At 68.7% G+C, this 56,366-nt stretch carries 51 protein-coding genes (1 of these 51 running past the window's edge); 30 read left to right on the top strand and 21 right to left on the bottom strand.

Features of this window, described 5'->3' with window-relative positions; all coding sequences use genetic code 11:
* The 3 genes from WFQ67_RS15430 to aguA all read left to right on the top strand — a co-directional run.
* A protein-coding gene (locus WFQ67_RS15430) for a TetR/AcrR family transcriptional regulator (RefSeq protein WP_337057403.1) crosses the window boundary here: on the top strand, window positions 1-197 show its end. The gene continues 454 nt to the left of window position 1, outside the view; the window shows 197 of its 651 coding nt (coding positions 455-651); the start codon falls outside the window, past its left edge; its stop codon occupies window positions 195-197.
* Between the two features lie 171 nt (window positions 198-368).
* Window positions 369-1,247, top strand: coding sequence for an N-carbamoylputrescine amidase (gene aguB / locus WFQ67_RS15425; protein ID WP_337057402.1), 879 nt, complete (start codon window positions 369-371; stop codon window positions 1,245-1,247).
* Between the two features lie 86 nt (window positions 1,248-1,333).
* Entirely contained in the window at window positions 1,334-2,440 is a 1,107-nt protein-coding gene (gene aguA, locus WFQ67_RS15420; protein WP_337057401.1) for an agmatine deiminase, read from the top strand.
* Window positions 2,441-2,821: 381 nt separating this feature from the next.
* On the opposite strand, the gene WFQ67_RS15415 is transcribed toward aguA, so the two are convergent.
* The 8 genes from WFQ67_RS15415 to WFQ67_RS15380 all read right to left on the bottom strand — a co-directional run bounded on the left by WFQ67_RS15415 (window position 2,822) and on the right by WFQ67_RS15380 (window position 10,086).
* The gene (locus WFQ67_RS15415) at window positions 2,822-3,037 is read right to left on the bottom strand and encodes a TOBE domain-containing protein (protein WP_003455791.1); all 216 of its coding nucleotides are present in this window, start codon (window positions 3,035-3,037) and stop codon (window positions 2,822-2,824) included.
* A gap of 109 nt (window positions 3,038-3,146) precedes the next feature.
* A complete protein-coding gene (ssuB, locus tag WFQ67_RS15410; protein ID WP_213627094.1) occupies window positions 3,147-3,956 on the bottom strand; it encodes an aliphatic sulfonates ABC transporter ATP-binding protein in 810 nt (269 codons plus the stop codon).
* Entirely contained in the window at window positions 3,953-4,738 is a 786-nt protein-coding gene (gene ssuC, locus WFQ67_RS15405; RefSeq protein ID WP_213627096.1) for an aliphatic sulfonate ABC transporter permease SsuC, read from the bottom strand. Before ssuC ends, ssuB begins: the two co-directional genes overlap by 4 nt.
* Before the next feature lie 10 nt (window positions 4,739-4,748).
* Entirely contained in the window at window positions 4,749-5,906 is a 1,158-nt protein-coding gene (gene ssuD, locus WFQ67_RS15400) for an FMNH2-dependent alkanesulfonate monooxygenase (RefSeq protein WP_337057398.1), read from the bottom strand.
* 110 nt (window positions 5,907-6,016) lie between these two features.
* Window positions 6,017-6,982: a sulfonate ABC transporter substrate-binding protein gene (locus WFQ67_RS15395; protein WP_213627100.1), complete on the bottom strand. Its 966-nt coding sequence runs from the start codon at window positions 6,980-6,982 to the stop codon at window positions 6,017-6,019.
* A gap of 108 nt (window positions 6,983-7,090) precedes the next feature.
* Window positions 7,091-7,666, bottom strand: a complete 576-nt coding sequence (gene ssuE, locus WFQ67_RS15390) for an NADPH-dependent FMN reductase (RefSeq protein ID WP_173176793.1) — start codon at window positions 7,664-7,666, stop codon at window positions 7,091-7,093.
* Window positions 7,667-7,790: 124 nt separating this feature from the next.
* The gene (locus WFQ67_RS15385) at window positions 7,791-8,429 is read right to left on the bottom strand and encodes a peroxiredoxin (RefSeq protein ID WP_173176795.1); all 639 of its coding nucleotides are present in this window, start codon (window positions 8,427-8,429) and stop codon (window positions 7,791-7,793) included.
* Window positions 8,430-8,742: 313 nt separating this feature from the next.
* Window positions 8,743-10,086: an OprD family porin gene (locus tag WFQ67_RS15380; RefSeq protein WP_337057396.1), complete on the bottom strand. Its 1,344-nt coding sequence runs from the start codon at window positions 10,084-10,086 to the stop codon at window positions 8,743-8,745.
* Between the two features lie 429 nt (window positions 10,087-10,515).
* Between WFQ67_RS15380 and WFQ67_RS15375 the strand changes: the two genes are divergently transcribed.
* From WFQ67_RS15375 to WFQ67_RS15345, 7 genes are all read left to right on the top strand, one after another.
* Window positions 10,516-11,487, top strand: coding sequence for an aliphatic sulfonate ABC transporter substrate-binding protein (locus WFQ67_RS15375; protein ID WP_173176799.1), 972 nt, complete (start codon window positions 10,516-10,518; stop codon window positions 11,485-11,487).
* Between the two features lie 209 nt (window positions 11,488-11,696).
* Window positions 11,697-12,677, top strand: a complete 981-nt coding sequence (gene tauA, locus WFQ67_RS15370) for a taurine ABC transporter substrate-binding protein (protein ID WP_213627106.1) — start codon at window positions 11,697-11,699, stop codon at window positions 12,675-12,677.
* A gap of 129 nt (window positions 12,678-12,806) precedes the next feature.
* On the top strand, window positions 12,807-13,589 hold the full coding sequence (tauB, locus tag WFQ67_RS15365) for a taurine ABC transporter ATP-binding subunit (protein ID WP_337057394.1): 783 nt from the start codon (window positions 12,807-12,809) through the stop codon (window positions 13,587-13,589).
* On the top strand, window positions 13,586-14,416 hold the full coding sequence (gene tauC / locus WFQ67_RS15360; protein WP_236247629.1) for a taurine ABC transporter permease TauC: 831 nt from the start codon (window positions 13,586-13,588) through the stop codon (window positions 14,414-14,416). Before tauB ends, tauC begins: the two co-directional genes overlap by 4 nt.
* Window positions 14,417-14,428: 12 nt before the next feature.
* On the top strand, window positions 14,429-15,262 hold the full coding sequence (gene tauD / locus WFQ67_RS15355) for a taurine dioxygenase (protein WP_337057393.1): 834 nt from the start codon (window positions 14,429-14,431) through the stop codon (window positions 15,260-15,262).
* Window positions 15,263-15,526: 264 nt separating this feature from the next.
* A complete protein-coding gene (locus WFQ67_RS15350) occupies window positions 15,527-17,572 on the top strand; it encodes an OPT family oligopeptide transporter (protein WP_337057391.1) in 2,046 nt (681 codons plus the stop codon).
* A gap of 114 nt (window positions 17,573-17,686) precedes the next feature.
* Window positions 17,687-18,091, top strand: a complete 405-nt coding sequence (locus tag WFQ67_RS15345) for a hypothetical protein (RefSeq protein WP_173176811.1) — start codon at window positions 17,687-17,689, stop codon at window positions 18,089-18,091.
* A 384-nt stretch (window positions 18,092-18,475) separates the two neighbouring features.
* Here WFQ67_RS15345 and WFQ67_RS15340 read toward each other — a convergent pair whose 3' ends face one another.
* The 8 genes from WFQ67_RS15340 to WFQ67_RS15305 all read right to left on the bottom strand — a co-directional run bounded on the left by WFQ67_RS15340 (window position 18,476) and on the right by WFQ67_RS15305 (window position 25,816).
* Window positions 18,476-18,766, bottom strand: a complete 291-nt coding sequence (locus tag WFQ67_RS15340; RefSeq protein WP_213627115.1) for a DUF971 domain-containing protein — start codon at window positions 18,764-18,766, stop codon at window positions 18,476-18,478.
* Complete coding sequence (locus tag WFQ67_RS15335) at window positions 18,766-19,731, bottom strand: HEAT repeat domain-containing protein (RefSeq protein WP_213627117.1); 966 nt, start codon at window positions 19,729-19,731, stop codon at window positions 18,766-18,768. The genes WFQ67_RS15340 and WFQ67_RS15335 overlap by 1 nt, the downstream gene beginning before the upstream one ends.
* The gene (locus WFQ67_RS15330) at window positions 19,728-20,582 is read right to left on the bottom strand and encodes an ABC transporter ATP-binding protein (RefSeq protein ID WP_213627118.1); all 855 of its coding nucleotides are present in this window, start codon (window positions 20,580-20,582) and stop codon (window positions 19,728-19,730) included. The genes WFQ67_RS15335 and WFQ67_RS15330 overlap by 4 nt, the downstream gene beginning before the upstream one ends.
* Complete coding sequence (locus WFQ67_RS15325) at window positions 20,582-21,361, bottom strand: ABC transporter permease (protein ID WP_213627120.1); 780 nt, start codon at window positions 21,359-21,361, stop codon at window positions 20,582-20,584. Before WFQ67_RS15325 ends, WFQ67_RS15330 begins: the two co-directional genes overlap by 1 nt.
* A 72-nt stretch (window positions 21,362-21,433) precedes the next feature.
* A complete protein-coding gene (locus tag WFQ67_RS15320) occupies window positions 21,434-22,843 on the bottom strand; it encodes an ABC transporter substrate-binding protein (RefSeq protein ID WP_213627122.1) in 1,410 nt (469 codons plus the stop codon).
* 131 nt (window positions 22,844-22,974) lie between these two features.
* On the bottom strand, window positions 22,975-23,220 hold the full coding sequence (locus tag WFQ67_RS15315) for a 4Fe-4S dicluster domain-containing protein (RefSeq protein WP_173176824.1): 246 nt from the start codon (window positions 23,218-23,220) through the stop codon (window positions 22,975-22,977).
* A 125-nt stretch (window positions 23,221-23,345) separates the two neighbouring features.
* Window positions 23,346-25,070 (bottom strand): fumarate reductase/succinate dehydrogenase flavoprotein subunit, encoded by a 1,725-nt coding sequence (locus WFQ67_RS15310; RefSeq protein WP_337057390.1) that lies wholly within the window; start codon window positions 25,068-25,070, stop codon window positions 23,346-23,348.
* Window positions 25,067-25,816, bottom strand: coding sequence for a GntR family transcriptional regulator (locus WFQ67_RS15305; protein WP_173176828.1), 750 nt, complete (start codon window positions 25,814-25,816; stop codon window positions 25,067-25,069). Before WFQ67_RS15305 ends, WFQ67_RS15310 begins: the two co-directional genes overlap by 4 nt.
* Before the next feature lie 229 nt (window positions 25,817-26,045).
* Between WFQ67_RS15305 and WFQ67_RS15300 the strand changes: the two genes are divergently transcribed.
* Complete coding sequence (locus WFQ67_RS15300) at window positions 26,046-28,487, top strand: TonB-dependent siderophore receptor (RefSeq protein WP_442969592.1); 2,442 nt, start codon at window positions 26,046-26,048, stop codon at window positions 28,485-28,487.
* Between the two features lie 252 nt (window positions 28,488-28,739).
* Here the strand turns inward: WFQ67_RS15300 and WFQ67_RS15295 are convergent, their stop codons facing one another.
* On the bottom strand, window positions 28,740-29,693 hold the full coding sequence (locus WFQ67_RS15295; protein ID WP_337057389.1) for a LysR family transcriptional regulator: 954 nt from the start codon (window positions 29,691-29,693) through the stop codon (window positions 28,740-28,742).
* A 204-nt stretch (window positions 29,694-29,897) separates the two neighbouring features.
* Between WFQ67_RS15295 and WFQ67_RS15290 the strand changes: the two genes are divergently transcribed.
* The 13 genes from WFQ67_RS15290 (at window position 29,898) to WFQ67_RS15230 (ending at window position 44,540) form a co-directional block, all read left to right on the top strand.
* Complete coding sequence (locus WFQ67_RS15290) at window positions 29,898-32,258, top strand: TonB-dependent receptor (protein ID WP_442969595.1); 2,361 nt, start codon at window positions 29,898-29,900, stop codon at window positions 32,256-32,258.
* 43 nt (window positions 32,259-32,301) lie between these two features.
* Window positions 32,302-33,636, top strand: coding sequence for an aryl-sulfate sulfotransferase (locus WFQ67_RS15285; protein ID WP_337057387.1), 1,335 nt, complete (start codon window positions 32,302-32,304; stop codon window positions 33,634-33,636).
* Between the two features lie 68 nt (window positions 33,637-33,704).
* Window positions 33,705-35,420 carry an aryl-sulfate sulfotransferase gene (locus WFQ67_RS15280; protein WP_337057386.1) on the top strand — a complete coding sequence of 572 codons (1,716 nt, stop codon included), beginning with the start codon at window positions 33,705-33,707 and terminating at the stop codon, window positions 35,418-35,420.
* A gap of 244 nt (window positions 35,421-35,664) precedes the next feature.
* Entirely contained in the window at window positions 35,665-37,329 is a 1,665-nt protein-coding gene (gene mdcA, locus WFQ67_RS15275) for a malonate decarboxylase subunit alpha (RefSeq protein WP_337057385.1), read from the top strand.
* A complete protein-coding gene (locus WFQ67_RS15270) occupies window positions 37,329-38,177 on the top strand; it encodes a triphosphoribosyl-dephospho-CoA synthase (RefSeq protein WP_213627131.1) in 849 nt (282 codons plus the stop codon). Before mdcA ends, WFQ67_RS15270 begins: the two co-directional genes overlap by 1 nt.
* Before the next feature lie 2 nt (window positions 38,178-38,179).
* Window positions 38,180-38,479: a malonate decarboxylase subunit delta gene (locus WFQ67_RS15265; protein ID WP_213627133.1), complete on the top strand. Its 300-nt coding sequence runs from the start codon at window positions 38,180-38,182 to the stop codon at window positions 38,477-38,479.
* A complete protein-coding gene (locus WFQ67_RS15260) occupies window positions 38,472-39,326 on the top strand; it encodes a biotin-independent malonate decarboxylase subunit beta (protein ID WP_337057384.1) in 855 nt (284 codons plus the stop codon). Before WFQ67_RS15265 ends, WFQ67_RS15260 begins: the two co-directional genes overlap by 8 nt.
* Complete coding sequence (gene mdcE, locus WFQ67_RS15255; protein ID WP_213627137.1) at window positions 39,323-40,108, top strand: biotin-independent malonate decarboxylase subunit gamma; 786 nt, start codon at window positions 39,323-39,325, stop codon at window positions 40,106-40,108. Before WFQ67_RS15260 ends, mdcE begins: the two co-directional genes overlap by 4 nt.
* A gap of 81 nt (window positions 40,109-40,189) precedes the next feature.
* On the top strand, window positions 40,190-40,807 hold the full coding sequence (locus tag WFQ67_RS15250; RefSeq protein WP_213627140.1) for a malonate decarboxylase holo-ACP synthase: 618 nt from the start codon (window positions 40,190-40,192) through the stop codon (window positions 40,805-40,807).
* A complete protein-coding gene (gene mdcH / locus WFQ67_RS15245; RefSeq protein ID WP_337057383.1) occupies window positions 40,804-41,724 on the top strand; it encodes a malonate decarboxylase subunit epsilon in 921 nt (306 codons plus the stop codon). Before WFQ67_RS15250 ends, mdcH begins: the two co-directional genes overlap by 4 nt.
* A 60-nt stretch (window positions 41,725-41,784) precedes the next feature.
* On the top strand, window positions 41,785-42,189 hold the full coding sequence (madL, locus tag WFQ67_RS15240) for a malonate transporter subunit MadL (RefSeq protein WP_337057382.1): 405 nt from the start codon (window positions 41,785-41,787) through the stop codon (window positions 42,187-42,189).
* A 5-nt stretch (window positions 42,190-42,194) separates the two neighbouring features.
* Window positions 42,195-42,959: a malonate transporter subunit MadM gene (gene madM / locus WFQ67_RS15235; protein ID WP_213627149.1), complete on the top strand. Its 765-nt coding sequence runs from the start codon at window positions 42,195-42,197 to the stop codon at window positions 42,957-42,959.
* A 177-nt stretch (window positions 42,960-43,136) separates the two neighbouring features.
* Window positions 43,137-44,540 (top strand): sodium:proton antiporter, encoded by a 1,404-nt coding sequence (locus WFQ67_RS15230; protein ID WP_337057381.1) that lies wholly within the window; start codon window positions 43,137-43,139, stop codon window positions 44,538-44,540.
* A gap of 51 nt (window positions 44,541-44,591) precedes the next feature.
* Here the strand turns inward: WFQ67_RS15230 and WFQ67_RS15225 are convergent, their stop codons facing one another.
* Window positions 44,592-45,509 (bottom strand): LysR family transcriptional regulator, encoded by a 918-nt coding sequence (locus tag WFQ67_RS15225; RefSeq protein WP_213627152.1) that lies wholly within the window; start codon window positions 45,507-45,509, stop codon window positions 44,592-44,594.
* Window positions 45,510-45,688: 179 nt separating this feature from the next.
* On the opposite strand from WFQ67_RS15225, the gene WFQ67_RS15220 reads away from it, so the two are divergent.
* Together WFQ67_RS15220 and WFQ67_RS15215 are read left to right on the top strand one after the other, a co-directional pair.
* Entirely contained in the window at window positions 45,689-46,270 is a 582-nt protein-coding gene (locus tag WFQ67_RS15220) for an RBBP9/YdeN family alpha/beta hydrolase (protein WP_337057379.1), read from the top strand.
* 202 nt (window positions 46,271-46,472) lie between these two features.
* Window positions 46,473-47,387, top strand: a complete 915-nt coding sequence (locus WFQ67_RS15215) for a sigma-54-dependent transcriptional regulator (protein WP_337057378.1) — start codon at window positions 46,473-46,475, stop codon at window positions 47,385-47,387.
* 51 nt (window positions 47,388-47,438) lie between these two features.
* Here WFQ67_RS15215 and WFQ67_RS15210 read toward each other — a convergent pair whose 3' ends face one another.
* The 3 genes from WFQ67_RS15210 to WFQ67_RS15200 form a co-directional block, all read right to left on the bottom strand.
* A complete protein-coding gene (locus WFQ67_RS15210; protein WP_213627158.1) occupies window positions 47,439-47,804 on the bottom strand; it encodes a nuclear transport factor 2 family protein in 366 nt (121 codons plus the stop codon).
* 245 nt (window positions 47,805-48,049) lie between these two features.
* Window positions 48,050-49,240 carry an MFS transporter gene (locus WFQ67_RS15205; protein WP_337057376.1) on the bottom strand — a complete coding sequence of 397 codons (1,191 nt, stop codon included), beginning with the start codon at window positions 49,238-49,240 and terminating at the stop codon, window positions 48,050-48,052.
* 37 nt (window positions 49,241-49,277) lie between these two features.
* Window positions 49,278-50,312: a LacI family DNA-binding transcriptional regulator gene (locus WFQ67_RS15200; RefSeq protein ID WP_337057375.1), complete on the bottom strand. Its 1,035-nt coding sequence runs from the start codon at window positions 50,310-50,312 to the stop codon at window positions 49,278-49,280.
* Between the two features lie 217 nt (window positions 50,313-50,529).
* On the opposite strand from WFQ67_RS15200, the gene WFQ67_RS15195 reads away from it, so the two are divergent.
* The 4 genes from WFQ67_RS15195 to WFQ67_RS15180 all read left to right on the top strand — a co-directional run bounded on the left by WFQ67_RS15195 (window position 50,530) and on the right by WFQ67_RS15180 (window position 56,228).
* Window positions 50,530-52,785, top strand: coding sequence for a TonB-dependent receptor (locus WFQ67_RS15195; protein ID WP_442969594.1), 2,256 nt, complete (start codon window positions 50,530-50,532; stop codon window positions 52,783-52,785).
* 79 nt (window positions 52,786-52,864) lie between these two features.
* On the top strand, window positions 52,865-54,196 hold the full coding sequence (locus tag WFQ67_RS15190; protein ID WP_337057373.1) for an LLM class flavin-dependent oxidoreductase: 1,332 nt from the start codon (window positions 52,865-52,867) through the stop codon (window positions 54,194-54,196).
* Between the two features lie 56 nt (window positions 54,197-54,252).
* Window positions 54,253-55,296 (top strand): L-glyceraldehyde 3-phosphate reductase, encoded by a 1,044-nt coding sequence (mgrA, locus tag WFQ67_RS15185; RefSeq protein WP_337057372.1) that lies wholly within the window; start codon window positions 54,253-54,255, stop codon window positions 55,294-55,296.
* 2 nt (window positions 55,297-55,298) lie between these two features.
* Entirely contained in the window at window positions 55,299-56,228 is a 930-nt protein-coding gene (locus WFQ67_RS15180; RefSeq protein ID WP_337057371.1) for a sulfonate ABC transporter substrate-binding protein, read from the top strand.
* Window positions 56,229-56,366: the final 138 nt, after the last annotated feature.

The raw sequence follows: 56,366 nt of genomic DNA, 5'->3' as shown, positions 1-56,366 counted from the left end.
CGCTGCCGGGCGACCTCGACGTCTTCGCCCTGGCCATGGAACTGGGCGATCGCGTCTACGCCCGCTCGGTGCAGCTGCACGGCGAAATCACCCCGCGCTTCGCCGAGGAAGGCATGCGCGTCTTCGACGCCTACCTCGGCCTCTACCTGCCGCCCTTCCTGCCCAAGCGTGCCGCCGCGCTGGCGGACGCCCTCTGAAGCCTTCGATTTTTATCCGATGAATAGCCGATAAACATCGGTATTACTGGGCGATATTTTATTTAAATTCTTTATTGCCACTTTTAAAGCGGATTTTTATCGATTATAAAGTCGCCATCCGGGCGACTCACGCCCGCTCATCGACAGCAATCGTCCTGACGAGGTGTCTCCATGCCCCGCATCGTTACCGTCGCCGCCACCCAGATGGCCTGCTCCTGGGATCGCGCCGCGAACATCGCCAACGCCGAGAAACTGGTGCGCCAGGCCGCCGCCAGGGGCGCGCAGATCATCCTCATCCAGGAGCTGTTCGAGACCCCCTACTTCTGCCAGAAGCCCAACCCCGACTACCTGCAACTGGCCACCCGCACCGAGGCCAACGCCGCCATCGCCCACTTCCAGAAGGTCGCCGCCGAACTGCAGGTGGTGCTGCCCATCAGCTACTTCGAGCTGGCCGGGCGGGCGCGCTTCAACAGCATCGCCATCATCGACGCCGACGGCAGCAACCTCGGCGTGTACCGCAAGAGCCACATCCCGGACGGTCCCGGCTACCACGAGAAGTACTACTTCAACCCGGGGGACACCGGCTTCAAGGCGTGGAACACCCGCTACGCGCGCATCGGCGTCGGCATCTGCTGGGACCAGTGGTTCCCCGAGTGCGCCCGCAGCATGGCGCTGCTGGGCGCCGAGATACTCTTCTACCCCACCGCCATCGGCAGCGAGCCCCACGACGCCAGCATCACCTCGCGCGACCACTGGCAGCGCGTGCAGCAGGGCCACGCAGGCGCTAACCTGATGCCCTTGGTGGCGTCGAACCGCATCGGTCGCGAGGAGCAGGACGGCTACGACATCACCTTCTACGGCTCCTCCTTCATCGCCGATCAGTTCGGCGCCAAGGTCGAGGAACTGAACGAGACCGAGGAAGGCGTGCTGGTGCACAGCTTCGACCTGGACAAGCTGGAACACACCCGCAGCGCCTGGGGCAGCTTCCGCGACCGTCGCCCGAACCTGTACGGCCCGCTGAAGACCCTGGACGGCATCCTGGAGTCCTGACACCCATTTACAGTGGCCCCCGCCCATGCGGGGCCCACTCCACAGCCACCGCATCGCCCCTGACCGGGCGACCCTAGGGAACCCGCATGAAACCTCTGAACAGCACACCCCGCGCCGATGGCTTCCGCATGCCGGCCGAGTGGGAACCCCACAGCCGCACCTGGATGGTCTGGCCCGAGCGCCCGGACAACTGGCGCCTCGGCGGCAAGCCCGCGCAGGCGGCCTTCACCGCCGTGGCCCGCGCCATCGCCCGCTTCGAGCCGGTGACCGTGTGCGTCAGCGCCGGCCAGTACGAAAACGCCTGCCAGCGCCTGGACGAGCCGAACATCCGCGTGGTGGAAATCACCACCGATGACGCCTGGGTGCGTGACACCGGCCCCACCTTCGTGACCAACGACACGGGCGAGGTGCGCGGCGTGGACTGGGCCTTCAACGCCTGGGGCGGCTTCGATGGCGGCCTCTACTCGCCCTGGAACCGCGATGACCAGGTGGCCTCGAAGATCCTCCGCATCGAAGGCTGCCAGGGCTACCGCACCGAAGGCTTCGTGCTCGAGGGCGGCTCCATCCACGTGGACGGCGAAGGCACCCTGATCACCACCGAGGAATGCCTGCTCAACCGCAACCGCAACCCGCACCTGAACCGCGAGGAGATCGAGGCAGTGCTGCGTGACCACCTGGCGGTGGACAGCATCATCTGGCTGCCGGACGGCCTCTACAACGACGAGACCGACGGCCACGTCGACAACTTCTGCTGCTACGTGCGCCCGGGCGAAGTGCTGCTGGCCTGGACCGACGACCCGGCCAACCCCAACTACCCGCGCTGCCAGGCGGCGATGAAGGTGCTGGAGCAGGCCCGCGACGCCAAGGGCCGCCAACTGGTGGTGCACAAGATGCCGATCCCCGGCCCGCTCTACGCCACGGACGAGGAGTGCGCCGGCGTCGACCTGGTGGCCGGCACCCAGGAACGCGACCCGTCGATCCGCCTGGCCGGCTCCTACGTCAACTTCCTCATCGTCAACGGCGGCATCGTCGCGCCCAAGTTCGACGACCCGAAGGACGCCGAGGCCGAAGCCATCCTCAAGCGCCTGTTCCCGCAGCATGAGGTGGTGATGGTGCCGGGCCGCGAGATCCTCCTCGGCGGTGGCAACATCCACTGCATCACCCAGCAGCAGCCGGCGCCGCAGAAGCGCTGAGCCACCGCTGGATGAACGAAGCCCCGCGAAAGCGGGGCTTTTTCATGGATGCGGCTGGGGTCGTCCCGGCTGTAGTGGACCACGCTTAATCGGTCCACCATCGGCGTCACCTGCACCACCGCTGGTGGACGTGAAGAGCGACGTCCACCCTACGCCCCGGGGCGCGCCGCGCGTCATCACAAATGAATGCGCTCCGGCGCGGATCGGTTTGTAGGGGCGAATTCATTCGCCCAAGGACCGCGCAGCGGTCCCCAACGAACGAGCCCCCGCAAACGCGGGGGCTCTTCATGTCGGTACAAGGCACGTTCACGTGGGAGCGGATTCATCCGCGAAGGATCGCGCAGCGATCCCCGCTTCTCCCCACGATCACACCCCGCTGCCTCACAGCTTGGCGATGGACACCTCGGTGGACTTCACGAAGGCGATCACCTCCGAGCCGATGCCCAGCTCCAGCTCGCGCACGGAACGGGTGGTGATCACCGAAGTGACGATGCCGGCGGCGGTCTGCACGTCGATTTCCGACAGCACCGGGCCTTCGATGATTTCCTTGATGGTGCCCTTGAACTGGTTGCGGACGTTGATGGCTTTGATGGTCATGGCGTTTTCTCCTGGGGTCGAAAAGCAGCTTCAAGTTGCAAGCTCCAAGCGGCAAGTCGGAGCGTCCTGCTCTTCCTTGCGGCTTGTGGCTTGCGCTTGCCGCTGAGGGTTAAAGCGCCCAACGCAACTGCGTGGGCAGGGGTGAAAAGGGTTCCGGCTCCGGTGGCGAGGCGGGTTGCGACAGCACCCGCTCCAGCACCTCGGCCTCCAGTGCCGCCAGCCGTGCCGAACCACGGGCGCGGGGGCGGTGCAGTTCCACGGCCAGGTCGAGGCCGACCTCGCCGTCTTCGATCAGGATCACCCGGTCGGCGATGGCCACGGCCTCGCTGACGTCGTGGGTGACCAGCAGCACGGTGAAGCCGTGCTTCTGCCAGAGGCGTTCGATCAGTTGCTGCATCTCGATGCGGGTCAGCGCATCCAGCGCGCCCAGCGGTTCGTCCAGCAGCAGCAGGCGCGGTTCGTGGATCAGGGCGCGGGCCAGGGCCACGCGCTGCTTCTGGCCACCGGACAGCGCCGCCGGCCATTCCTGGGCACGGTCGGCCAGGCCCACGGCCTCCAGCGCTTCCAGGGCCTTGGGCCGCCAGTTGCCGGAGAGGCCGAGGCCGACGTTGTCGATCACCCGCTTCCAGGGCAGCAGGCGGGCGTCCTGGAACATCAGCCGGGTGTCCTCGCGGGCCTCGGCCAGGGGGGCCGAACCGGCCAGCAGCTCGCCCCGGCTGGGCTGGTCGAGCCCGGCCAGCAGGCGCAGCAGGGTGCTCTTGCCGCACCCGCTGCGACCGACCACGGCAACGAACTGGCCGGCGGGAATCAGCAGGTCGATGTCCTTGAGCACCTCGCGCTCGCCGAAGGACTTGCCGATGCTGCGGATCGCCAGCGGGATGCCGCGCTTCAGGCGCTGGGGCGTGGACAGGGCATTCATGCCGCACCTCCCTTGGCCTGGTAGGCCGGGTGCCAGCGCAGCCACAGGCGTTCGAGGCCACGGGCGGCGACGTCGGCCAGCTTGCCGAGCACCGCGTAGAGCAGGATCGCCAGCACCACGACGTCGGTCTGCAGGAACTCGCGGGCGTTCATCGCCAGGTAGCCGATGCCGGAACTGGCCGAGATGGTCTCGGCGACGATCAGGGTCAGCCACATGAAGCCGAGGGCGAAACGCACGCCCACCAGGATCGAGGGCAGCGCGCCGGGCAGGATCACCTGGCGGAACAGGCCGAAGCCGGAGAGGCCGTAGCTGCGCGCCATCTCCACCAGCGCCGGGTCGACGTTGCGGATGCCGTGGTAGGTGTTGAGGTAGATGGGGAACAGGGTGCCGAGGGCGACGAGGAAGATCTTCGCCGACTCGTCGATGCCGAACCACAGGATCACCAGCGGGATCAGCGCCAGGTGCGGCACGTTACGGATCATCTGCACCGAGCTGTCGAGCAGGCGTTCGCCCCATTTCGACAGGCCGGTGATGAAGCCCAGCAGCAGGCCGAGGCCGCCACCGATGGCGAAGCCGATGCCGGCGCGCCAGCCGCTGATGGCCAGGTGGGTCCAGATCTCGCCGCTGGCCACCAGTTGCCAGCCGGCGGTGACCACGGCGCTGGGTGCCGGGAGGATGCGGGTGGAGAGCAGGCCGGTCTCGACGGCGAGCTGCCAGGTGGCCAGCAGCACGAAGGGCAGTGCCCAGGGCGCCAGGCGCTGGAGGATTGACTGGAAATTCATCTCGGCGCCCTCAGCTCTGCGAGACCTTGAGGCGACGCTCGGGCAGCGCCTCGTTGGCCACCATCTCGCCGAAGGGGCTGACGAAGGCCAGGCCATCGCTCGCCTGCGGGCGTGCCACGTCCAGGTGGGGGAACAGCAGTTCCGCCACGCGGTAGGACTCTTCCAGGTGCGGGTAGCCGGAGAAGATGAAGGTGTCGATGCCGAGGTCGGCGTATTCCTTGACCCGCGCGGCCACGGTGGGCCCATCGCCCACCAGCGCAGTGCCCGCACCGCCACGCACCAGGCCGACGCCGGCCCAGAGGTTGGGGCTGACTTCCAGCTGGTCGCGCTTGCCATTGTGCAGGGCGGCCATGCGTTGCTGGCCGACCGAGTCGAAGCGGGCGAAGGCCGCCTGGGCCTTGGCGATGGTGGCGTCGTCGAGGTTGGCGATCAGGCGGTCGGCGGCGGCCCAGGCTTCTTCGTTGGTCTCGCGCACGATCACGTGCAGGCGGATGCCGAAGCGCACGCTGCGGCCGAGCTTGGCGGCCTTCTCGCGCACCTGTTCGATCTTCTCCTTCACGGCGGCCGGCGGCTCGCCCCAGGTCAGGTACAGCTCCACCTGTTCGGCGGCCAGGTCCTGGGCGGCTTCGGAGGAGCCGCCGAAGTACAGCGGCGGGCGCGGTTGCTGCAGCGGCGGGTAGAACAGCTTGGCGCCCTTCACCTGGATGTGCTTGCCGTCGTAGTCGACGGTCTCGCCCTCCAGCACGCGGCGCCAGATACGGGTGAATTCGACGGAAGCCTCGTAACGCTCTTCATGGTTCAGGTGCAGGCCGTCGGCGGCCAACTCGTCCGGGTCGCCCCCGGTCACCAGGTTGAACAGGGCCCGGCCGCCGGAGAGGCGGTCGAGGGTGGCGGCCTGGCGCGCGGCGACGGTGGGCGAAATGATCCCCGGGCGCAGGGCGACGAGGAATTTCAGGCGCTGGGTCACCGGGATCAGCGAGGCGGCGACCAGCCAGGAGTCCTCGCAGGAACGGCCGGTGGGGATCAGCACGCCGCCGAAACCGAGGCGGTCGGCCGCCTGGGCGATCTGCTGCAGGTAGCCGTGGTCGACAGCGCGGGCGCCTTCGGATGTGCCGAGGTAGTGGCCGTCGCCGTGGGTCGGCAGGAACCAGAAGAGGTTGAGACTCATCGCAATAACTCCAGGGTGAGCGCGCCGGCGTGGCGTAGCCGCGCGATGATGGTTCGTTTACGGGTATCGAAACCTCCCCCGCGCCGTCCTGGCGCGGGGCGAGGCGCCAATCACTGCTGCTGGGCGACCTTGGCGGGCGGCGTCCAGATCACATCCTTGATGCTGAGTTTTTTCGGGATCAGCTTCAGGTCGGTGAAGGTGTCGGCGATCTTCTGCTGCGCAGTGACCACCTCCGGGGTGAGGAACTGGGCGCCGTAGCCCTGGCGCTTCACCGCGATGGAGGTGATGTCCCTGGGCAGGCCGAGCAGCGGCGCGACCTGTTCGGTGACAGTGTCCGGGTCGGCCTTGGAGTCCTCGCCCACGGCGCGGACTTCCTCCACCAGGGTGCTGATCACCTGCGGGTGCTGGGTCGCGTACTGCCGGGTGGCCAGGTAGAACTGGTGGTTATCCACAAGCTGGGTGCCGTTGCGCAGGGTGCGGGCCTGCAGCTGCTGCTCGGCGGCCGCCTGGAAGGGGTCCCAGATCACCCAGGCGTCGACGCTGCCACGCTCGAAGGCGGCGCGGGCATCGGCCGGCGGCAGGTACACGGGCTGGATGTCGCTGTACTTCAGGCCCGCCTCTTCGAGGGCACGGACCAACAGGTAGTGCACGTTGGAGCCCTTGTTCAGGGCGACCTTCTTGCCGGCCAGTTCCTTGACCGACTGGATTGCCGAGCCCTTGGGCACGAGGATCGCCTCGCTGGTGGGCGCCGGCGGCTCGTAGGCGACGTAGAGCAGGTCGGCACCGGCGGCCTGGGCGAACACCGGCGGGGTCTCGCCGGTGACGCCGAAGTCGATGGAGCCGACGTTGAGGCCTTCCAGCAGTTGCGGGCCGCCGGGGAACTCGGTCCATTTCACCTCGATGCCCTGGTCGGCCAGGCGCTTCTCCAGGGAGCCCTTGGCCTTGAGCAGCACCAGGGTGCCGTATTTCTGGTAGCCGATCCGCAAGGTCTCGGCCTGTGCCTGGGTGATGGCGCCGAAGGTGATGGCCGCTGCAAACAGGGCGACCAGGCTCCGACGCAAAGTGATGGTGCGCATGGCGCTCTCCTCGAACTCTGCTTTGGGTAGTGGTTGCGCCTGCTTGCCCGTTGGCGGGCGAGTAAGGCCTTGTTCTTGTCACCCCCAGGGGGAGTGTCCTGCCGTGCTTCAGATGCTCCAGCGCGCGTTGCGCAGGGCATCCGGCTCCAGGGGGCGAGGCCTTCTGGCCAGGGCCCGCTGGAATTGCTCCAGTGATTCGTCCAGGCGTTGCTCCAGGGACGGGGCGAGTTGCACACCGCCGTTCTGGTGCTCCACCTGGCCGTCGTCGGCGAAGATGCCGTGCAGCACTTCCTCGGCCTTGAGGGCCGTCAGAACGGGCCGCAGTGCGTAATCCACCGCCAGCATGTGGGCCTTGCTGCCACCGGTGGCGATGGGCAGCACGACCTTGTGTTCCAGGGCCCGCTCGGGCAGCAGGTCGAGCAGGGTCTTGAGGGCACCGGCGAAGGACGCCTTGTACACCGGCGTCGCCACCAGCAGCCCGTCGGCGCGGCCGACCTGCTCGATCAGGTGCTGCACGCGGGGGCTGTCGAAGCGTGCGTGCAGCAGGTCCTCGGCGGGGAAGTCCCGTACCGCGAAGCCCGCCAGCTCCACCCCATGCCGCTCCAGCCACTGGCGGGCGCGGGTCAGCAGGGCTGCCGAGCGCGACTCCAGGCTGGGACTGCCGGAAAGGGTCACCACCAACATCGGGACTGTTCCTCTTCGATAAAAAACGGACCGGCGCACCGGTCCGAACCCTGCTCTTTCATTCATTGGGGGGCTGACCGAGGGCCGCCCCGTCGCCCCGCACAGGCGGGGCCCGCTCAATGCCTCAGCGATTGGGCTGCGGCGTCAGGCGCAGGTACGGCCGGATCGCCTTGTAGCCACGGGGGAAGCGCTGCTTGATCTCGTCCTCGTCTTTCAGCGAGGGCACGATCACCACGTCATCGCCGTCCTGCCAGTTACCAGGGGTGGCGACCTTGTGGTTGTCGGTGAGCTGCAGGGAGTCGATCACCCGCAGGATCTCGTTGAAGTTGCGCCCGGTGCTGGCCGGGTAGGTGATGATCAGGCGCACCTTCTTGTTGGGGTCGATGATGAACAGCGAACGCACGGTGAGGGTGTCGTTGGCATTCGGGTGGATCAGGTCGTAGAGGCCGGAAACGGCACGGTCGGCGTCGGCGATGATGGGGAAGTTGACGACGGTGTTCTGGGTCTCGTTGATGTCGTCGATCCACTTCAGGTGCGAATCCACCGGGTCCACCGACAGGGCGATGGCCTTGACCCCACGGGCGGCGAATTCGTCCTTCAGCTTGGCGGTCAGGCCCAGTTCGGTGGTGCACACCGGCGTGAAGTCGGCGGGGTGCGAGAAGAGCACGCCCCAGCTGTTGCCCAGCCACTCGTGGAAACGGATGCGGCCTTCGCTGGAGTCCTGTTCGAAGTCGGGGGCGATGTCGCCGAGTCTGATGCTCATGTGCAGCTCCTTGAGACTGGATTCGTCGTTCTGTGCGCTCACTATGCCCAGCCTCGAAGGAAATCAAAAAGAATAAATAACAATTTATTTATAACTTTAAGAGCTATATCTCCAACCCCCTCAAAACACCCCTTCAGCCCTTGCAGGATGGGTAGAGCGAAGCGAAACCCATGCGGTCACCGGATACTCCGCAATGATGGGTTTCGCTCAGCTCTACCCATCCTACGAAGCCCGATTTGCCGCCTGCCCCGAATCGCGCCCACAAAAAAGCCCCGCCTCCGCCAGGGGCGGAAGCGAGGCTCGGTGACGCTGCTTACAGCAGGGTCAGGGTGTAGCTCACGATCAGGCGGTTTTCGTCCTGGTCGCGGGTGGTGCCACCCACGTCGCTGCGGAAGGCGGCGTTACGCCAGGACAGGCCCAGGCCTTTCAGCGGGCCGTCCTGCAGGGTGTAGTCCAGGCGGAAGTCACGCTCCCACTCGCCCAGGTCGCCGCCAGTGGCGTTGTCGATGCCGCTGCCCTTCAGGTAGGTGGCGACGGCCTTCAGGCCCGGTACGCCGGCCTTGGCGAAGTCGTAGCCGTACTCGGCCACCCAGGTGCGCTCGCCGGCACTGAGGAACTTGCCGATCTGGCGGTCGGTGATCAGGTAGGCGGTGGCACCGTCACCCTGGTTCAGGAAGGGGAAGGCGCTGTCGCCGGACACCTGCTGGTAGCCCAGGCTGGCGGCATGGCTGCCCAGGGTGTAGGTGAAGAAGCCGCTCCAGGTGCGGTTGTCGACTTCGCCGCGCAGCGGGTCGTTGCTGGCCCACTTGCCGGCACTGCGGTAACCCTGGCTACGACCGGCGGCGCTGGAGTTCAGGCCATCGGAGGTGCTGTAGAAGTAACGCAGATCGGACTTCAGGGAGCCCGGGCCAACCGGCAGCACATGGGTCAGGCCCAGGAAATGCTGTTTGTAGAACTCATCGAGGTTGCCGTAGTAGTACTGGGCCAGCAGATCCTTGGTGACCTTGTAGTCGGCACCGGCGTAGTAGAACTTGTTCTCGAACTTGCCAGTCTGCGCATTGTTGGCGCCACCGATGGACAGGCCACGGGCATCGCTGGAGTTACGGCCCTTGGCGTGCTCGAGCTGGCCCCCGACCAAGGTCAGGCCGTCGATCTCGTTGGAGGTGACCTGGCCACCTTCGAAGGTCTGCGGCAGCAGGCGACCGTCGTTGAAGGTCACGACCGGCAGCTTGGGCTGCAGGGTGCCGATACGGCCTTCGGTCTTGGAAACGCGGACCTTGCCGGTCACGCCGATGCTGCCGAAGTCATCCACGGCACGGCCATCACCTTCCGACGGGAACACGATGCCGCCGTAGTTATCGCTGCCGTTGTTGTAGTGAGTGCCCTTGCCGGAGTCCAGGCGTACGCCCAGCAGGCCCAGCGCGTCGACGCCAAAGCCCACGGTGCCCTCGGTGTAGCCGGAGGTGTAGTTGAAGAGGAAGCCCTGGCCCCACTCTTCCTGCTTGGAGGGGTTATCGGCGCGCTCGCGGTTGTCCTGGTTGATATAGAAGTTGCGCAGGCCGAGGGTGGCCTTGCTGTCCTCGACGAAACCGCCCGCGACGGCCTGTTGGGCCAGTACACCGGCAGCGATGGCCAAGGCCAGGGAAGATCTGTTCATGCTCGTGCTCCAGATGGTGCTTGTTTCTTGGTGTTTTAGTTTTAGAGGTGAGGCGCGCTCACGCCTCGCTGTATATAAAAATATACAGCGAGGCAGTATGACCACAGGGTCATGGATTTCCAGCGCGATTCAAGCGAAAGCACCCCGCCCCGGATGGCTGGCAATCTAGGGCAAGGCGCTTAAGGCTTAAAAAGAATTTATTGTCACTTTATTGTAACTAAATCGCATAAAAAGCATCACGGACGAGCTTTGAACCCGTTCTCATCTCGCCGCATAAGCTAATGATTAAAAATTATTGGTCCCGCCTTTTTTAGATCACCTAGCTTCTCGCCACCGGACAACCGGACGAACTTCCCGCTTCGCGATGAAAGCGGGGTCCCGTTCCGGCCTCCCGAGATCGCCGGAAAGCGCATCTTCGAGAGGTTCGTCATGGCCCAGGCCAAACCCTTCACCCGTACCGCACTGCTCGCCCTCGCACTGGGCATCGGCCTGCTGGCCGCCCTGCCCGTGGACGCCGCCAGCCAGCAGCTGCGCATCGGCTTCCAGAAATCCTCGACCCTGATCACCCTGCTCAAATCCCAGGGCGGCCTGGAGCGCGAGCTCGCCAAGCAGGACATCGCCATCAGCTGGCACGAATTCCCCAGCGGCCAGCCGCTGCTGGAAGCCCTCAACCTGGGTAACGTCGACCTTTCCGCGGATGTCGCCGACACCGTGCCGGTGTTCGCCCAGGCGGCGGGCGCGCAACTTACCTATTTCGCGCAGGAAGCGCCATCACCTTCCGCCCAGGGGATCCTGGTGCACGCGGATTCACCGCTGAAAAGCCTCGCCGACCTCAAGGGCCGCACCGTTGCGGTGACCAAGGCCGCCGGCAGCCACTACCTGCTGATCGCCGCCCTGAACAAGGCCGGGCTGAAGTTCTCCGACATCAAGCCCGCCTACCTCACCCCAGCCGACGGGCGCGCCGCCTTCGAAAACCACAAGGTCGACGCCTGGGTCACCTGGGAGCCCTTCCTCACCAGTGCACGCGAGCAGTTGCCGACCCGTACCCTCAGCGATGGCGCGCACCTGGCCGACTACCAGCGCTACTACCTGACCGGCAGCGCCTTCGCCAAGGCCAACCCCAAGGTGCTGCAGACGGTGTTCGACGAACTGGTGAAGACCGGCGACTGGCTGCGCGCCAATCCTCGCCAGGCGGCCGAGATCCTCGGCCCGCAATGGGGTGGCCTGGCACCGGCGATCGTCGAGCAGGCCAACACCCACCGCAGCTACCAGGTACGCGCCGTGCAGCCAGGCAGCCTGGCGGAGCAGCAGAAGATCGCCGATGCCTTCTTCGCCGAAGGGTTGTTGCCGAAGAAGGTGGACGCCCTGGCGCTGCCCATCTGGACTCCGGAAGCCCACTGACCCACCCGTAGGGCCCGCGAGCCGGGCCCTTCGCCTGGACGGGGCAAGTAGCCAGCACTCATAAGCTAATGACTAAAAAGTATTTATTCTGAATTTTTTAGATCATTTAGATTCGCTCCACCGGATCACCGGACACCCTGAGAAAACCCCGATTCCCGTCCCGTGGCCCGGCCTCCGAACCGGCCCGTCGCCCGTTTAGGAGCACCACCATGATCAGCTCTCTGTTCCCCCGTCGCCTGCTGGCGGCATTGACCCTCGGCGGCCTGGCCATCAGCGCGCAGGCCGCGGATTTCACCGTCGCCTACCAGACCACCGTCGACCCGGCGAAAGTCGCCCAGGCCGACGGCGCCTATGAAAAGGCCAGCGCCTCCAAGATCGACTGGCGCAAGTTCGACAGCGGCGCCGAAGTCATCACCGCCGTCGCCTCCGGTGACGTGCAGATCGGCTACGTCGGCTCCAGCCCCCTGGCGGCGGCGGCTACCCGCCAGCTGCCGATCCAGACCTTCCTCATCGCCACCCAGATCGGCGACGCCGAGGCCCTGGTCGCCCGCAACGGCGCCGGCATCGCCAAGCCCGAGGACCTGGTCGGCAAGAAGATCGCCGTGCCCTTCGTCTCCACCGGCCACTACAGCCTGCTGGCCGCCCTCAAGCACTGGAAGATCGACCCCAGCAAGGTGACCATCCTCAACCTCGCGCCGCCGGCCATCATCGCCGCCTGGCAGCGCGGCGACATCGACGCCACCTACGTCTGGGACCCGGCGCTCGGCGTGGCCAAGTCCAGCGGCAAGGTGCTGATCAGCTCCGGTGAGCTGGGCAAGCTCGGCGCCCCGACCTTCGACGCCTGGATCGTGCGCAAGGACTTCGCCGAGAAGCACCCCGAGGCGGTCCGCGCCTTCGCCAAGGTGACCCTCGACGCCTACGCCGACTACCGCAAGGACCCGCAAGCCTGGCTGGCCGACAAGGCCAACATCGACAAGGTGGTGAAGCTCTCCGGCGCCAAGGCCGAGGACATCCCGCTGCTGCTGCAGGGCAACGTCTTCCCGCTGGCCGCCGACCAGGTCACCGCCCTCGGCGCACCGACCACCCAGGCCATCAACCAGACCGCCACCTTCCTCAAGGAGCAGGGCAAGGTCGATGCGGTGCTGCCGGACTACGCCCCCTACGTGAGCGCCAAGTACGTCACCAACTGATCGGCTGCGCGTCGGCGGGGCGTCGTTGAAAACGACCTGGGCTTGCTCACCCGCAGCAGCCCCGGTCGTTTGCGACTGGCCCCGCTCCAACTCGCTCGATCCGACACATTCAGAAGAGCGCAAAAGAAAATGGCCTTACTCCAGCTGGAGCGCATCAGCGCACAGTACCCCGGCACGGCCGAGCCGGTACTGACCGACATTTCCCTCTCCCTCGGGCCACAGCAGTTGCTGGTCGCCCTGGGGCCTTCCGGCAGCGGCAAGACCACGCTGCTCAACCTCATCGCCGGCTTCGTGCCCCCCAGCGACGGTCGCATCAGCCTCGACGGCCAGCCCGTGCAGGGCCCTTCCGCCGAGCGTGGGGTGGTGTTCCAGGACGACGCCCTGCTGCCCTGGCAGAACGTCCTCGGCAACGTCGCCTTCGGCCTCGAACTGGCCGGCGTGCCCCGTGCGCGGCGCGAAGCCAAGGCCCGCGAGATGCTCGCCCTGGTCGACCTCGCCGGCTTCGAGAAGCGACAGATCTGGGAACTCTCCGGGGGCCAGCGCCAGCGCGTCGGCATCGCCCGGGCCCTGGCCGCCGACCCGCGCGTGCTGCTGATGGACGAACCCTTCGGCGCCCTCGACGCCTTCACCCGCGAACAGATGCAGGAACTGCTGCTGCAGGTCTGGCAGCGCGCCGCCAAGCCGGTGTTCCTGATCACCCACGACATCGAGGAAGCGGTGTTCCTCGCCACCGACCTGATCCTCCTGTCACCCAACCCCGGCCGCATCAGCGAGCGCCTGACCCTCGACTTCGGCCGCCGCTACGCCGCCGGCGAGAGTGCACGGGCGATCAAGTCCGACCGGGCCTTCATCGAAACCCGCGAACACGTCCTCGCCCAGGTCTTCGCCGAACGGCAAAGGAGAAGCTCATGAGCAGCCTCGACCTGCCCCTGCCGGAAAACAAGGCAGTGGCCCCCGCACCCCGCACCTGGCGCCTCTCCACCTTCGCCATCAGCAGCCTGACCCTCGTCGGCCTGCTGCTGGCCTGGTGGGCGGTGACCACCGCCGGCCTGATCGAACCGCTGTTCCTGCCCAGCCCCCAGGCGGTGCTGCGCAAGGGCTGGCAGCTGGCCACCCAGGGCTATATGGATTCCAGCCTCTGGGCGCACCTGCTGGCGAGCCTCGCGCGCATCGGCACCGCCCTGCTGGCCGCCGTGCTCACCGCCATCCCGCTGGGCATCGCCATCGGCCGCAACCGCATCGCCCATGGCATCTTCGACCCGCTGATCGAGTTCTACCGGCCGATCCCGCCGCTGGCCTACCTGCCGCTGATCGTCATCTGGTGCGGCATCGGCGAGTTGTCCAAGGTGCTGCTGATCTTCCTCGCCATCTTCGCCCCCATCGCCATCGCCACCGCCACCGGTGTGCGCAACGTCAACCCGGCGCGCCTGCGCGCGGCGCAGTCCCTCGGTGCCACCCCGGCGCAACTGATCCGCCACGTGGTCCTGCCCAGCGCCCTGCCGGACATCCTCACCGGCGTGCGCATCGGCCTCGGCGTCGGCTGGTCGACCCTGGTCGCCGCCGAACTGGTGGCCGCCACCCAGGGCCTCGGCTTCATGGTCCAGTCGGCCGCGCAGTTCCTGGTCACCGACGTCGTGGTGCTCGGCATCCTGGTCATCGCCCTGGTCGCCTTCGCCCTGGAACTCGGCCTGCGCACCCTGCAACGCAAGCTCGTGCCCTGGCACGGGCAGAACCACTGATCGAGGCCCGTCATGCCCCTGCACATCACCCCCCTCAGCCCCGCCCTCGGCGCCCTCGTCGGCGGCGTCGACCTGCGCGAGCCGCTGAGCACCGAACACCGCGATGGCATCGAGGCCGCCCTGCTCCAGCACCAGGTGCTGTTCTTCCGCGCCCAGCCCCTGGAGCCCACTCAGCAGGCACGCTTCGCCGCCCAGTTCGGCGACCTGCACATCCACCCCATCTACCCCAACATCCCCGAGCAGCCGGAAGTGCTGGTGCTCGACACCGCCGTCACCGACGTGCGCGACAACGCCCTCTGGCACACCGACGTAACCTTCATGGAAACCCCGGCCCTGGGCGCCGTGCTCAGCGCCAAGCTGCTGCCGCCGGTGGGGGGCGACACCCTCTGGGCCAGCAGCAGCGCCGCCTTCGAAGCGCTGTCGGCGCCGCTGCAGCGGATGCTCGAAGGCCTCACCGCCACCCACGACCTGGCCCGCTCCTTCCCCGAGGAGCGCTTCAGCCTGACGGCGGAGGAACGCGAGAAGCTGGAAGCGGCCAAGCGCAAGCACCCGCCGGTGAGCCACCCGGTGGTGCGCACCCACCCGGTCACCGGGCGCAAGGGGCTGTTCGTCAGCGAAGGCTTCACCACCCGCATAAACGAGCTGTCGGCGGCGGAAAGCGACGCCCTGCTGCGCTTCCTCTTCGCCCACGCCACCCGCCCGGAGTTCACCCTGCGCTGGCGCTGGCAGGAGAACGACGTGGCCTTCTGGGACAACCGCATCACCCAGCACTTCGCCGTCGACGACTACCGCCCCGCCCGCCGCGTGATGCATCGCGCCACCATCCTCGGCGACAAGCCGTTCTAAGGGGCTCCCGCCCACCGTCTGTGGGAGCGAATTCATTCGCGAAGCAGCCTGCAAGGCTGCCCTTGGCAACACCGGGGAGCGCTTCGCGCTCCTTTCGCGAATGAATTCGCTCCTACGAGTCGCCCCTGCATGTTTCGGCACCCAGCCGCACCATGGCCGATCCCTGCACGTTCACGTCCGTTCCCTGCAACCAAAGGCCGCACCCGCTGGTCTAGGCTTTCCCCTGTCGGCAGAATGCGCGCCGGCATACCCCTGGAGAGCCCCATGACGGACCGCATCCCCGACCACCTCGACCTGCCCGAACTGACCCTGCGCGGGCTGGTCCTCGGCGCGCTGATCACCCTGGTGTTCACCGCGTCCAACGTCTACCTCGGCCTCAAGGTCGGGCTGACCTTCGCCTCGTCGATCCCCGCCGCCGTGATCTCCATGGCGGTGCTGCGCTACTTCAAGGGCTCGAACATCCTCGAGAACAACATGGTGCAGACCCAGGCCTCGGCGGCCGGCACCCTGAGCTCGATCATCTTCATCCTCCCCGGCCTGCTGATGATCGGCTACTGGGCCGGCTTCCCCTTCTGGCAGACGGCTGCCATCTGCGCCATCGGCGGCATCCTCGGCGTGCTCTACACCATCCCCCTGCGCCGGGTGATGGTGGTGCAGAGCGAGCTGCCCTACCCCGAAGGCGTGGCGGCGGCGGAGATCCTCCGTGTCGGCAGCGGCGATGACGAGGGCGTCGACGGCCAGCCCACCGCCCGTGACAAGAACGAGCCCGGCCTGCGCGACATCCTCGGCGGCGGCCTGGTGGCCGCGGCCTTCAGCCTGTGCAGCAGCGGCTTCAAGGTGCTCGGCGAAGGCATCAGCGTCTGGGCCACCGCCGGGCAGGCCGCCTTCCGCTTCACCACCGGGTTCTCCTTCGCCCTGGTCGGCGCCGGGTACCTGATGGGCATCACCGCCGGCATCGCCATCCTCATCGGCGTGCTCATCTGCTGGGGGGTCGCGGTGCCGCTGCTCACCATCAACGCCACGCCCGCCGAGGGCCAGGCCATCAGCGACCTGGCCACCCAGATGTGGAGTTCCCAGGTGCGCTTCCTCGGCGCCGGCACCATCGGCATCGCCGCGCTCTGGACCCTGGCCACCCTGTTCAAGCCCATGGCCAAGGGCGTGTGGACCTCGCTGCAGGCCGTGCGCGGCAAGGCCGAGGCCAGCACCGCGCGCACCGAGCGCGACCTCTCGGCGCGGGCCATCCTGTCGCTGGCGGGCGTCCTGCTGCTGGCGCTGTTCACCGTGTTCGGCTTCTTCCTCCACGAGGCGGCGCCGGAACTCACCGGCCCGGGCTTCTGGGGCATGGTCGCCGGCTGCGTGCTGTTCGCCTTCTTCTTCGGCTTCCTGATCGCCGCCGCCTGCGGCTACATGGCCGGCCTGGTGGGCTCCTCCAGCAGCCCGATCTCCGGCATCGGCATCATCGCGGTGATCCTCGTCTCGCTGCTGATCCTCGGCATGGGCAGCCTGGAGACCGGCCTGCTGCAACTGGCCGGCGGCAAGGTGGCCATCGCCCTGGCGCTGTTCACCACCGCCGTGGTGCTGGCCATCGCCGCCATCTCCAACGACAACCTGCAGGACCTCAAGACCGGCTACCTGGTCGGCGCCACGCCCTGGCGCCAGCAGGTGGCGCTGATCGTCGGCTGCCTGGCGGGCGCCCTGGTGATCCCGCCGGTGCTCGACCTGCTCTACAACGCCTACGGCTTCGCCGGCGCCCTTCCCCGCGAAGGGATGGACCCGCAACAGGCCCTGGCCGCGCCCCAGGCCACCCTGCTCACGGCCATCGCCAGCGGCATTTTCAAGAACGCGCTGAACTGGAACATGATCCTCATCGGCGTGGTGCTCGGCGTCGCGCTGATCCTCATCGACATCATCCTGCGGCGTACCAGCAAGGCCAGCCTGCCGGTGCTCGCGGTGGGCCTGGGCATCTACCTGCCGCCCACCATCGGCATGACCCTGGTGGTCGGCGCCGTGCTCAGCCGGGTGATCGAGGGCCGCCTGCAGGCCCGCGCCCAGGCCGCCGGGGAAGACCCGGAACGCTACGCCGAGGTGCCGCGCCGCCGTGGGGTACTGCTCGCCTCGGGCCTGATCGTCGGCGAGAGCCTGATGGGCATCCTGCTCGCCGGGCTGATCGGCGGGACCGGCGAGGACGCCCCGCTGGCACTGGTCGAGGCGGGCTTCTCGGGCACCGCGCAGTGGCTCGGCCTGCTGGTCTTCGCCCTGGTGTGCGTAGGCTTCTGCCGTCATGTACTGGGGTCGCAACGCAGTTCCTGAAACGCGTGTGAACCCCTTGGCAAACCTGTTCGTTCCCCCCTTTTCCGGGGGGAACTGTCGCTATGCTGGCTGCCTAACTGGAGTGAGAGTCAACACAGACAGGGCCCGTCAGCCATGAGTGCAGCCATCTACATCGTTCCTGAAAAGCCCCTCGCGGGCATCGATGACTTCGTCAACGGCAAAGCCGTGGCCAGCGTGGACGAGGTCGAGCTCGACGAGCTGTGCAAACGGCTCAAGGTGAAGTCCCTCTGGGCCTTCGTCAGCCAGGACCCGGGCGACTTCGCCGACCTGCTAGAAGAAGGCGACGTGCCGGACCTCGGCGACAGCCTGCCCGACGAGCAGTGGTTCAACGCCGAGGACGGCCTCAAGACCGTGCGCGCCCTGCAGGGCCACCTGGTCACCGAGCCCCGCGCGCTGTCCAACTCCACCGACTTCCTCGAAGACCTCCAGGAGTACGAGTGGGTGCTCAACGCCCTCGCCGAACAGGAAATCCGCTGGCACTTCGCCGTGGATTTCTGAGCCCCGCCCCGCTTCCGTGGGCGGCCTGTAGGGGCGACTTCAGTCGCCAAAAGCTTCGCGAGCAGAGCTCGCTCCCACGGCACAGGTGCCAGGCCCGGCGCCTTTCTGTGGGAGCGAATTCATTCGCGATCCTGCGCATCGCCCTATCGCACAGAACGGTCCCGCAGGAGGGGCGGCCGTGTCCGGCAACAGCATGGGTTTCGCTTCGCTCGCGGAACGCCGCCCGACCCATCCTACGAACTGCACGGCGAACTGTAGGGGCGACTTCAGTCGCCAAGGACGGCGCAGCGGCCCCATGCCCGGGAGGGCAGACCTGCGGCCTGCTGGACGAATGAATTCGCCCCTACACCGATTCCCGCACCTTTCGGCTCCGTAGCCCGGGCTTCAGCCCGGGGATGCGCCCAGTTCCCGCAAGTAGTCCCAGGGATAGATCCCGCGCTCGTGCCCATCGCTGAACACCAGCTGCACGCCGTAGCCCTGCGGGTGGATGGCGGTGAGGCGCACCGCCTCGTCCACCAGCGGTATGGCGCCACGGATGCGCGCAGCCTTGCACTGCGAGCAGGGGCAGGCGCCGCGCAGGCGGGCGTGGCTGATGGCCTGGTGCGCGCCATCGTGCCATTCCAGGGTCAGCCGCCCTTCGCTGCGGGAATTGCGCAGGCCGGACGGGGCGTCCATCAGGCCGCCCCCTGCAGCTGGACCAAGGCGATGCGCACGGCCTTGCGCACCTCCGGATCGCCATCGGCTTCTGCCGCACGCAGGGCCGGCACGGCCCACGCGTCACCCAGCTCGCCCAGGGCCAGCGCAGCTTCCTTGCGCAGGTTGGCGATGCCGTGCACCAGCAGCCCGGCGAGCCCCGGTGCGGCCGGGCGGTGGCGCAGGCGGCCGAGGGCACGGGCGGCGCGCAGGCGCACCTGCCAGTAGCTGTCGTCCAGGGCGGCGAGCAGGGCCGGGCCGGCCTCGTCCAGGCCCACCTTGCCGAGGGTGGTGGCAGCCTCTTCGCGCACCTGCCAGGCCTCGTCGGCCAGGGCCGCGCGCAGGGCCGGCAGCACGCTGGCGTCGCTGGCCAGGCCCAGGGCGCCGGTGGCGGCGCGGCGCACTTCGGTGTCCGGGTCATCGCTGGCCAGGCGCGCCAGGGCCGGCAGCGCATCGCTGCGCTTGAGCCAGCCGAGGATGCCCACCGCCTCGCGGCGTACGCCAGCATCACCGTCCTCCAGGGCCTGCAATGCCGGCGTGGCGGCGGCGTCCAGGCGCAGCTCGCGCAGGGCGCGCAAGGCACTGGTGCGGACGAAAGCGTCGGCATGGCGCACCCAGGGCAGGATCAGCTCGCCCGCATCCAGGCTCTTCAGCTCGCTCAGGCTCTGCGCGGCGGCCAGGCGCACCGGCTCGGCGGGGTCCGCCAGGGCGGCGCAAAGCGCCTGCACCACATCGGGTTCCTCCCAGGCTTCCAGCAGGCGCGCGGCCTCGGCGCGCACCTCGGCGGCCGCGTCGGCCACCAGCGCGTCGGTGAGCCAGGGCAGGCCTTCGGGGTCTTCCAGGTCGGCCAGTTCGATCAGGGCGATGCGCCGCACGCCGGCATCGTCGGCGGCGAGACGCGGCAGCAGGTCGAGAATGTCGGGGTGGGTGGTTTCACGGTCGGTCATAGGGCGATTCGCAAGGGCGGGTGGTCGGTAGGCAGGCCGAGCGGGGTCAGGCGCGGCAGTTCGCGGCCTTCCTCGTGGCGCAGCAGTTCCAGGCAGTGGCGCTTGAGGTGGGTGAAGCCCGGGCTGGTCAGCAGGCTGGCGCGGCGCGGGCGCGGGAAGTCGAGGCGCAGGTCCTCGATGAAGCGGCCGGGGCGCGGGCTCATCACCAGGATGCGGTCGGCGAGGAACAGCGCTTCGTCGATGTCGTGGGTGACGAAGACCACGGTGGTGCGGATGCGCGTCCAGATATCCAGCAGCAGCTCCTGCATGCGCGAGCGGGTCTGCGCGTCGAGGGCGCCGAAGGGCTCGTCCATCAGCAGCAGGCGCGGGCGGTTGATCAGCACCCGGGCGATCTCGGCACGCTGCTGCATGCCGCCGGAGAGCTGCCCCGGCCAGCGCCCGGCGAAATCGGCGAGGCCGACCAGGCGCAGGAATTCGGCGGCCTGGCGGCGCCGCTCGTCCTTGCCGATGCCCTGCATCTTCAGGCCGAAGGCGACGTTGTCCAGCACGCTGCGCCAGGGCAGCAGGGTGTGGTGCTGGAACACCATGCCGCGCTCCGGCGAGGGCCCGCCCACGGCGCGGCCATCCACCTCCAGGGTGCCGGTGCGCGGCCGCAGGTGGCCGGCCAGGGCGCCGAGCAGGGTGGACTTGCCGCAGCCCGACGGGCCGAGGATGCAGACGAACTCGCCGGGGGCGATGGAAAAGTCCAGGGCCTGCACGGCATCGAAGGCCTGGGCCCCCTCGCCGAGGCGGATGGACAGTTGCCGCCCCTCGATGCGGCCGGGTTCGACGGCCTGCTCGAATGCGCTCATCAGGCGTTCCTCCCCGTGCGGTACCAGGGCGTGACCAGGCCGCCGAGGCGCTTCACCAGGCCGCTGCTGCCCATGCCCAGCAGGCCGATCAGCAGCATGCCGACGACGATGTCCGGGTAGTTCTGCAGGGTGTAGGACTCCCAGGTGTAGTAGCCGATGCCGAACTGCCCGGAAATCATCTCGGCGGTGACCAGACAGAACCACGAGGTGCCCATGCCGATGGCGAGGCCGGTGACGATGCTCGGCGCCGCGCCGGGCAGCACCACCTCGCGCAGGATGGCCAGGCGCCCGGCCCCGAGGCTGCGCGCCGAGGCCACCAGGCGCGGGTCGACGCCTTCGACGCCATGCACGGTGTTGAGCAGGATGGGGAACAGCGCGCCGGTGAAGGTGATGAACACCATCGACAGCTCCGCGGACGGGAACATCAGGATCGCCAGGGGGATCCAGGCCACCGCCGGGATCGGCCGCAGCACTTCCAGGGGCGGCAGCAGGCTGTACTCGGCCCAGCGCGAACGGCCGATGGCCAGGCCCAGCAACACACCCAGGACGGCGGCGGTCAGGTAGCCGGCGAACACCCGCGCCAGGCTGCTGGAGAGATGCGCCAGCAGCTTGCTGGAATGCACCAGCTGCCAGGCGGCCTCCAGCACCGCGCCCGGCGTGGGCACGTAGCTGAAGGTGATCAGCCCCAGGTCGAGCCGCGCCGTGGCCGCCAGCTGCCAGCACAGCAGGCAGGCGGCCAGGGAGGCGAGGCGCAGGGGCCAGCGGTAGAAGTGAGTCATGAGGTCCTCCTGTAGGTTGGCGCCAAGCGGAGCGCGGCCCAACATGGCCCTGCCCGGCACCCACCTACGTATTCAACGGCTGGCGACGGCCTGCTTCTGGTTGGCGCTGCTGAAGTCCAGCGCCGTGCCGCCGTTCTCCCGGGCGTAGCGCTCGGCCTGGTCCTTGAGCAGGAAGGCACTCAGCTCACCCTTGTCGTTGCGCACGAACCAGGCCTGGTTGGCCAGCAGCTTGATGCCGCTGTCGGCGGCCTGGGCGTAGATGGCGCGGATGTCCTTGCCCTCCTGTTCCAGCTGGGCCAGGGCCGCCAGCGCCGCTTCCGGCGAGGCGTAGTGGCGCACCTTGTCTTCGCCGCGCACCCAGATCTGCGCCAGGCGCCTGAAGTCGGTGATCGGCTGGCCGGTGGCGGCGTCCTTGGCCACCAGCGGCAGCGGGGCGTAGTTCTTCAGCGCCTTGTCGTAGTCCTGCCCGGCCGCCTGGAAGGCTGCGCGGATGAAGCGGTCGTCGATGAAGGTGCCGGTGTCCAGGCCGCGGTCGGTCTTCTTCAGCAGCTTGAGGGTGTCGATGGAGGTGGCCACCGCCTGGCGGTACTCCGGCTTCCAGGTCAGGTCGCGGGTCTGCAGGCCGAGGGGGCCGTGGAACAGGTAGTTCACCTCGGCCTCGATGCCGGCGACCTTCTCGATCAGCTCGCTGTACTTCTCCGGCTCGGCGGCCAGCAGGCGGTCGGCCTCCAGGCTGGCGCGCAGGTAGGCGGTGACCACTTCCGGGTACTTCTCGGCATAGGCGGCGTCCACCAGCGCGCCGTGGAAGGTCGGTGCCCCGGCCTGGGAGCCGTCGTAGATCTTCCGTGCGAAGCCACGGTTGGGGAACAGCTCGGCGAAGGGCACGAAATCGGCGTGGGCCTCGATGCGGTTGCTGCGCAGGGCGGAACCGGCGATCTCCGGCGGCTGGGCGATGATGCGCACGTCCTTCTCCGGGTCCCAGCCCTGGGCGGCGATGGCGCGCAGCAGCATGCCGTGGGCGGTGGAGGCGAAGGGCACGGAGATGGTCCTGCCCTTGAGTTCGGCGATGGACTGCACGCTCGAGGCAGCCGGCACCACGATGCCGTTGCCGCTGCCCCGGGTGCTGCCCGAGAGCACGCTGATGAACAGGCTGCGCTTGCCGGCATCGAGGTGGGCGACGCCGTTGAAGGAGCCGGGGAAATCGGCCATGGCGCCGAAATCCAGCTTGCCGGCGACCATCTCGTTGGTCAGCGGCGCGCCGCTGGTGAAGTTCTTCCACTCCACCTCGTAGTGGGCGTCCTGGTACTTGCCGTCATGGGGCAGGTACTTCTCCAGCAGGCCCAGCTCGCGGATCAGCAGGCCGCCGGTGGCGCAGTTGATGGTGGTGTCCTGGGTGCCGATGGCGATGCGGATGGTCTCGGCGGAGGCGGACGCGGTGGTGACGGCCAGCGCGAGGCCGGCGATGGTTGCACGTAGGCTCATGGTTCCCCTCGAATCATTGGTCGGGTCGTCGTCTCCGCCACATCGTCGGTGGTGGGAAACGAGGGGTCTTGCAGGCAAGGCGTCCGGCGGCGGGCCGGATGGCGGTCGTTGTTCTTCGATGGTGGAACCGGTCAACGCAGCAGGTAGGGAATCTCCACCTTCACCGCGCCGGTCGGGCAATCCTTCTCGCAGGGCATGCAGTACCAGCATTCGTCGAAGGCCATGTAGGCCTTCTGGGTCGCCGGGTTGATGGCCAGCAGGTCCATCGGGCAGACCTCGACGCACACGGTGCAGCCCTTGTGGGCGATGCACTTGTCCTCGTCGATCGTCACCGGCGCGCTGCTGCGGAAGAAGATTTCCTGGGGTTGAAAGGCCATGTCACGGGTCCTTGGAGCCTTGGGGCTCTCTGTGTTCTTGGATGTAGGGTGGGCTTCAGCCCACCGGGAAAGCCCTGCATGGCGCCATTGGTGGGCTGAAGCCCACCCTACGGTTCAGTGCCGGGTCAGGCGGCCTCGGTCTTCACCCGCAGGCGGTCGTAGGCGCTCTGTTCTTCCGCATCCAGGGCGATCAGGTAGGGCTCCACCGGCTTCTTGAAGCTGGTCATGGCGCCGTCATCGCCCTTCTTCAGGTGGCAGTGGCAGAACCACTCGGCGTCGTTGCGCTCGGGGTGGTCGACACGATGGTGGTACAGGCCCCAGCGGCTTTCCTCGCGGAACAGCGAGGCGCGGGCGGCCATCTCGGCGCAGTCGCGGATCACCGCCACTTCCATGGCGCGCATCAGCTCATGGGGGTTGTTGGCCTTCATATGCCCGAGGTCGCGCTCGATCTCGGCGAAGCGGGTCAGGCCGATCTCCATCTTCCTGGTCACCTTGGGCGGCTGCAGGTAGTCGTTGACCATGCGCCGCAGCTTGTACTCCACCTGGGCCGGCGGCAGCCCGTGCTCGCGGTGCAGCGGCGCGTAGACCCGCTCGCGCTCGCGCTCCACCTGGGCCGGGTCGACGGCGGCGAAGTCACGCCCGGCCACGTAGTCGGCCGCGTTGATGCCGGCGAACCAGCCGTAGGTGAAGGCGCCGAGCATGTAGTTGTGCGGCACGGCGGCCATGTCGCCGGCGGCGTAGAGGCCCTTCACCGAGGTCTCGGCCTTCTCGTTGACCCACACGCCCGAGGCGGAGTGGCCGGAGCAGAAGCCGATCTCGGAGATGTGCATCTCCACCATCTGCTGGCGGTAGTCGGTGCCCCGGCCGGCGTGGAACTGGCCACGGCTGGGGCGCTCGTTGCTGTGGAGGATCTCCTCGATGGTCTGGATGGTTTCCTCGGCCAGGTGGTCCAGCTTGAGGAACACCGGGCCGTTGCCGCCTTCGAGTTCCTGGTGGAACTCCCACATCATCTGCCCGCTCCAGTAGTCGCACTCGATGAAGCGCTCGCCCTTGTTGTTGGCGGTGTAGCCGCCCAGCGGGCCGGTGACGTAGGCACAGGCGGGGCCGTTGTAGTCCTTGATCAGCGGGTTGATCTGGAAGCACTCCAGGTTCGCCAGCTCCGCCCCGGCGTGGTAGGCCATGGCGTAGCCGTCGCCGGCGTTGGTGGGGTTCTCGTAGGTGCCCATCAGGTAGCCCGAGGACGGCAGGCCGAGGCGCCCGGCGGCGCCGCAGGCGAGGATCACCGCCTTGGCGCGGATCACCTGGAAGTCGCCGCTGCGGCAGTCGAAGCCGAGCACGCCGCAGGCGGCGCCCTCCTCGTCGAGCAGCACGCGGGTGGTGACCAGGCGGTTGGTGATGTTCACCCGCGCGCGCTTGAGCTGGCGGTAGAGCACCTTCTTGATGTCGTGGCCCTCGGGCATCGGCAGCACGTAGGCGCCCATGTGGTGGACCTTCTTCACCGCGTAGTCGCCGGTCTCGTCCTTCTCGAACTTCACGCCCCAGCGGTCCAGCTGCTCGATGGTCGCGAAGCTGTGGGTGGCATAGGCGTAGACGGCGGCCTGGTTGACGATGCCGTCGTTGGCCACGGTGATTTCCTTGGTGTACTGCTCGGGCGTCGCGTGGCCGGGGATGATGGCGTTGTTCAGCCCGTCCATGCCCATGCTGATGGCGCCGCTGCGCTTGACGTTGGCCTTGTCCACCAGCAGCACGCGCAGCTCGCGGTTCTTCTCCTTGGCCTTGATCGCGGCCATGGGCCCGGCGGTGCCGCCGCCGATGACGACGATGTCGTATTCCTGCTCCAGGGTGTTCATGCCGGTGCTCCCTTCTGGCGGTCGATGCGCAGGCGGTACTGGAAGGCATCGCCACGGTAGTAGAGGTGCTCGAAGTCCAGCGGCGCGCCGTCGGCGGTGTGGGTCAGGCGCTCGATGCGCATGATCGGCGAGCCCTCTTCCACCTCCAGCGCCTGGGTCAGGTCGCTGTCGGCGAGCACGGCGTCGATGGCGAGGTCGGCGTGGCCCAGGGGGATGCCGCAGTCGTTCTCGAGGATGAGGAAGATGTCGCGGGTGACCAGGTCGGCCTTCTCCAGCTTCTCGCCGACCGCCAGGGGCAGCCAGGTGAGTTCCAGGGACACCGGCTCGCGGTTGATCAGGCGCACGCGCTTGATCTCGATCACCGGGCTGCCCTCCTCCACCTGCAGTCGCTCGGCCACCAGTGCGCTGGCCGGCACCTGCTTGAAGCTGCGCAGGCGGTTGAGCACCTCGTAGCCCATCTGCGTCATGGACTCGGCCAGGCCCTGCAGGGTGGAGACGTTCTGGAAGGCCTTGGGCTTGGCGACGAAGGTGCCCTTGCCGTGGATCTTGAAGATCAGCCCTTCCTTCTGCAGGTCGCCCAGCGCCTGGCGCACGGTGATGCGGCTGACGTCGAAGGCCTTGCCCAGCTCCGCCTCCGAGGGCATGCGGCTGTGGGGCGGGTAGGTGCCATCGAGAATGCGCCCGCGCAGCAGCTCCTTGAGCTGGCTGTAGAGGGGCACCGGGGAGAGGGGAAGCAGTTCGGCCATGTCGTCGTTCGCTCGCGATCCTGACTTGTTATAACAAGTTATGGCGCGAGGATAGCGAGCATAAGCAGCGCTTCGGAAATACCGATATCGAATAAGGTTAGAAGCCGACCCACACCGGTTTGAAAATATTTTTCATTTCCAGGTGAGGTATCTGCCCACGACGTCCGTGTAGGAGGTGGAATGCGATTTATTCGCAAAGAAATCCATCAGCCAGGGGCAGGTCATACCCATGAAGTACAGGACATCGCGGTTGCAGGGTGGCGCGTTCAAGCGCCTCGGTCTGGTTTCGGCGCTGCTCGCCCTCGGCCCTGCCGGCGTGCTGCCGCAGGCCATGGCCGCCGATGCCGAGGCCCCCGCCACCGCGCTGGCCAGCGTGCACGAGTTCGCCATCGCCGCGCAGCCGCTGCCCCAGGCCCTGGCCGCCTTCACCCGGGCCACCGGACTGGCGCTGGTCTACACCGAGGACGCCGCCTACCAGGTCCAGGCCCCGGCGGTGAACGGCCGCATGAGTGCCGAGCAGGCTCTGGCACGACTGCTGGCGGGCAGCGGGCTGAGTTATGCACAGGTCAACGCCGGCACCCTGACCCTGGTGCCCCGCAGCGATGACGGCGCACTGAACCTCGACGCGGTGAACATCAACTCCCGCCAACTGGCCGACGGCAGCTACCAGCCTCCGCCCACCACGCGCCTGATGCGCTCGGAAACCCCGCTGCTGGACATTCCCCAGGCGGTGGCCGTGGTGCCCCAGCAGGCGCTGCTCGACCAGCAGCCGCAGAACCTCGACGACGCCCTGGCCAACGTCAGTGGCATCACCCAGGCCAACACCCTCGGCAGCACCCTGGACGCGGTGATGAAGCGCGGCTTCGGCGACAACCGCGACGGCTCGATCCTGCGCGACGGCATGCGCACCATCCAGGGCCGCAACTTCACGGCCACCGCCGGGCGCGTGGAAGTGCTCAAGGGCCCGTCCTCGATGCTCTACGGCATCCTCGACCCGGGCGGGGTGATCAACGTCATCAGCAAGAAACCGCAGCTGCAGGCCTACCGCGCCATCACCGGCCGCGCCTCCACCTATGGCGACGGCAAGGACGGCAGCGGCGGCACCCTCGACGTGACCGGCCCCCTGGGGGATTCCGGCCTGGCCTACCGGGTGATCGCCGACTACGACGACGCCGACTACTGGCGCAACTTCGGCCACAGCCGCGACAAGACCTTCGCCCCCTCCTTCGCCTGGTACGGCGAAGACACCACGGTGAACCTCAGCTTCGAGCACCGCGAGTACTCGGTGCCCTTCGACCGCGGCACCCTCTTCGTGGGTGGCAAGCCGCTGAACATCCCGGTAGAGCGCCGCCTGGACGAGCCCTACAACGTCACCGAGGGCCGCTCGGACCTGACCATCTTCGACCTCTCACACCAGCTCAGCGAAGATTGGAAGGCCCACTTCGCCTACAGCTACAACCGCGACACCTACGACGACTACCAGGCGCGGGTGACCAGCGTGAATACCACGACCGGAACGGTCGGGCGCCGCCTGGACGGTACCCGTGGGGCTGTGAGCACCGAGCATTTCGCCACCTTCGACCTGGACGGCAAGGTGCAGCTTGGCGGCATGCAGCACGACCTGCTGATGGGCGTGGACCACGAGTACCGCAAGTTCTTCCGCGAGGACCTGATCCGCCAGACCACCACGCGCCGAGTCAGCTACACCAACCCGGTCTATGGCCTCGATCCGATTCCTACCACTGTGTCTGCAGATGACAGCGACCAGACCGATCGCGTGGTCACCCAGTCCGCTTTCTTCCAGGATTCGGTGCACCTCAACGACCAGTGGATCTTCATCGCCGGGGCCCGTTACCAGCTCTACGACCAGCTCGCCGGCCGGGGTCGTCCGTTCAAGAAGAACACCGATATCGATGGCCAGGTGTGGGTGCCCCGGGTCGGGCTGGTCTACAAGATGACCGACGAGCTGTCCCTCTATGGCAGTTACACCGAGTCGTTCAAGCCCAACTCCACCATCGCGCCGCTGACCAACAATGCCTCGATCAACACGGTGGAGCCGGAGGAGGGCAAGTCCTGGGAGATCGGCGCCAAGCTGGACATGCCCGGCCGCATCACCGGCACCCTGGCGCTGTTCGATATCGTCAAGGAGAACGTCCTGGTCACCCAGAACGTGACAGTCAATGGGCGGACCGACACCATCGCCAGCGCCGCCGGCGAAGTGCGCTCCCGTGGCGTGGAGCTGGACCTCACCGGCCAGGTCACCGACAACCTCAGCCTGATCGGCACCTTCGCCCTGCTCGACGCCGAAGTGACCAAGGACCCGAAGCTCAAGGGCAACGAACTGCAGAACGTCGCCAAGCACACCGGCTCGCTTTCTGCCGTCTATGACTTCGGGCCGCTGTTCGAGGGCGATCGCCTGCGCATGGGGGCCGGTGGTCGTTATGTCGGTTCCCGAGAAGGCGATGCGGAGAACACCTTCAACCTGCCGCACTACGTGGTCGCCGATGCCTTCGCCAGCTACGAAACCCCGCTGGGCGACAACCGTCTGAAGCTGCAGCTGAACGTGAAGAACATCTTCGACAAGACCTACTACAGCTCCTCGGTGAACCAGCTCAACGTCTCGGTCGGCGACCCGCGCCTGGTGCAGCTCTCCAGCACCCTGGAGTTCTGAGTACCGGTCCACTCCGCATGGTGGACCGGTGAAGCGGGGTCCACCCTGCATCTGGCATCGCTCCGTGCTCGGGGCATCACCCGTAGGGTGGACGTCGCTTTTTACGTCCACCAGCGGAGCCCTGCCTAACCCCGCAGGGTGGGCCGATGGAGCGAGGCCCAACGCATCGGTGCCGATCCCTTCGCGAATGAATTCGCTCCCACGGAAAAGCCGGAGCCGTGCGTAGGGTGGCGGCTTCGGGCGCGACTGCGGTCAGACGCCGAAACGATCGGTCTCCAGGCCCGCAAGCCCGGCGGGCGTGGCCTCGTCCGCTTCGGTGATGTGGCGGACCATGGCCTGGGCCAGGGGCGAGAGGCTGTAGCCGACGCGGCTGACCACGCCATAGCGGGTGTAGCACTCCTCCAGGTCGGCCGGCAGGTCCACCGGCTGCAACGCCACCAGGGCGCCGTCGCGGAGGAAGGGCGCGAGGTTGCTCTGGCCGGCGATGCCGATGGCGTCGGAGTTGAGCACCACGTTGAGCAGCGCGTAGCCGTGTTCGCATTCGACGTTGGGGGTGAAGTCCTGGCGGCCGCTGTAGTCCACCAGCACCTTGCGGATGTTCGGGGGGCGGAAGGTGGTGGCCAGCGGGTAGGTGAAGATGTCCGCCGTGCGCACCGCCTCCCGCTGCGCCAGCGGATGGCCGGCGCGGCAGCAGAAGTGCCACTTCTGCGGCTTGAGCTTGTGAACCCGGTAGTCGGGGTCCGCCTCGAAGCGGCGGGTGTCGGCGACGAAGAACTCGATCTCCTCGCTGACCAGGCGCCGGTTCAGGTCCTGCCAGGCGTCCACCTGGAATTGCACCCGCACCTGCGGGAATTCGCCGATGAAGCTTCCCACCGCGCGCGGGATCAGCTGCGCCGCCGGCGCCGGCCCGCTGCCGAAGCGCACCGTCCCCGACTGCAGGCCGTTGAACTGGCCGATCTCGTTGGCCAGGTTGTGCGCGCCGTGCACCAGGCGCCGCGCATGCTCCAGCACCAGCAGGCCCTGCCGGGTGGGGTGCAGCTCCTTGCTCGCGCGGTCCACCAGGCGGCAGCCGGCACTGTGTTCCAGGGCCTGGATGCTGCGGCTGAAGGCCGACTGCGAAAGGTTCACCGCCGCCGCGGCGGCGACGAAGCTGCGGTGTTCGGCGAGGGCCACGAAGTGGCGGAGCTGGCGCAGGTCGATATGCATTTTCTACATGAAAAGATTCGGTGGATTGCAATTGCCGCAGGCGGCCCCCGCTCCTTATAAAGGCAATCTCTTATTCCTCAAAAAACGAAATAAAACTATTGATATGCAATTGATGAATAAGTGATTCGCCACCGCGATTCGGTTCCGCCATACGGAAGTGCTCGCTCGGCTGACCCCCACAGGAGCATGTGCATGAATCGCGTCATCCCGCGCCGCCTCGCCATCGCGAACGGCCCTTCACCGTCCTTCAAACCGCTGGCGATCGCCGTGCTGCTGGCCGCCGCTGGCCTGGCCCAGGCCGAAACCGCCGGCGACGACGCCCCCGCGGCGACCGGCGCGCAGAAGCCCGCCGCCAGCGAGGAAAAGCGCCTCGGTACCGTCACCGTCAATGCCCGCCGCCGCGAGGAAAGCGCCCAGAGCGTGCCCACGCCCATCAGCGTGCTCGGCGCCGAGACCCTGGTGACCCAGCGCATCTACCGCGTGCAGGACCTGCAGCAACTGGTGCCCAGCACCAACGTCGCCTACGTCCACGCCCGCCAGTCGAGCATCTCCATCCGTGGCCTGGGCAACAACCCGGCCAGCGACGGCCTGGAAGGCAGCGTCGGCGTCTACCTGGACAACGTCTACCTGGGCCGCCCGGGGATGGCGGTGTTCGACCTGCTGGACGTGGAGCAGCTGGAGGTCCTGCGCGGTCCCCAGGGCACCCTGTTCGGCAAGAACACCACCGCCGGCGTGCTCAACATCACCTCGCGCAAACCCACCTTCACCACCGAGCGCAGCCTCCAGAGCTCGGTGGGCGAGGACGGCTACTGGCAGACCCAGGGCAGCGTCTCCGGCGGCCTCACCGAGACCCTCGCCGGGCGCCTGTCGGCCTACCGCACCGAAGACGACGGCTACGTGAAGAACCTCTACAACGGCGACGACCTCAACGGCGGCAAGCGCCAGGGCTTCCGTGGCCAGTTGCTGTTCGAGCCGAGCGAAACCTTCAACCTGCGCTGGATCGGCGAATACAACGAGGAGGATTCCAACAACGGCATCCTCAGCCTGTACAGCACCGGCCCCACCATCAACGGCGTCAACCGCTACGAGCAGCGCGCCGCCGCAGCCGGCGCCACACTCGTCTCGGGCAAGGACCGCAAGGTCAACTTCGACTCCGACCAGCAGGTGACGGTGTTCCAGGGCGGCACCTCGGTGGAGGCCAACTGGACCCTGCCCAACGACTTCACCCTCACCTCCATCAGCGCCTACCGCTGGTGGGACTTCACCCCGCGCAACGACGACGGCCTCAACGTCTCGGCAGCGATCAACGCCGGCGTCTCGGTGCGCGACAAGCAGTACTCCCAGGAAATCCGCCTGGCCTCGCCCAAGGGCGACGCCTTCGACTACGTGCTGGGCGCCTACTACTTCAAGCAGGACCTGGATAACCACGCCTTCACCTACTACGGGCCCCAGGCCGACATCTGGAACGGCACGCCCGCCGGCGCCCTGGCCAATGTCACCACCCTGGGCGACGGCCACATCGACACCGACAGCTACGCGCTGTTCGCCCAGGCCACCTGGCACCTCACCGAGCGCCTGGACTTCACCGCCGGCATCCGGGGCACCTACGAGGAGAAGGACGCCTGGGTCGAGCGCTTCGCCCCCACCGGCGGCGCGGCGGTCAGCGGTGCGGCGGCCACCGCGCGCCGGGGCCGGGTCGGGGCCTACGACTCGGGCGATCTCAGCCAGCACAGCTTCAGCCCCTCCGGCCTGCTCGCCCTGAGCTACCAGATCAACCCCGACCTGCTCGGCTATGCCTCGCTGTCCCACGGCGAGAAATCCGGCGGCATCAACCTCACCGTGGCCAGCGCCCCCACTGCCGGCGCCGACTCCCTGCTGGTGGGCACCGAGCGCGCCAACAACGCCGAGATCGGCTTCAAGAGCACGCTGCTGGACCGCACCCTGCTGCTCAACGCCAACCTGTTCTGGACCGAGGTCCACGGCTACCAGGCCAACGCCTACGACGAAGGCACGCGCACCTCCTACCTGACCAACGCCGGCTCGGTGCGCTCGCGCGGCCTGGAAGTGGAGACCACCTGGCAACCGGTGCGCGGCCTGACGCTCAACGCCAACGGCTCGTGGAATGACGTGCGCTACCTCGCCTACAAGGACGCGCCCTGCGCGCCGGAAGTGGGCTTCGCCCCAGGCGCGCCGGCCTCCTGCGACCTCTCCGGGCACCAGGTGGTGGGCGCCTCCAAGTACATCGCCAACCTCAACGGCGAGTACCGCTGGCAGCTGCAGGACCGCATCGAGCCCTACGTCACCGCCAGCTACGCCTTCCGCTCGAAAGCCGTCGGCACCATCGACGACTCCGAGTACGGCCAGATCCCCAGCTACGCGGTGGTCAACCTCTCCGGGGGCGTGCGCCTGGACCAGGGCGACAGCGTGCTCGACCTCTCCCTGTGGCTGAAGAACGCCGGTGACAAGACCTACTTCACCAGCCTGTGGAACTCCGCCAACGGCGGTTATGCCGGTGTCCTCGGAACGCCACGGACCCTCGGTGCCACCGCCCGCTACGACTTCTGAGTCAGCGGGGCTACGCGAGCCCCTTACCCACAAGGAAAGAAACATGAAATTCAACGCACTTGGCCTCGCCGCCGCCCTGGTCGCCGGCCAGGCCGCCGCGGCCCCCAGCGTCTACCCCACCGGGGTGACGATCTACGACCCGGCGCGGGCCTGGAACGGCTACGTGATCTTCAGCGCGCCGGACAAGCAGACCCGCCTCATCGACATGAACGGCAACGAGGTGCGGCGCTGGGAAAACGCCGGCTTCCCCGCCGCGCTGATCGACCCGGCGCTCAACGGCGGCAAGCGCGGCCACCTGTTCGTGCAGCTCGAAGAGGTGAAGGAGCCGAGCAAGCTGGCCTCCGCCGGCAACGGCCTGCGCAACAAGGTGGTGGGCGAGCTGGACTGGGACGGCAAGGTGGTCTGGCAATGGGGCGACAAGGCTCCGGGCGGCGCCGCCCAGCAGCACCATGACCAGCGCCGGCTGGCCAACGGCAACACCCTGGTGCTGGCCAACCGGCTGCACCCGGTGAAGGGCTTCGAGGTGCCCCAGGTGATCGACGACGTGATCTACGAGGTCACCCCCGCCGGCCAGGTGGCCTGGAGCTGGACCGCCTCCGAGCACCTGGAGGAGTTCGGCTTCACCGCCGAGCAGCTCAAGCTGGTGCGCGCCAGCAAGAACCCCGACGTGCTGCACATCAACAACCTCGGCCCGGTGGGCCCGAACAAATGGTTCGACGCCGGCGACCAGCGCTTCCACCCGGACAACCTGCTGCTCGACTCCCGCGAGGCCAACTTCATCGCCATCATCGACCGCCAGACCGGCAAGGTGGCCTGGCGCCTCGGGCCCAACCTGCCCAGGCTCAACCCCTACGCGCCGGCCCAGGTGCCGCGCCCGGTGGACCAGTTCTCCGGCCAGCACGATGCCCACATCATCCCCGCCGGCCTGCCCGGCGCCGGCAACCTGCTGGTGTTCGACAACCAGGGCGAGGCCGGCTACCCGCGCGTGCCGCTGAGCCTGCTGGGCGGCTCGCGGGTGCTGGAGATCGACCCGGTGAAGGGCGAGATCGTCTGGCAGTACAGCGCCGCCGACAGCGGCCAGCCGGGCTGGGCCTTCTTCAGCGCCTTCATCAGCAGCGCGCGGCGCCTGCCCAACGGCAACACCCTGATCGACGAGGGCAAGTTCGGCCGGGTGTTCCAGGTCACCGCCAAGGGCGAGATCGTCTGGGAATACGTCAGCCCCTACTTCGGCAAGGCGCCCCTGGGCAACGCCCGCAGCAACTGGCTCTACCGCGCGCTGCCGGTGCCCTACGACTGGGTCCCGGAAGGCACCCCGCGCTCCGAGCAGGCGGTCACCCCGCCGGCCCTGGACCAGTTCCGCGTCTCCACCCACCCCTGATCACCCCCGCCCCGTGGGAGCGAATCCGTTCGCGATCCGCTCCCGGGGCTTCTCGAAGGACACAGGCCATGAATGCCAAGACCGATACCCCCGAACTGCCCGAAGGCGCCTGCATCACCGCCCGCGTACCCACCCCCGACACCCGCCTGCTGGGCGACGTGGTGGTCAACCCCTACCAGCTGGCGCCGCTGACCGCCGTGATCCGCGATGGCGGGCGCGCCATCAGCGCCGCCCATGTCCGCGTGCTGGGCCGTGGCGAACGCGGCGTGACCCTGGCCTACGAGGTCTCCGACAGCGCGCTCTGGACCCACGGCGGCATCCCGGTGTTCGGCCTCTACCCCGACCACGTCAACCAGGTGGAGGTGACCTACAAGCTCGATGGCGAGCGCATCGTCGAGCATTACCAGGTGTACGCCCCGGCGGTGCGCCTGCCGGTGGTGGCCAGCCAGACCGCCGCGCTGCCGGAGGTGGAGCCGGTGAAGGTCGCGCCCGGCTTCGAGCAGCGCCTGTACCTGTTCAACCACCTGCTGGGCGAGATCCCCGGCGGCCGTGCCTTCAAGTGGAACGCCCTGGGCGGTGCCGCCGAATGGGACCAGGTGGGCAACAACTGGATCGCCGACAGCAATGGCGACGTGCGCTGGTACCTGGACATCGAACGCATCCACGACTCCAACCGCCGCGACGGCCTGGGCGGCACCATGGGCTTCCAGCAGACCCGCGACGGCAAGCTGATCTGGGGCCAGGGCCAGACCTACTCCAAGTACGACCTGCTGGGCCGGCGCATCTGGCAACGCAACCTGCCGGACAAGTTCGCCGACTTCTCCCACGAGATCCGCGAGACGCCCCACGGCACCTACCTGCTGCGGGTCGGCACCAGCGACTACCGCCGCCCCGACGGCAAGCGCGTGCGCTCCATCCGCGACCACATCATCGAGGTCAGCGAGGCCGGCGACGTGCTGGAGTTCTGGGACCTCAACCAGATCCTCGACCCCTATCGCGGCGAACTGCTGGAGACCCTCGGCAAGGCCGCCCTCCAGCTGCCCGCCGGCGTGGAGAAGCAGGATGACACCGCCGCCAACGAACTGCTCGAAGGCGACCTGCCCTTCGGCGACACCCCCGGCGTCGGCACCGGGCGCAACTGGGCCCACGTCAACGCCATCGACTACGACCCCAGCGACGACAGCCTCATCATCTCGGCCCGCCACCAGGGTGTGGTGAAGATCGGCCGCGACAAGCAGGTGAAGTGGATCCTCGCCTCGCCCAAGGGCTGGCCCGAGCGCCTGCGCGCCAAGGTGCTGACCCCGGTGGACGCCCAGGGCCACGCGCTGGCGGAGCAGGACGGCGTCTACGCCGAGGGCTTCGACTGGTCCTGGACCCAACACACCGCCTGGCTCAGCGGGCGCGGCACGCTGACCGTGTTCGACAACGGCTGGGGCCGAAACTTCGCCCCCACCCGGCTCGCCGGCAACTACAGCCGCGCGGTGGAGTACCGCATCGACGAAGCCCGGGGCACCGTCGAGCAGGTGTGGGAATACGGCAAGGAGCGCGGGGACGCGTGGTACAGCCCCATCACCTCGGTGGTGGAATACCGCGCCGACCGCGACACCCAGTTCATCTACTCCGCCTCGGTGGGCTACCTGACCCCGGAGAAGCTCACCACCAGCGTGCTCAACGAAGTGAAATACGGCACCCAGGAGGTGCAGGTGGAGCTCAGGGTCCACAGCCGCCAGCCCGGCAGCGTCGGCTACCGCGCCCTGGTGATCGACCTGGAAAGGGCGTTCTGACTGCCGGCCCAACACGGCGATCTCGAAGGCCTGCGTAGGGTGGACGTCGCTTTTCACGTCCACCAGCGGAGTCATGCCCAACTCCGCATGGTGGACCGGTGGAGCGGGGTCCACCCTACATCCGGCCCCCCACCGCAACAGATCGTTAACTTCGCCGTAACGATCCGCCGCCGGGCTTGATTGATGACCCACCGGTCGCGCTCCTAAGGTTCGCTCCACGACAGCGGAACCCGTGGAGCCTCCAATGACAACGACAATCTCCCCACCGCCGCAATGGTCGCGTCGGCGCGCGGAAAAGCAGCGTCGCCTCGACCAGGTGCGATCCCTCGCCGACGGCGTGGTGCTGCCCGGCGAGCGCATCGTCGCCGCGCTGGAGGCCCTGATCGCCCCCGGCGACCGGGTGGTGCTCGAAGGCAACAACCAGAAGCAGGCGGACTTCCTCTCCCGCTCCCTGGCCAAGGCCGACCCCGGGCGCCTGCACGACCTGCACATGATCATGCCCAGCGTCAGCCGCGCCGAGCACCTGGACCTGTTCGAGCGCGGCATCGCCCGCAAGCTCGACTTCTCCTTCGCCGGCCCGCAGAGCCTGCGCATCAGCCAGCTGCTGGAAGACGGCCTGCTGGAAGTCGGTGCCATCCACACCTACATCGAGCTGTATTCGCGCCTGCTGGTGGACCTGATCCCCAACGTCGCGCTGGTGGCCGGCTTCATGGCCGACCGCCACGGCAACATCTACACCGGCCCCAGCACCGAAGACACCCCGGCCCTGGTGGAACCCACGGCCTTCTCCGACGGCATCGTCATCGTCCAGGTCAACGAGCTGGTGGACGACGTCGGCGACCTGCCGCGCGTGGACATCCCCGCCTCCTGGGTGGACTTCGTGGTCGTAGCCGACAAGCCCTTCTACATCGAGCCGCTGTTCACCCGTGACCCGCGCCACATCAAGCCGGTGCACGTGCTGATGGCGATGATGGCGATCCGCGGCATCTACGAGCGGCACAAGGTCCAGTCCCTCAACCACGGCATCGGCTTCAACACCGCCGCCATCGAGCTGATCCTGCCCACCTACGGCGAGTCCCTGGGGCTGAAGGGCAAGATCTGCCGCAACTGGACGCTCAACCCGCACCCGACGCTGATCCCCGCCATCGAGACCGGCTGGGTGGAAAGCGTGCACTGCTTCGGCACCGAGCTGGGCATGGAGGGCTACATCGCCCAGCGCCCGGACGTGTTCTTCACCGGCCGCGACGGCTCGATGCGCTCCAACCGCATGATGTGCCAGCTGGCCGGGCAGTACGCGGTGGACCTGTTCATCGGCGCCACCCTGCAGGTGGACGGCGACGGCCATTCCTCCACCGTCACCCGGGGCCGCCTGGCCGGTTTCGGCGGCGCGCCGAACATGGGCCACGACCCGCGCGGCCGCCGCCACTCCACCCCCGCCTGGCTGGACATGCGCGCCGAACCCGAGGCCCTGCTGGCACGCGGCAAGAAGCTGGTGGTGCAGATGGTCGAGACCTTCCAGGAAGGCGGCAAACCCACCTTCGTCGAGACCCTCGACGCCGTCGACGTGGCCCGCAAGAGCGGCATGCCCCTGGCGCCGATCATGATCTACGGCGACGACGTCACCCACCTGCTCACCGAGGAAGGCATCGCCTACCTGTACAAGGCGCGTTCCGAAGAGGAACGCCGCGCCATGATCGCCGCCGTCGCCGGGGTCACCGCCATCGGCCTGCGCCATGACCCCAGAGACACCGAGCGCATGCGCCGCGAAGGGCTGATCGCCCTGCCCGAGGACCTTGGCATCCGCCGCACCGACGCCAGCCGCGAACTGCTCGCCGCCAAGAGCATCGCCGAGCTGGTGGAGTGGTCCGGCGGCCTCTACAACCCCCCGGCCAAGTTCAGGAGCTGGTGATGAACGCACTGATCGCACCCAGCACCAGGCTGCCCCTGGCCGAGTGGCTGGCGGACCAGGCCGTCGACGCGCTGATCGACGAGGCCGATCTCTCGCCCAAGCCGGCCCTGGTGGACCGGCGCGGCAGCGGCGCCCACACCGACCTGCACCTGGGCCTGATGCATGCTTCGGCGCTGGCGCTGTGGCCGGCCTTCAAGGCCATGGCCGAAGCCGCCATCGAACTCGGCACAGTCGGCCAGCCGCTGCGCGAGGCACTGGGCCGCATCGGCCGTGAAGGCGAGGCCGCCATGCTCGCCGTCACCGGTGGGGTGAACACTCATCGCGGCGCCATCTGGGCCCTCGGCCTGCTGGTGGCCGCCGCCGCACTGGAGCCGGGCAAGGCCGCGGCCGCCGCCCTCGCCACCCGCGCCGCACGCATCGCCCTGATCGACGACCGCGCCGCGCCACGGCAGGACAGCCACGGCAGCCATGTCGCCCAGCGCTATGGCGCCCGGGGCGCGCGTGAAGAAGCCCAGCTGGGCTTCCCCGGCGTGCTGCTCCACGGCCTGCCGCAGTTGCAGCGCAGCCGCGCCCAGGGCAGCGGCGAGCAGAACGCCCGCCTCGATGCGCTGCTGGCGATCATGGCCGAGCTGGAGGACACCTGCGTGCTCTGGCGCGCCGGCCCCGAGGGGCTCGACGCCATGCAGCAAGGCGCCCGCGCGGTGCTCGCTGCCGGGGGCTGCGCCAGCCTCGCCGGACGGCGCCGGCTGCGCGAACTGGAAACCCGTTTGCTGGGGCTCAATGCCTCGCCGGGCGGCGCGGCCGATCTGCTCGCCGCCTGTTTGTTCATCGACCGAGTCGGGAGCTGACCATGGAAACCCTGTCTTTCGAATTCCCCGCCGGGCAACCCGCCCGGGGTCGCGCCCTGGTGGGCTGCGTCGGCTCCGGCGACCTGGAGGTGCTGCTGGAGCCCGGCCTCGCCGGCCGCCTGTCGATCCAGGTGGTGACCTCGGTGAACGGCAGCGAGCCGCGCTGGCGGCACCTGTTCGAGCGCATGTTCGCCGGCCAGTCGCTGCCAGCGCTCTGCATCGACATCCACGATTTCGGCGCCACCCCCGGCGTGGTGCGCCTGCGCCTGGAACAGGCCCTGGAAGAGGTGACCCATGACTGACCCCGCACGCCTGCTGGCCACCCGCAGCTTCGTCGAACTGGGCGCCCGCCAGCGCGCCCGCGAATTGCTCGACCCCGACACCTTCCGCGAGCTGGTCGGCCCCTTCGACCGCGTCGTCTCCCCCTGGCTGCCGCGCCAGGGCATCGTTCCCCAGGCCGACGACGGCGTGGTGGTGGCCAAGGGCAGCATCGACGGCCAGCCGGCACTGATCGCCGCCATCGAAGGCGCCTTCCAGGGCGGCAGCATGGGCGAGGTCGGCGGCGCCAAGATCGCCGGCGCGCTGGAGCTGGCCGCCGAGGACAACCGCCAGGGCATTCCCACCTGCGCCGTGCTGCTGCTGGAAACCGGCGGCGTGCGCCTGCAGGAAGCCAACCTGGGCCTGGCCGCCATCGCCGAGATCCAGGCCGCCATCGTCGAGCTGCGCCAGTACCAGCCGGTTGTCGGCCTGGTGGCCGGGCCGGTGGGCTGCTTCGGCGGCATGTCCATCGCCGCCGGCCTGTGCAGCCACCTGCTGGTCACCCGCGAGGCGCGCCTGGGCCTCAACGGCCCGCAGGTGATCGAACAGGAAGCCGGCATCGAGGAGTACGACTCTCGCGACCGGCCTTTCATCTGGAGCCTCACCGGGGGTGAACAGCGCATGGCCAGCCACCTGGTGGATGGCTATGTCGCCGACGACATCGACGCCATCCGCGAGGCCGTGCGCGCGCTGCTCGCCGGCCCTGAACAGGCGCAGCCCCGCAGCCGCCGCCACGCCTGGTTCCTCGAACGCCTGGCACGCCTGGGCGATGACTGCGCACACCTGGACGCCGCCGCCGTGCGCGCCCTCTACGCCGGAGAACAGCCATGAGCCGTGGAATGAACTGGTTGCACGCCCTCGCCGGCACGGATGAGCGGGCCGGCTATCCGGCTTCGGTGAAGGTCATCGACGGCGAGGTGGGCAGCCGCGCCGCGCGCTTCATCGCCGTGGTGCCCGACCCGCGCAACCCCTTCCCCCGCGCCCGCAACGGCGAGGTGGGCCTGCTGGAAGGCTGGGGCCTGGCCAAGGCCGTGGATGACGCCATCCAGGCCGATGCCGGGCGTGCCGACAAGCGCGTGCTGGTGGCCGTGGTGGACGTGCCCAGCCAGGCCTACGGCCGCCGCGAAGAAGCCTTGGGGATCCACCAGGCCCTGGCCGGCGCGGTGGACGCCTACGCCCGTGCCCGCCTCGCCGGGCACCCGGTGATCGGCCTGCTGGTGGGCAAGGCCATGTCCGGCGCCTTCCTCGCCCACGGCTACCAGGCCCAGCGGCTGATCGCCCTGGACGATACCGGGGTGATGGTCCACGCCATGGGCAAGGCCGCCGCCGCGCGCATCACCCTGCGCAGCGTCGACGAGCTGGAAGCCCTCGCCGCGACCATCCCGCCCATGGCCTACGACCTGGGCAGCTACGCCTCCCTCGGCCTGCTCTGGGAGCGCCTGGCTGTGGATAACGTCGAGCAGCCCGGCGCCGCTGACCTGGAGCGGGTGCGGGACTGCCTGGTGCGCGCGGTGGCGGACATCGGTACCGGCACCGACCTGCGTGGCCGCCTGGGGGCGGAGAACCGCGCGGCGTCTTCGCGGGTGCGCGAGATGCTGCGGGCGCAATGGTGAGGCCGGGTGGTGAAAACCGAGCCGTGGATCGTTGGGCCGCGCGGCGCGTGGCGCCAACCTACCTGTGATCTGGAGGTGCTGATGGACAACCCACCACGCCCGCACGACCTGCTCTGGGGCCTCGCCCCGGAACAGCTCCCCGCCGATGCCCCGAGCTGGGCGCGCCAGGCGCTCGCCGCCGGCCAGCCGGTGGTGGTGCGGCGCGCCCTCTGCGAGCCGGGCCTGGTTGCCGTGGGCATCCGCGGCGCCCGCCGCGAGCAGCGCCTCGCCACGCTGATGCCGCTTGCCGCCATCCAGCGCAGCATCAGCCCGCACCAGTTGCGTCCGCGCACCGCCGGGCATTGGCCGGCGCTGCGCGCGCTGGTCGAGGTCGCGCCGCTGCTGGAGGCCACGGGCCTGCCCTGGGGCCCCACCGGGAGCGTCGGTTTCGAATTGGCCACAGGCGTGCCGGTGCTGCATGCCGGGAGCGATCTCGACCTGCTGCTGCGCACCTCCGGGCCCTTCGAGCGCCCCCGTGCCCGCGAGCTGCTGGCGCTGCTCGAACGCACCCGCTGCCGCATCGACCTGCAACTGGAAACCCCCTCCGGCGCCATCGCCCTGCGCGAGTGGGCCGGCGATTCCCGCCGCGTGCTGCTCAAGTGCGCCGAAGGTGCGCGCCTTGTGGATAACCCCTGGCAGGCCCTGGAGCACGCGGCGTGAGCAGCCTGTTCGCCTTCCCCGGCCAGGGTGCGCAGCAGGTGGGCATGCTCCACCAGCTGCCGCCCGAGGCACGCGCGAGCCTGGACGAGGCCAGCGCGGCGCTGGGCGAGGACGTGCTGGCACTGGACTCGGGCGAGGCGCTGCAAGGCACCCGCGCCGTGCAGCTGTGCCTGCTGATCACCGGGGTCGCCTGCGCACGCCTGCTGTTGCAGGAGAGCCCGGCGCCGGAGCATGTGGCCGGCCTGTCCATCGGCGCCTACGGGGCGGCGGTGGTCGCCGGCGCCCTGGATTTCGCCGATGCGCTGCGCCTGGTGGCCCTGCGTGGCGAGCTGATGCAGCGGGCTTATCCACAGGGCTACGGCATGACCGCCATCGGCGGGCTCGACCTCGGCACCCTGGAAGCGCTGCTCGCGGAGGCCGAAGGCCCGGTGTTCCTGGCCAACATCAACGCCGACAACCAGCAGGTGATCGCCGGCAGCGATGCGGCCATGGCCACCGTCGCCAAGCGTGCCCGCGCCCTGGGGGCCGGCCTGGCGAAACGTCTGGCGGTCAGCGTGCCGTCCCATTGCCCGCTGCTGGAGGCGCCGGCCCGCGAGCTGGCCAGCGCTTTCGCCGACGTACGGATGCACCGCCCGGTGATCGGCTACCTCAGCGGCACCACGGCGCGGCCGATCCACGACCCCGAGCGCCTGCGCGACGACCTCGCCTTCAACATGTGCCGCGTCGTCGACTGGCACGGCACCCTGCGCAACGCCTATGAGCGTGGCGTGCGCCTGCACATCGAACTGCCCCCCGGTGCCGTGCTCAGCGGCCTGGCGCGGCGCATCTTCGACCCAGGCACGGTGATCGCCTTCCAGGGCACCCGCCGCGATACGCTGGACGCCCTGTTGCGTCGGGAGGTGAGCCGGACCCGATAACCGCCGTGCGCTTCGAAGGACAACAACAAGCAACTTCGACCCAATGCGAGGACAACAACAATGATCATCTACGGTGTGGCCTTCCTGGCCCTGTGCACCCTTGTCGGCCTGTTCATCGGCGAACTCCTGGGCAAGCTCCTGGGCGTACCCGCCAACGTCGGTGGCGTGGGCATCGCCATGCTGCTGCTCATCTTCATCGGCAGCACCCTGCACAAGCGCGGCCTGATGGGCGCCAAGAGCGAGCAGGGCGTGGAATTCTGGAGCGCCATCTACATCCCCATCGTGGTCGCCATGGCCGCCCAGCAGAACGTGCTCGGCGCGCTGTCCGGCGGCCCCATGGCGATCCTCGCCGGCATCGCGGCGGTGGCCCTCGGCTTCGCCATGGTCCCGGTGCTGGACCGCCTCGGCCAAAAGAAACCCGACGCGGCGACCGCCGCTGACGCCCTGAAGCCTCTGCAACGGTGACCGCCATGTACGAATCCATGATGAAAGTGATCGGCGGCTACGGCCTGATCAGCGGCTTCGCCGTCATCGGCGTCACCATGTGGCTGTCCTACTGGCTCTCCGACAGGCTCACCCGGGGCCGCCTGCACGGCTCGGCCATCGCCATCTTCCTCGGCCTGGTGCTGTCCTACGTGGGCGGCGTGATGACCGGCGGGCAGAAGGGCCTGGTGGACATCCCGCTGCTGTCCGGCATCGGCCTGCTCGGCGGCGCCATGCTGCGCGACTTCGCCATCGTCGCCACCGCCTTCGGGGTGAACATCGAGGAGCTCAAGCGCGCCGGCGTGTCCGGGGTGGTGGCGCTGTTCCTCGGCATCGGCACCTCCTTCGTCGCCGGTGTCGGCGTGGCGCTGGCCTTCGGCTACACCGATGCGGTGAGCCTGACCACCATCGGCGCGGGGGCGGTGACCTACATCGTCGGCCCGGTGACCGGCGCGGCCATCGGCGCCAGCTCCGAGGTGATGGCGCTGTCCATCGCCGCCGGCCTGGTGAAGGCCATCCTGGTGATGGTGGCGACGCCCTTCGTCGCGCCCTTCATCGGCCTCAACAACCCGCGCACGGCGGTGATCTTCGGCGGCCTGATGGGCACCTCCAGCGGCGTGGCCGGGGGCCTGGCGGCCACCGATCCGAAGCTGGTGCCCTACGGTTGCCTGACCGCCGCCTTCTACACCGCCCTGGGCTGCCTGCTGGGCCCGTCGCTGCTGTTCTTCGTCATGCGCGCCCTGATGGGCTGACGGGGCCGGCAGGCCGCCGGCCGAGGGCGCCTCCAACGCCGCAGCGCAACGCACCCGGCTTTTCGACAGCCTGCTAGGTCGGGGCCGAGCTTTGGTTTAGCATCCCCGCTCTCGTCGGGGCGCGGCGGCCCGCCGGGGCGCCGCGCCGTCTTCGTCCCACCCAGCCTGGTCGTCCCGATGCCCGTACTGCGAGCCCGCCTGCTCATCCCGCTACTGCTCCTGCCCGGCCTGGCCCAGGCCGCCGAGATCGACGGCGCCAGCCTTAGCCTGCTCTGGGCGCTGCCGTTCGCCGGCATCCTGCTGAGCATCGCGCTGCTGCCGATCATCGCCGGTGACTTCTGGCACCACCATTTCGGCAAGATCACCGCCGGCTGGACGTTGCTGTTCCTGGCGCCCTTCATCGCCAGCTTCGGCCCCCACGCGACCCTGGCCATGGGCATGCACGTGCTGTTCGCCGAATACCTGCCCTTCATCGTGCTGCTGCTGGCGCTGTTCACCATCTCCGGCGGCATCCTGGTGCAGGGCAACCTGCACGGTTCGGCCTGGCTCAACACCCGGCTGCTCGCCCTGGGCACGCTGCTGGCCTCGGTGATGGGCACCACGGGCGCGGCCATGCTGCTGATCCGCCCGCTGCTGCGCGCCAACGACAACCGCCGGCACAACGCCCACGTGGTGGTGTTCTTCATCTTCCTGGTGGCCAACGTCGGTGGCGGGCTCACGCCGCTGGGCGACCCGCCGCTGTTCCTCGGCTTCCTCAAGGGCGTGGACTTCTTCTGGACCCTGAAGCACATGGCCTTGCCGGTGCTGGCGATGGCGCTGCCGTTGCTGGCGATTTTCTACCTGATCGATCGCTACCTCTTCAGCCGCGAGGACGAACTGGCTCCCGCCGACCCCACCCCCGATACGCCGCTGTACGTGCACGGGCAATTCAACTTCCTGCTGCTGGCCGGCGTGGTCGGTGCGGTGCTGCTGTCGGGGGTGTGGAAGCCGGGCGTCGGCTTCGAGCTGCCCGGCATCCGCGTGGAGCTGCAGAACCTGGTGCGCGACGGCCTGCTGCTGGCCCTGGCGGGGTTGTCGCTGTGGCTGACCCCCGGCTGGGCGCGCAAGGGCAACGAATTCAACTGGGGGCCGATCGTCGAGGTGGCCAAGCTGTTCGCCGGGATCTTCATCACCCTCACCCCGCTGATCGCCATCCTCCGCGCCGGCCACGACGGGCACCTGGCGGCGGTGGTCGCCGCCGTCACCGGGGCCGATGGCCAACCGCTGGACACCATGTATTTCTGGATGACCGGGGTGCTCTCCAGCTTCCTCGACAACGCGCCCACCTACCTGGTGTTCTTCAACCTCGCCTCCGGCGATGCGCGGGTGATGATGGAGCAGTTGCCGCAGACCCTGCTGGCGATCTCCATGAGCTCGGTGTTCATGGGCGCCATGACCTACGTCGGCAACGCGCCGAACTTCATGGTCAAGGCCATCGCCGAGCAGCGCGGCGTGAAGATGCCAAGCTTCTTCGGCTACCTGCTCTGGTCCTGCGCCGTGCTGCTGCCTCTGCTGGCGGTGCTGCAGTGGGTGATGCTGTAAGGAAGCCGCGGGTTTTCCCGGGCTGAAGCCCGGGCCACGTCTCTGCTGCCCTCACCCCCCGCGCGCCAGGCTGTACATCCGGCACTCGGCCAGCAGCGCCAGCAGGTTCGGGTCGCGCTCCTTGGCCTTGAGGAAAACCACGCCTATGTGCTGCTGCAGGCGGTAGCGCGCCTGCAGCGGGATGAGCTTCACGCGGTTCTCGTACACCGCGGCGATGCGCCCGGGCAGCAGGGCGTAGCCGACCCCGGAGCTGACCATGCTGAGCAGGGTGAAGATGTCGTTCACCTGCATGGCCACCTTCGGCTCGAAGCCCGCCTGCTCGAACACCCGGCCGCCATCGCGGTGGGTGGCGAAGCCCTGGGTCAGGGTGATGAAGGTGGAGTCGGCCAGGTCCGCCAGGTCCACCTCGGGCTGGCCGGCGAAGGGCGAGTCGGTGGGCACGGCGAGGAAGATGTCGTCGGAGAACAGCGGCAGCTGCTCGCAATCGGCATCGCTCACGCCCTCGTCGAGGGACACCAGGATGGCGTCCAGCTCCATGTTCTTCAGCTTGTAGAAAAGATCGACGTTGGAGCCGAGGATCAGGTCGATGTTCAGCTCGCTGCGCCGCAGCTTCAGCCCCATGATCAGCTGCGGCACCGTCTTCACCGTCAGCGAATAGAGCGAGCCGAGCTTGAAGCGCTCGGCCGAGAAGCCTGCCGCTTCACGGGTCAGGCGCACCGTCTCGAGCACGTCCTGCACCAGCTTCTGCGCGCGCTCCTCCAGCACGAAGGCGCTCTCCAGCGGCGTCAGGTTGCGCCCCTCGTGCTTGAACAACGGGCAGCGCAGGGCGCTCTCCAGGGAGTGGATGGCGCGGTGCACGCTGACGTTGCTGGTGTTCAGCTCCACCGCCGCGCGGGAGAGGTTGCCGCTGCGCATGAAGGCGAGGAAGGTCTGCAACTTCTTCAGGGTGAGTTCGTCGTCGATCTGCATGGCACCGCGTCCGGGTGGCTGGAGCGAAGAGGCCATCCTACAAGCTCGCGCCCGCGAACCCGATGGGACCTTTAGTGAATAAGCTAATAATGCATAAGCAAATAAATTCTTATTCCTTAACAGATATATGAGCAGCCCCTAGACTCCCCTTCGTCGAAACATTGCACGGAGGGCTCGCCATGCGCAGCCAGGCCATTCGCTACCTGATCCTGCCGGGATGGCAGGGCTCGCCAGACGAGCATTGGCAGAGCCATTGGCAACGCACACTGCCCAACGCCAGCCGCGTCGAGCAGGCCGACTGGGACCTGCCCGAGCGCAAGGACTGGGTCACGGCGCTGGAGCGCGCCATCGACGCCGAGCGCACACCGGTGATCCTCATCGCCCACAGCCTGGGCTGCGTCACCGTCGCCCACTGGGCCAGGGAGGCCGACCCGGATGTACTGCGCCGGGTGCGTGGCGCGCTGCTGGTGGCGCCGGCCGACGTCGAGCGCCCCGGCTGCCCCGAGCCGCTGCGCGGTTTCGCCCCCATTCCCCAGGCATCGCTGCCCTTCCCCACGCTGCTGGTGGGCTCGGACAACGACCACGCCGCCAGCACGCCGCGCGCGCTGGAACTGGCCCGCCACTGGGGCGCCGAGCCGGCCATCCTCGCGGGCGCCGGGCACATCAACGTGAAGTCCGGCCACCACCTCTGGGAGCAGGGTTTCGCCTACCTCTACCGCCTGCAGGGGCGCATCGAGCAACTGGCCCGCAAGCGCGCCTGAGAACCTGCCCGGGATCGGCTGCGCGTCGGAACAACTGCGTTGAAAACGGCTTCGGGCTCGCTCATTTGCAGCTCGTGGACTCCACCCCCCGGCTGTTTTCGCCTTGTTCATCCCCAGCGCGCTCGACCCTGAACAGGCTCATTCTTCAATGTGACGCCAGGGCCCGCTGCTTCGCAGCCAGGCCCGGCGGGAGATTTCGTCCATGACCCAGGAAAAACCCGGCCAACCGCTGCTGAGCTTCGCCGACGCCGACCGCAGCCCCCTGAGCATCCGCGCCCGCGCGCTGGTGTTCGTCGATGCCCGCTCGCGGCGCCTGCGCGAGGAGGTCGAACAGTTGGCTCCGGCCGCCGTGCCGGTGCTTATCCAGGGCGAGACCGGCACCGGCAAGGAGCTGCTGGCGCGACAGATCCACAAGGGCAGCGAGCGCCCGGGGCTGTTCGTGGCGGTCAGCTGCAGCGCCATCAGCAAGGTCTACGCCGAGGCCGAACTCTTCGGCCACGCGCCCGGTGCCCACGCGGGCTCGGCCAGCAGCCGCGCCGGCTGGTTCGGCTCGGCCAACGGCGGCACCCTCTACCTGGACGAGATCGGCGACCTGCCGCTGCCCTTGCAGGCCAAGCTGCTGGCGGCCCTGGAGAGCCGCGAGGTGATCCGCGTCGGCGCCGCCCAGCCCACGCCCGTGGACGTGCGCCTGGTGGCCGCCACCAGCATCGACCTGGCCAAGGCGGTGGCCGCCGGCAAGTTCAACGAGCGCCTGTACCAGTACCTGGACGAAGGCCGGGTCGAGCTGCCGCCACTGCGCGAACGCCCGGACGACATCCTGCCGCTGGCCGAGTACTTCCTCGGCATCTACGCCCAGCGCCTGGACCTGCCGCTGCCGCTGATCAGCACCGCCGCCCAGGCGGCGCTGGAGAGCTACCCCTGGCCGGGCAATACCCGCGAGCTGGAGAACAGCGTGCACTTCGCGCTGCTGGTCAGCGATGGCGAGGAGGTGCTGCCGCAGCACCTCAACCTGCCGCCCGCGCCGAGTTATGCACAGCTCGCCCTGCAACTGCGCCAGCTGGCCGCCAACGATGTGGATAACCTGCGGCAGCTGTTCGCCGAGGTGCTGGCGGGGTAGGGCGTCGAGAGGGCAAGGGGTGGATCGGTGCGACTCACCCGGAGGCAGGCCCTAGCCGTGCAGGTGGAACAGCTTGTGCACGATGCGCCAGCGGCCGTCGATCTTCAGCAGCGAGAGGTAATCGGTGAAGTCCAGGCCGGCGTAGACGTCGGTGACCTTGGCCAGGGCGGTGTCGCCGGTGAGGTCCAGGGACTCCAGCCGCCACACCGGCGCTTCGCCCTCGGCCACCACCGGGCCCCTGGCCTGCAGGTCGGCGATGAAGGCCTCCGGCGAGAGCCACTGCAGGTCCGGGCCGAAGTGCCCGACGATTCGGCTGTCGGGGTGGAAGGCGCTGCGCAACAGCGTCGCGTCCGCCCGCACCATGCCTTCCACGTAATCCCGTACCACCGCCTCGATGGCCTGGCGTTCCGCTTCCATGTCCGTGCTCCAGTTGCGTGGGAAAGGCCAGAGCCTAGCCCGCCCGGGCCGATCCCGCAGCTCCCGGGGTTCCGTACCGCGAACCCTCCCAACCGTCATCACGCAGGTGCGGCTCATACCGCCCGCAGGATGGGCTGAGCTATGCGAAGCCCATCGCGCCGATGCACGGCGCGCGGCTCGGAGCTGGACGGTGGATCGGAGAAGCGCGATCCACCCCACGGACGCTTCATCTCGCGGGGCCTGGATCAATGAATCCGCCCTGCCTCCTTCAGCCGCTCGCGGGTGGCGCGCAGGCGCGGCAGGGGCAGGCACACCAGCAGGGTGGCGACCAGCACGGCCCCGCCCATCAGCGGCAGGTTGGCCAGGCCCATCCCGGTGCTCAGCCACAGGCCGCCGACGAAGGCGCCGCTGGCGTTGCCCAGGTTGAAGGCCGCGTGGCTGAGGGTGGCGGCGAGGCTGGCGGATTCGCCGGCCTGTTCCACCAGCAGCAACTGCAGCGGCGAGGAGATGGCGAAGCTCGCCACGCCCCAGAGGAACAGGCAGGCCAGCGCCAGCACCGGCACCTGGGCGAAGACGAACAGCCCCACCAGGCACAGCGCACTCACCGCGAAGGCCCCGGGCAGGGCGAAGCGGAAGCCCTTGTCCGCCAGGCGCCCGCCCAGCAGGTTGCCGAGGGTCAGGCCGATGCCGAACAGCAGCAGGGCGAAATTGGCGTGCTCCGGGCTGAAGCCGGAGACATCGCGCAGCAGCGGGCTGATGTAGGTGAACACGCCGAACAGCGCCACCGACGACAGGCTGCACACCCCCAGCGCATGCAGCACCGGACGCCGGAAGATGCCGTCCCAGGCACCGGCGGCATTGGGCTGCGGCCTGGCAGTGGCCGGCAGCCAGAGGAACTGCGCCAGCAGCGTCAGCAGGCCCAGGCCCGCCACCACCATGAAGGTCACCCGCCAGCTGGTGGCCTGGCCCAGCCAGGCGCCGGCCGGCACCCCGAGCACGTTGGCGATGGTCAGCCCGCTGAGCACCAGCGCCATGGCCGAGGCGCGGCGATGGGGTGGTGCCAGCTCGGCGGCCAGCAGGGTGGCGCAGCCGAAGAAGCCGGCATGGCTGAAGGCGGTGAACATGCGCGCCGCCAGCAGCCATTCGTAGCTGGGGGCCAGGGCGCAGGCGAGGTTGCCCAGGGCGTAGGCGCCCATCAGCCAGAGCAGCGCCTGGCGCCGTGGCAGGCGCCCCAGCAGCGGGCCCAGCAGCGGCGCGCCGATGACCACGCCCATGGCGTAGGCGCTGACCAGCAGGCCGGCGTCGGAGAGGCTCACGGAGAGGTCCTGGGCCACCTCGGGCAGCAGGCCCATGATGATGAATTCACTGCTGCCGACGACGAAGCCGCCAAGGGCCAGGGCGAGCAGGGGGAGGGAGAGGAGGGTCGAGGGATTCATGGCAAGAGGCAGGGCTTGTTGCGAGGGGGCGCGGATTCTACGCGCTTTCCCGGGCGATGACCTGGCAGTCGAGCAGATTCAGGCGCTCCACCTCGCCCTCCACCGGCAGCACGCCCAGCGCCTCCAGCACGCGAGTGGCGGCGCGCTCGCCGATCTCCAGCGCCGGCGGGCGGATGGTGGTGAGGCTGGGCAGCAGCATCTCGGCGAACGGGTAGTCGCCAAAACCCATCACCGCGCAGTCGCCCGGCAGGTCCAGGCCCGCACGCTGGCCGGCGAGCAGGCCGCCGGCGGCGAGGTTGTCGTTGGCGAAGATGATCGCGTCCGGCCGTGGCGAGCGCTTCATCAGCGCCTCCATGGCCTGCTTGCCGGCCTCGAAGGGTGCCAGCCCGCTGCTGGGCACGAAGACCCAGGGCTCATGGCCGGCGGCGCGCAGGGTGTCGGCATAACCGTCGCGGCGGTCCAGGGCGCTGAAGTCGCCGGCGGCGCTGTTCTGCACGAAGGCGATGCGCGTGTGCCCCTTGTCCAGCAGGTAGCGGGCGGCGGCGACGCCCACGTTGCGGTGGAGGAACCCCACCTGCATGGGCGCGCGTTCGGGCTGGTAGTCCCAGACCTCGACGACCGGAATGTCCGCCTCGGCGAGCATCTTCTCGGTGCCGGGGCTGTGGAAATGACTGGTGACCACCAGGGCCGCCGGCGACCAGCCGAGGAAGGCGCGCACGGCACTCTCTTCCTGTTCCTCGGAGAAGTAGCTGGAGGCCAGCAGCAGCTGGTAGCCGTGACGCGCCAGGGTGTCGCTGAAGCCCTGGATCGTGTTGGCGAAGATCGGCCCGGAGATGTTGGGGATGACCATGCCGACGATGCGCCCGCGCGCCGAGGCCAGGCCGCCGGCCACCAGGTTGGGCACGTAGCCCAGCTCGGCCACCGCCGTTTCGATGCGCCCGCGCAGTTCCTCGGAGACCTGCTCCGGCTGGTTGAAGTAGCGCGACACGGTGATGGCGGAAACGCCGACGCGCTCGGCCACGGCGCTGAGGGTGACGCGTCCCGCGCCTCGGCGCTTGCGGGGGCTGCTCATGGATTGACCATCCTTGTAGGCATATAAAAGTAATTTTTAATTATTTGACGATCTATTGGCGTCGCTCGGATACTGGCGATGTTAGCGCTAACAAACAACGGCTGTCTGCCTTTTTGCTGCCACTCGCACGAGCGAGACCAGACCGCGACAGCCCACAAGGAGCCTGCCAAGTAGCAGGCACGTCTGGTCTCCGCAGGGCAGTGAAACGAGCATGAGCATCCACAGCAATCCGGCCGCACCGCGCGGCCTTCGCACCTCCCACGGCGGGCGCCGCAGCCCGCTGGCCATCGGCATCCTCCTGGCGGCGCTGGGGAGCGCCGCCGGGGCCGCCGAGCGCACCCCCGACAGCACCGCCGACGGCCAGAAGGCCGCGCCCACGCTGAAGACGGTGACCGTCACCGCCACCCGCCGCGAAGCCAGCCTGCAGGACGTGCCGGTGGCCGTCTCCGTGGTGCAGGGCGAGCAGCTGGAGCGCGACAACCGCAACAACGTCAGCGCCATCGTCCAGCAGGTGCCGACCCTCAACTACCGCACCGGTGCCTCCAACAAGGACACCTCGCTGTTCATCCGCGGCGTCGGCACCATCTCCACCTCGCCGGGGGTCGAGCCAACGGTGGCCACGGTGGTGGACGGCGTGGTGTTCGGCCGCCCCGGGCAATCCACCCTGGACCTGCTGGACCTGGAGCGCATCGAAGTGCTGCGCGGCCCCCAGGGCACCCTGTTCGGCAAGAACGCCTCGGCCGGTGTGCTCAACATCGTCAGCCAGGACCCGCCCGAGCAGGGCCACGGCTACGTGGACTACTCGCACTTCGGCGGCGGCAACGAGAACCGCCTGCGCTTCGGCATCGGCGGACGCCTGAGCGACACCCTGAAAGGCTCCCTGAGCACCCTGCTGGGGCGCTACGACGGCAACGTCGAGAACGTCGCCAACGGCCATGACGTCAACGGCTACGACCGCAAGGGCGTGCGCGGCAAGCTGGTGTTCGAGCCGGACGACGCGCTCAAGGTGACCCTGATCGCCGACCGCATGGAGGGCGAGGACACCCTGCCCAGCGGCGTGATCACCTCCACCAGCAGCGCGGCCTTCGCCAGCGCCCTGCGCCCGGTGGTGCCGAGCGACCACAACCGCGACATCCGCAGCGACTACAAGACCTACGTCGAGGACACCAACAGCGGCCTGTCCGGGCAGGTGGACTGGAAGCTGGGCGACTTCAACCTCACCTCCATCACCGCCTGGCGCGGCTGGGACAACACCCAGTACCAGGACGGCGACCGCTCGGCGCAGCTGCCGTTGACCGCCTCCCACGACAAGGGCGAGGTGGACTACGACCAGTACTCCCAGGAGTTCCGCCTGGCCTCGCCCAAAGGCGGCTTCAACGAATACGTGGTCGGCGCCTACTACTTCCATGGCCGCTCCGAGGAGACCTACCGGCGCCTTTCGGTCAACGGCGGCACCCCCAACAGCGGCCGCGCCGACTACAGCGTGACCAACGACAGCCTCGCGCTGTTCGGCGAGAACACCTTCAACCTCACCGACGACTTCCGCGCGCTGTTCGGCCTGCGCTGGACCCACGACGACCTGGAGTACGACCACCGCCGCACGTCCACCTCCGCCACCGCCGTCACCGGCATCCAGCCCTCCACCGCAAGCTCAGGCTCGGTGGACGAGGACGGCTGGTCCGGCCGCGCCGGCCTGCAGTACGACTTCAGCGACGACCTGATGGGCTACGCCACCTACTCGCGCGGCTACAAGGGCCCGGCCTACAACGTGTTCTTCAACATGCAGCCGCGCGACACCGGGGCGCTCAAGCCGGAGACCTCCGACTCCTACGAGCTGGGCCTCAAGGCCACCGCCCTGGACAAGCGCCTGAGCGCCAACCTGGCGGTGTTCCACACCGACTACGACGACTACCAGGCGAACTTCTTCGACACCGTGGCCAACCAGGTGGTGACCCGCCTGATCAACGCCGGCAGCGTGAAGACCCAGGGCGTGGAGCTGGACACCAGCTTCCAGGCCACCCGCCAGCTCAAGCTGTCCGCCGCCCTGGCCTACACCAAGGCGCGGGTGGACCACTTCAACTGCCCGCCCGGCGCCGCCGCCACCTGCGACATCGACGGCGGCCGCTTGCCCTTCACCCCGGACTGGAAGGCCTACGTGCGCGCCGACTACAGCATCCCGCTGGACAACGGCCTGGATGTGGAACTGTCCACCGACTACAGCTGGCAGGACGAGGTGCAGTTCAGCCTCGACCAGAACCCGGACACCGTGCAGGACACCTACGGCATCTGGAACGCCAGCATCGCCCTGGCCGACTACAACGCCGGCTGGCGCGTGGCGCTGCTGGGCAAGAACCTCGCCGACACCTCCTACGCCCAGTCCCTGGCCAGCGGCGGCAGCTACATCTACCGCGCCGTGCCGCGCGACGACGAGCGCTACTTCGGCGTCCAGCTGCGCAAGGATTTCGACTTCTGACCCGCGCCTGCGTGCAGGAACCGCCCGAGCCGCCGCAGAGCGGCCGGGCGGCACCCCCACCGACCCCGGTAACGACACCATGACCCGATCCCGACAGCTCTCCCTCGGCGCCTTCCTGATGGCCACCGGTCACCACGTGGCCGCCTGGCGCCACCCGGACGTTCCCGCCGACACCCTCGACTTCGCCCAGTACAGACACCTGGCACGCATCGCCGAAGCGGCGAAGTTCGACGCCCTGTTCGTCGCCGACAGCGTCGCCGCGCCCACCGGCGACATCGCCAGCCACATGGCCCGCTCCACCTACTTCGAACCCCTGACCCTGCTCAGCGCCCTGGCCGCCGTCACCGAGCGCATCGGCCTGGTGAGCACCGTCACCACCAGCTACAACGAGCCGTACCACGTGGCGCGCAAGTTCGCCTCGCTGGACCACATCTCCGGCGGCCGCTCGGGCTGGAACCTGGTGACCTCCGACGCCGCCGCCGAGGCGCTCAACTTCAACCGCGAGGCCCACCTGGGCCACGCCGAGCGCTACGCCCGCGCCCGGGAGTTCCATCAGGTGGTCACCGGCCTGTGGGACAGCTGGGAGGACGACGCCTTCCTCCGCGACAAGGCCAGCGGCCAGTACTACGACCCGGACAAACTCCACGTGCTGGCCCACCAGGGCGAGCACTTCCGCGTGCAGGGCCCGCTCAACGTCGCCCGCTCGCCCCAGGGCCGCCCGGTGGTGGTGCAGGCCGGCTCCTCGGAGACCGGCCGCGAGCTGGCCGCCGAGACCGCCGACGTGGTGTTCACCGCGCAGACCTCCCTGGCCAAGGCCCAGGCCTTCTATGCCGACCTCAAGGGGCGCCTGGCCAGGTTCGGCCGCCGCGAGGACGAGCTGAAGATCATGCCCGGCGCCTTCGTCGTCGTCGGCGCCAGCGAGGCCGAGGCGAAGGAGAAGTTCGAGCAGTTCCAGGCGCTGGTGGAGCCCCGCGTCGGCGTCGCCCTGCTGGGGCGCATGCTCGGCAACTTCGACCTCTCCGAATACCCGCTGGATGGCCCGCTGCCCGAGCTGCCGCTGACCCAGGACGGCCAGCAGAGCCGGCAGAAGCTGCTCACCGAGCTGGCCGGCCAGGAGAACCTGACCCTGGCCCAGCTCGGCCGGCGCATCGCCGGCGGGCGCGGCCACCACAGCCTGATCGGCACCCCGGCACAGATCGCCGACGAGCTGCAGGCCTGGTTCGAAGGCCGCGCCGCCGATGGCTTCAACGTGCTGGTGCCGCACCTGCCGGCCGGCCTGGAGGACTTCGCCACCCAGGTGGTGCCGGAGTTGCAGCGCCGCGGCCTGTTCCGCACCGAGTACCAGGGCCGCACCCTGCGCGAACACCTCGGCCTGGCGCGGCCGGCGAACCGCTTCGCCCGCCCTGCCTGACATTCACCGGGGCCCCGCGCCAGCGCGGCCCCGACAACCTGAAGCGAGACACTTCCATGACCTATATCGCCGCCCCCGACCGCTACGAGCGCATCCCCTATCGCCGCGTCGGCCGCAGCGGGCTGGTGCTGCCGGCCCTGTCCCTGGGGCTGTGGCACAACTTCGGCGACGCCACGCCCCTCGACACCCAGCGCGCCCTGCTGCGCACCGCCTTCGACCTGGGCATCAACCACTTCGACCTGGCCAACAACTACGGCCCGCCCTACGGCAGCGCCGAGATCAACTTCGGCCGCCTGCTCAAGGAAGACTTCCGCGCCTACCGCGACGAGCTGGTGATCTCCACCAAGGCCGGCTGGGACATGTGGCCCGGTCCCTACGGCCAGGGCGGCAGCTCGCGCAAGTACCTGCTCGCCAGCCTCGACCAGAGCCTGGCGCGCATGGGGCTGGACTATGTGGACATCTTCTATTCCCACCGCTTCGACCCCGACACGCCCCTGGAGGAAACCGCCGGCGCCCTGGCCAGCGCGGTGCAGCAGGGCAAGGCGCTGTACGTGGGCATCTCGTCCTATTCGGCGGGCAAGACCCGCGAGCTCGCCGCGCTGCTGCGCGAATGGAAGGTGCCGCTGCTGATCCACCAGCCGGCCTACAACCTGTTCAACCGCTGGGTGGAGAAGGACCTGCTGGCCACCACCGAGGAACTGGGCACCGGCGTCATCGCCTTCACCCCGCTGGCCCAGGGCCTGCTCACCGACAAGTACCTCACCGGCGTACCGGCGGATGCGCGGGTCAACCGCCCCGGCGGCGCCTCGCTGCGCCCGGAGCACCTGGCCGAGGCCAACATCGCCCGCGCTCGCGCCCTTGCGGAGATCGCCCGGCGCCGGGGCCAGAGCCTGGCCCAGCTGGCGCTGGCCTGGACCCTGCGCGATGCACGGGTGACCTCGGCGCTGATCGGCGCCAGCCGCCCGGAGCAGATCGTCGAGAACGTCGCCGCCCTGGACAACCTCGCCTTCAGTGCCGAGGAGCTGGCGGAGATCGACCGCCACGCCGTGGAAGGCGGCATCAACCTCTGGGAAAAACCCTCCACCGACTGGCAGGCCTGAGCATGCAACGACTTCGACTGGGCGCCGCGTTGCTGGCGCTGCTGGCCCTGGCACAGGGCGCCCTGGCCGACCCCTCGACCCTGCGCATCGGCTACCAGAAGGGCTCCGCCAGCCTGGTGCTGGCCAAGGAGCACGGCCTGCTGGAGCAGCGCTTCCCCGCCACCCGGGTGCAGTGGATCGAATTCCCCGCCGGCCCGCAGATGCTCGAGGCGCTCAACGTCGGCAGCCTGGATGTGGGCTCCACCGGCGACATCCCGCCGATCTTCGCCCAGGCCGCCGGGGCCGACCTGCTCTACGTCGGCGCCGAACCGCCCAAGCCCCAGGCCGAGGTGATCCTGGTGCCGGAGGGCAGCCCGATCCGCTCGGTGGCCGAGCTCAAGGGGCACAAGGTGGCCTTCCAGAAGGGCTCCAGCGCCCACAACCTGCTGCTGCGCGCGCTCAAGGCGGCGGGGCTGTCCATGGCCGACATCCAGCCGCTGTTCCTCACCCCGGCGGATGCCCGCGCTGCCTTCGAGCAGGGCAGCGTGGACGCCTGGGCGATCTGGGACCCCTACTACTCGGCCATGGAACTGGAGGGCCATGCACGGCTGCTGGCCAATGGCGAGGGGCTGGGGCTGAGCGGGCCCTTCTACCTGGCCGCGCGGGGTTACGCCGAGGCCGACCCGGCGTTCGTGCAGCAGGTGCTGGGGGTGATCTCCGAGGCCGAGGCCCTGACCCGCAGCGACCGCGACGGCAGCATCGCCCTGCTGGCGAAGTTCATGGGCCTACCCCCGGCGGTGATCGAACGCAGTTTCCAGCACCGCCCGGCCTCGCCCATCGGCCCGGTCACCGACGACATCGCCGCCGCCCAGCAGCGCACGGCGGACCTGTTCCTGGAGAACCGGCTGCTGCCGAAGCGGGTGGATGTCGGGAGTGCGGTGTGGCGGCCTTAGGACCCCATGCATGGGCTTTGGTCGTGTAGGGCGGGCCTGCGGCCCGCTTGGCGACTGAAGTCGCCCCTACAGGTTTCGTCGGAACGCCCGGTTTTAGGGGGCGAATGGGCTACGGCTGTGGGAGCGAATTCATTCGCG

The organism is Pseudomonas sp. USHLN015 (genome assembly GCF_037153275.1).
GTDB classification, from domain to species: domain Bacteria; phylum Pseudomonadota; class Gammaproteobacteria; order Pseudomonadales; family Pseudomonadaceae; genus Metapseudomonas; species Metapseudomonas tohonis.
The sequence above is the reverse complement of the archived record's forward strand: the minus strand, read 5'-3'. Positions and strand labels throughout refer to the sequence as shown.

Bases quoted from the DNA above. Each gene is read 5' to 3' on its own strand.
- tauB (WP_337057394.1), top strand. From the start codon at position 12,807: ATGGCCTTACTCCAGCTGGAGCGCATCAGCGCACAGTACCCCGGCACG.
- WFQ67_RS15300 (WP_442969592.1), top strand. From the start codon at position 26,046: ATGAAGTACAGGACATCGCGGTTGCAGGGTGGCGCGTTCAAGCGCCTC.
- WFQ67_RS15285 (WP_337057387.1), top strand. From the start codon at position 32,302: ATGAAATTCAACGCACTTGGCCTCGCCGCCGCCCTGGTCGCCGGCCAG.
- aguA (WP_337057401.1), top strand. From the start codon at position 1,334: ATGAAACCTCTGAACAGCACACCCCGCGCCGATGGCTTCCGCATGCCG.
- WFQ67_RS15250 (WP_213627140.1), top strand. From the start codon at position 40,190: ATGGACAACCCACCACGCCCGCACGACCTGCTCTGGGGCCTCGCCCCG.
- tauC (WP_236247629.1), top strand. From the start codon at position 13,586: ATGAGCAGCCTCGACCTGCCCCTGCCGGAAAACAAGGCAGTGGCCCCC.
- ssuC (WP_213627096.1), bottom strand. From the start codon at position 4,738: ATGAATTTCCAGTCAATCCTCCAGCGCCTGGCGCCCTGGGCACTGCCC.
- WFQ67_RS15345 (WP_173176811.1), top strand. From the start codon at position 17,687: ATGAGTGCAGCCATCTACATCGTTCCTGAAAAGCCCCTCGCGGGCATC.
- WFQ67_RS15205 (WP_337057376.1), bottom strand. From the start codon at position 49,240: ATGAATCCCTCGACCCTCCTCTCCCTCCCCCTGCTCGCCCTGGCCCTT.
- mdcA (WP_337057385.1), top strand. From the start codon at position 35,665: ATGACAACGACAATCTCCCCACCGCCGCAATGGTCGCGTCGGCGCGCG.
- WFQ67_RS15180 (WP_337057371.1), top strand. From the start codon at position 55,299: ATGCAACGACTTCGACTGGGCGCCGCGTTGCTGGCGCTGCTGGCCCTG.
- WFQ67_RS15200 (WP_337057375.1), bottom strand. From the start codon at position 50,312: ATGAGCAGCCCCCGCAAGCGCCGAGGCGCGGGACGCGTCACCCTCAGC.
- WFQ67_RS15190 (WP_337057373.1), top strand. From the start codon at position 52,865: ATGACCCGATCCCGACAGCTCTCCCTCGGCGCCTTCCTGATGGCCACC.
- mgrA (WP_337057372.1), top strand. From the start codon at position 54,253: ATGACCTATATCGCCGCCCCCGACCGCTACGAGCGCATCCCCTATCGC.
- WFQ67_RS15230 (WP_337057381.1), top strand. From the start codon at position 43,137: ATGCCCGTACTGCGAGCCCGCCTGCTCATCCCGCTACTGCTCCTGCCC.
- WFQ67_RS15380 (WP_337057396.1), bottom strand. From the start codon at position 10,086: ATGAACAGATCTTCCCTGGCCTTGGCCATCGCTGCCGGTGTACTGGCC.
- WFQ67_RS15280 (WP_337057386.1), top strand. From the start codon at position 33,705: ATGAATGCCAAGACCGATACCCCCGAACTGCCCGAAGGCGCCTGCATC.
- WFQ67_RS15375 (WP_173176799.1), top strand. From the start codon at position 10,516: ATGGCCCAGGCCAAACCCTTCACCCGTACCGCACTGCTCGCCCTCGCA.
- WFQ67_RS15320 (WP_213627122.1), bottom strand. From the start codon at position 22,843: ATGAGCCTACGTGCAACCATCGCCGGCCTCGCGCTGGCCGTCACCACC.
- madL (WP_337057382.1), top strand. From the start codon at position 41,785: ATGATCATCTACGGTGTGGCCTTCCTGGCCCTGTGCACCCTTGTCGGC.
- ssuE (WP_173176793.1), bottom strand. From the start codon at position 7,666: ATGTTGGTGGTGACCCTTTCCGGCAGTCCCAGCCTGGAGTCGCGCTCG.
- WFQ67_RS15220 (WP_337057379.1), top strand. From the start codon at position 45,689: ATGCGCAGCCAGGCCATTCGCTACCTGATCCTGCCGGGATGGCAGGGC.
- WFQ67_RS15340 (WP_213627115.1), bottom strand. From the start codon at position 18,766: ATGGACGCCCCGTCCGGCCTGCGCAATTCCCGCAGCGAAGGGCGGCTG.
- aguB (WP_337057402.1), top strand. From the start codon at position 369: ATGCCCCGCATCGTTACCGTCGCCGCCACCCAGATGGCCTGCTCCTGG.
- WFQ67_RS15395 (WP_213627100.1), bottom strand. From the start codon at position 6,982: ATGCGCACCATCACTTTGCGTCGGAGCCTGGTCGCCCTGTTTGCAGCG.
- tauA (WP_213627106.1), top strand. From the start codon at position 11,697: ATGATCAGCTCTCTGTTCCCCCGTCGCCTGCTGGCGGCATTGACCCTC.
- WFQ67_RS15385 (WP_173176795.1), bottom strand. From the start codon at position 8,429: ATGAGCATCAGACTCGGCGACATCGCCCCCGACTTCGAACAGGACTCC.
- WFQ67_RS15210 (WP_213627158.1), bottom strand. From the start codon at position 47,804: ATGGAAGCGGAACGCCAGGCCATCGAGGCGGTGGTACGGGATTACGTG.
- WFQ67_RS15295 (WP_337057389.1), bottom strand. From the start codon at position 29,693: ATGCATATCGACCTGCGCCAGCTCCGCCACTTCGTGGCCCTCGCCGAA.
- WFQ67_RS15270 (WP_213627131.1), top strand. From the start codon at position 37,329: ATGAACGCACTGATCGCACCCAGCACCAGGCTGCCCCTGGCCGAGTGG.
- ssuD (WP_337057398.1), bottom strand. From the start codon at position 5,906: ATGAGTCTCAACCTCTTCTGGTTCCTGCCGACCCACGGCGACGGCCAC.
- WFQ67_RS15330 (WP_213627118.1), bottom strand. From the start codon at position 20,582: ATGAGCGCATTCGAGCAGGCCGTCGAACCCGGCCGCATCGAGGGGCGG.
- WFQ67_RS15265 (WP_213627133.1), top strand. From the start codon at position 38,180: ATGGAAACCCTGTCTTTCGAATTCCCCGCCGGGCAACCCGCCCGGGGT.
- ssuB (WP_213627094.1), bottom strand. From the start codon at position 3,956: ATGAATGCCCTGTCCACGCCCCAGCGCCTGAAGCGCGGCATCCCGCTG.
- mdcE (WP_213627137.1), top strand. From the start codon at position 39,323: ATGAGCCGTGGAATGAACTGGTTGCACGCCCTCGCCGGCACGGATGAG.
- tauD (WP_337057393.1), top strand. From the start codon at position 14,429: ATGCCCCTGCACATCACCCCCCTCAGCCCCGCCCTCGGCGCCCTCGTC.
- WFQ67_RS15215 (WP_337057378.1), top strand. From the start codon at position 46,473: ATGACCCAGGAAAAACCCGGCCAACCGCTGCTGAGCTTCGCCGACGCC.
- WFQ67_RS15415 (WP_003455791.1), bottom strand. From the start codon at position 3,037: ATGACCATCAAAGCCATCAACGTCCGCAACCAGTTCAAGGGCACCATC.
- WFQ67_RS15260 (WP_337057384.1), top strand. From the start codon at position 38,472: ATGACTGACCCCGCACGCCTGCTGGCCACCCGCAGCTTCGTCGAACTG.
- WFQ67_RS15325 (WP_213627120.1), bottom strand. From the start codon at position 21,361: ATGACTCACTTCTACCGCTGGCCCCTGCGCCTCGCCTCCCTGGCCGCC.
- WFQ67_RS15310 (WP_337057390.1), bottom strand. From the start codon at position 25,070: ATGAACACCCTGGAGCAGGAATACGACATCGTCGTCATCGGCGGCGGC.
- WFQ67_RS15305 (WP_173176828.1), bottom strand. From the start codon at position 25,816: ATGGCCGAACTGCTTCCCCTCTCCCCGGTGCCCCTCTACAGCCAGCTC.
- WFQ67_RS15335 (WP_213627117.1), bottom strand. From the start codon at position 19,731: ATGACCGACCGTGAAACCACCCACCCCGACATTCTCGACCTGCTGCCG.
- WFQ67_RS15225 (WP_213627152.1), bottom strand. From the start codon at position 45,509: ATGCAGATCGACGACGAACTCACCCTGAAGAAGTTGCAGACCTTCCTC.
- WFQ67_RS15350 (WP_337057391.1), top strand. From the start codon at position 15,527: ATGACGGACCGCATCCCCGACCACCTCGACCTGCCCGAACTGACCCTG.
- madM (WP_213627149.1), top strand. From the start codon at position 42,195: ATGTACGAATCCATGATGAAAGTGATCGGCGGCTACGGCCTGATCAGC.
- WFQ67_RS15315 (WP_173176824.1), bottom strand. From the start codon at position 23,220: ATGGCCTTTCAACCCCAGGAAATCTTCTTCCGCAGCAGCGCGCCGGTG.